The organism is Pseudoalteromonas sp. S1727, from assembly GCF_005886375.1.
GTDB classification, from domain to species: Bacteria; Pseudomonadota; Gammaproteobacteria; order Enterobacterales; family Alteromonadaceae; genus Pseudoalteromonas; species Pseudoalteromonas haloplanktis.
On the sequence record NZ_PNDT01000076.1, the window covers coordinates 1 to 43,925 of the forward strand.

The following is a 43,925-nucleotide window of genomic DNA, read 5'->3' on the forward strand; positions in this document are numbered from 1 at the left end:
GCTTACCGCTTACCGCTTACCGCTTAGCGCTTACCGCTTACCGCTTAGCGCTTAGCGCTTACCGCTTAGCGCTTACCGCTTAGCGCTTAGCTTTGTGGTTGACCATATATTTGCTCTGCGCGGTTAAATAGCACCCACGAAGTTAAAATATATTTATCGTTTGAAACGGGTTTATTTCCACGGTGGGTATGAGTGAAGTAACCTGGAGCGACAACCATAGTGCCTTGCTTTGGAGCAATTTTACGCTGCTGGTAGTAAAACTCGGTTTCTCCACCTTCTTCAACGTCATTTAAATAAAACATAAACAGCAGCACGCGATGTAGTGCATCATTGTGACCTGCTTGCGGGTACACCTCACTATGCCAATACGGATAGCCACCTTTATTTACTTGGTATTTTTGTGCTTGAATATTACCAAGTCTAAAAATTTGTTGCACTAATAAGGGGAGTTGCGGCTTACCTATCTCATCAAAGTTTGCTTGGGTTAAATCTGTTGGAACACCTGTTTTTGGGTGATATACCTTTAAACCAAATGCACCTATCATCATAAAAATATGTTCTTCTAAGTATTTAAAAATATAGCCCGCGGTGGTTTGTTGAATATGTTTTAATTGCTCTGCATACTCAGGGTAAGAGCTTAAGTAGAGGTCGTGACTATCTTTTTTTGCTAGATCGACACCGCCAGAGGTAATGCCTTGTTTTAGATGCGGGCTTTGTTCAAACTCAGTGATAAAATTATCGCAAAATTCTTTGCTTAGGGCGTTATCGTAAACGCGAATAAAGTCCGTCATGAGCTGCCTTTTTGGAATTATTATGTTTATAGAAAAAATTACACCGCGCTTTAGCGAAACCGATGTACTAGGTCATATTAACAATACCGTACTCCCAGTATGGTTTGAAGCTGCACGAGCGCCTATTTTTAGATTTTTTACCCCGGATTTGAATCCTTATGACTGGAAGTTGATCATTGCCAAGGTAGAAGTAAGCTTTTTAGCTGAGTTATTTTATGGTCATGATGTGCAAGTAAAGTCGAGCATTGAGCATATTGGCTCGAGCTCTTTTGTAATACGCCAAGAAGCTTTTCAGCAAGAGCGATGTTGTGCGATAGGCAAAACGGTCATGGTTCGGTATGATTTTTCGGCTAAAAGTGCTACTCCTTTATCAACACAAGAGAAGGAGGCCTTACAAACGCATTTAGATAGTCAAAGCCCAACTTGAAAGAGTTAAAAAGAGTTCATTCCTATTTGAAATGTTTGCGCTGTAAGACTAGGGCTACAGCGCATACATTACGTTAATAGCTATTATTGTGATAAATGCATGTGAATATCACTGCTAATCAAACATTGCTGTGCAATGGGAAATATGTGGGTGGCTTCTCTTGCTGGTTTAACCGCAAGTTTAAAAACGCCTTGCTCATTGCTTATTGGGTTATTTGCAGCTTTACTTGGCATCGTCACACTGGCTAACATCAATAGCGCAAATATAATTAATAAACTAATTGCTTGCTTGTCTGTTTTTTCCATTATTGTTCACCTGCAATGTCAAGTTGAGTAATGCTATAGCCTTCTTCTGCTAATAAGGCGAGTAGGTTGTGTTCACCAGCTAAATGAGCGGCGCCAACTAACACTAATTCTTGTTGATTATTACCAAACATGGCTTTAACTTGAGGTAACCAATTGTGATTGCGCGCTTTTAATAGTTTATCAAAAGTTGCTGGGTCTTCTTTACGCATAGGTAATATTACTAACTCATTCAGGCTTTCAGTATCACCACTGCGCCATGCTTTCATCATCCCATCAAATAGCTCAGCATAATCATCAAGTTGAGTTAAATTAGATTGAATAAATTTGTCTTCGCTATTTTCTCCCATTTCTTTAAAAAGCTGTAACTGAAATTCCAGAGTTTCAAGGTATTGTTGTGTTTTCTGGTCACTGCTTGCTCGGTTGGCAAAATAAGCATCAACACCATCACCAATGAGTTGTTGTTTTTGCAGCTCCATTGACATCAGAATAACACTCACCATAAAGGGCCTAAAGCTGTTTAGCTCGTTTAAGCTAACGCCAAATTGTGCCAATTTTGTTTCTAGTTGTGCTTTAACTTCTGGCGAAAGTTTTTCACTTAAGGTTTCACCATTTTTATAAGAAAGAGTTTGCAGCATCGTCATTTGCGCTTGGCTATCAGCTGGGTCGGGCATTTTAGCTTCTAGAATGACCGTGTCGCTTTGTTTATAGGCAAATTCAAACTCAGCAGGCAGCGGCATTTGATTGCTAGGTAAAATATGCAGGGTGCCGCCAATATACACTTTGTCGTCCCCTTTACTGACTTGCCATACCGAAGTTTGTGCTGCGACAGATAAGCTCAATAATGAGCAGCCGATAAGTAAACTTTTACTGATTAAGTTTTTACTAAAATTGATCATGCCTCATTCCTTTTTTATTATTTTGAATATCAAATTAGTTAAATAATTTTGCTAATTGTGCTGAAACTTGTTCGTTCACCATTTTGATCGATTCGTCTATTTGTGAGGTGATTGCAGCGTCAATCTTATTTAATTGTTTTTCAAATGAAGTGTTAAAGTCTTGACTAAAACTGTAATCGACCGCGGCCACGTCCTGTACTTGCGACACACTAGGAGCGGCTGACACCTTCGTATTATCTACCTCTTCAGCCATGGCATTTGCGCTAAATAAAGTGGCTATCACCGTGCTTACTAATAGAGTTTTTGTTACAGCTTTAGTTAATGGTTTCATGATTTATTCCTTCATATTTAGTCTTGTTTGTCATCCATACTTATGCGGATGTGTAATGTAATATTTACCGTTTTGTTCGCTAGGCTGTAGCGATGAGTCAATATTAGAGGGCAGTAGTAAGAAAGTCGCTTATCTAGGTATGAGCAATTTAATCATAAGGTTTAATTTTTATAATCAATTGAAAATCAAACGCTTAGTTTAAAACCTTATTTCTATTATAAGGTTTTATTTTTAAGGTTTTGCCCTGTCGGAGTATGTTTGAGGGTCGATTTGAGCTGCTGTAAAAAACGTTAGACATTGGCTGCAGCGTTTTCAGTCGACATTTAACTGCAAGTTGTGCGCTATTAAGTTAGAATGCGCCCAGAACTATCTTGCCTTGCAACCTTTAACTATCAATGAGCTACTAACCAGATGTTGTTAATGATCGACAATTACGATTCGTTTACCTATAACTTAGTGCAATACTTTCAGCGCTTAGACCAAGAGGTGTTAGTAAAACGCAATAATGAGATCACGGTTAGTCAAATAGCGCAGTTAAATCCTCAACATATTGTCATATCCCCCGGGCCATGTACGCCCAACGAGGCTGGTATCTCTTTAGATGTTGTAGCGCAACTAAAAGGCAGGTTTCCAATCTTAGGTATTTGCTTAGGTCATCAAACGATTGCACAAGCTTTAGGTGCAAATATTGTTAAAGCTAAGCAAGTGATGCACGGTAAAACCTCGCCAGTTTATCATACGAATCAAGGGGTATTTACAGGTTTACCAAACCCACTAACGGTCTGCCGGTATCACTCATTAGTTGTTGATAAAAATAGTTTGCCTGACGAATTGCAGCTTACTGCATGGACTGAAACAGAAAGTGGTCAGTTGGATGAAATAATGGGCTTAGTTCATAATGGCTTAGCATTAGAAGGGGTACAGTTTCATCCAGAGGCAATTTTAACTGAGCGTGGGCTTGAATTACTTGCTAACTTTTTAACTCGGTTCTAGGCTTAACGTTAATAGCTGTAATAGCTCCTTTAACTTTTACATAAAGATAATAATGAATGACAGATGAAGTACGCCAACAAAGGATTGTAAAAGCATTAGAACAACGAGCCCATGACTTGTTACTTGGGCATAGTTTTGCGCAGCGTCAAATTGGTTATATTCACACCTTAGAAATTGACTACGGCGAAGCAATGGAACAACGTACTTTACTGGAAGTTGAAGTCGCAGCGCAGAAAATACGTCAACAATCGAGTACTGCCCATCATAAATACCGCGCTCAAGCCAGCCAACAACTTCATCAAGTGATTGATACCGCGATGAACAAGCAATTAGCGGATATAGACACTGTATTACATGAAACAATTGGCATTGAAGATAATGTTCCGGCAATTTTGGATATATTGGCGGTAAAGTCTGCATCGGTAGGACGTCTTGAGCCGTTAGTTAAAGATTTAACCTGGTTAGGGCGAGAGTTAGTCACTTTTGTGAACTTGCCCTATTATCGCGCGCAACGTAATAAACATACCTCAGTTAAGGTTGATAACCCATCTTTAGCATTGCGCTATATTGGCTTAGATAACTTGCAGTTTGTGGTACCTACTTTTGCTGTGCGCCATTGGATGCCACACAGCACTGAACCATTTCCATTATTAAAGCGCCGCTTACGTGATAATTCAATGGCCTGTGCAATTGCAGCGCAGGAGTTGGCTAAGAACAGTGGTAATAATGAAGTGCATGCGTTTACTTTAGGGATGTTACTCGATGTGGGTAAAATAGCTTTGACAAGGCTTTATTTACGTACCTTTGAGCGTGTTTGGCAACGAAAAGTAACCCTTGCCCGAGAAGAGCAGCATAAAGATTTACATACGGCATTATTAGAATTAAAACCAGACCCTCTTTTTTTAAGTACCTTGCTTAACCAGCACGCATTGAAAGTCACAGCAAAGGTGATAGATAAAATGGCGTTTCGGTATTTGCCATTTAATGCGGTGCTCTCGCAATTGGTTAATGGTGTAGCAAAAGGGGATTCAGCATTACCGTTAACTACGCTAATACGCAAAGCTCGATGTTATAGCCAAGTGGTCAGTTTAACTGCTCATCAATTAGTAGAAAGTGATGAAAAATCACTCTGGTTTGATTATGTAGGCTTATCAAAACAGGAACAAATGCAGCTCGAAAAAACCAATTTACGGCACTTTCATATCAAAATTGACTAGTTTCATAAATTTTTTGTTAATTTTTTTACGACTATTCATTCATCATTAATACAGGCCCTTAATCATATTTTATTTGTCAAAGCGCTGCTGAGTCGGTAGTGGGACAGCCTTATCAAATAAACAACCCTATAATTTATTATTCAGATAGTTATTCACTATCTCTGAAATAATATCTCAATCCCTTTAATAACAAGGGCTGCATGAAAGTTTTCTAAGAGACAACAACTAAAAACTCTGAAATAATGGCCGTCTGAAAATTGAACCAGAGAGTATTTTTTGGCAATTTAAGCTATGCTGATTTGCACCAAAGGAGATGGTACTACAGGCCATCACCAAGCCAACTTTTCACACTCTCTGTGAGATAACAATTAAGAGGATATAAAATGACAGTCAATCGCGAATTATTTGATCAAGTAATGGTTCCTAACTACGCACCTTCAAGTGTAATTCCTGTTCGTGGTGAAGGGTCTCGTGTATGGGATCAGCAAGATCGAGAATATATCGATTTTGCAGGTGGTATCGCTGTTAACTGTCTAGGTCACTGTCATCCAGCCTTGGTTAAAGCGTTAAAAGAGCAAGGCGAGAAAATCTGGCATGTGTCAAATGTTATGACCAATGAACCTGCACTGCGTTTAGCTAAAAAGCTAGTAGATGCGACATTTGCGGAAAAAGTTTATTTTGCCAACTCGGGCGCAGAAGCAAATGAAGGTGCACTAAAATTAGCGCGCCGTGTTGCACTGGAAAACTTTGGTGAGCAGAAATCGCAAATCATTGCTTTCAACAAAGGTTTCCATGGTCGTACATTCTTTACTGTAACGGTCGGTGGCCAAGCGGCTTATTCTGATGGTTTTGGCCCAAAACCTGGTGATATTGTGCATTGTGATTATAACGATTTGGCTGCTTTTGAAGCACTTATTTCTGATAATACTTGTGCCGTTATGATGGAGCCATTGCAAGGTGAGGGCGGTATTATCTCTGCGACTGACGAATTTGCAAAAGGTGTACGTGAATTATGTACTAAGCATAATGCATTACTTATTTTTGATGAAGTACAAACGGGTGTGGGTCGTACTGGTGAGCTTTACGCATACCAAGGTTTAGGAGTAACTCCTGATATTTTAACCACAGCTAAAGCACTTGGTGGCGGTTTCCCAATTGGTGCGATGATCACAACTACGGAAATTGCTAAGCACCTTAAAGTCGGTACACATGGTTCTACTTATGGCGGTAACCCACTGGCATGTGCTGTTGGTGAAGCAGCATTTGATACCGTAAATACACCAGAAGTATTAGCTGGCGTTAAAGCTAAAGCACAATTATTCAATGAGTTACTGTCTGAGATTAATGATAAGCATCAGGTATTCTCAGAGATTCGTGGTCAAGGTTTATTAATTGGTGCGGTAGTAACTGAGCAATTTAAAGGCCGAGCTAAAGAGTTTTTAGTGGCTGGTATTGCTGAAGGTGTAATGTCTTTAGTCGCAGGTGCAGATGTTGTTCGTTTCACTCCTTCACTTGTAATACCAGAAGCGGATATCCGCGAAGGCATGGCACGCTTTGAGAAAGCTGTAGCCAAGGTTGTGAACGGTTAATCAACACCTCTCATACTAAGGGCAAGCAGCAAGCTTGCCCGACTATTCTTAATTTACCGTTATTTATAAGGGAGCAAGCGGACTCATGATGATCCTTCGCCCAATCCAGCAATGTGATTACCCAGCTTTATTGAAAATTGCCCATGAATCAGGGCATGGTTTTACATCTTTACCGAATAACGAAGCGTTATTGCAAAAGAAAATAGATCATTCAATAAGCTCATTCGCAAAAAGTGCATCTCACCCGGGTGATGAAGGTTACTTGTTTGTTCTTGAAGATAGCGAAACAGGTGAAGTAGTGGGTACCTCAGCCATTGAAGCGGCTGTTGGCCTTGATGACGCGTTTTATCATTACCACCTTAGTAAAGCCATTCATTCATCTCGTACACTGAATGTTTATAAAGCCGTTGATATTCTCACCTTGTGTAATGACTACACCGGTGCCACAGAGCTTTGTACGCTGTTTTTAAAAGATGGTTACCGTAAAAATAATAACGGTAAGCTGCTTTCAAAAGCACGTTTTATGTTTATTAAACAGCATCAAGAACGTTTTGCCGACACCGTTATTGCTGAAATGCGCGGCGTTTCGAACGAGCAAGGCAACAGCCCATTTTGGCAGTGGTTAGAAGAGCACTTCTTCTCGATGGACTTTCCAACCGCTGATTACTTAACAGGTATTGGCCAAAAAGTATTTATTGCTGAACTAATGCCAAAGTACCCAATTTACGTCAACTTACTAAGTAAAGAGGCGCAAGCGGTGATCGGCAAAGTACACGATAATACCCGCCCTGCGATTGAGCTGCTAAAAAGCGAAGGTTTTACGTTTAATGGCTATGTAGACATTTTTGACGCAGGTCCAACGGTTGAAGCAAAAGTCGATAATATTGCCACTATTCGTAATGCGAAAAACTTTACCGTTAAGATCGGTAACAACAGCGGTGAAACCGCGGTGATGCTTGCAAATGAAAAGCTCAATGACTTTAGAGCAACCGTTGCACAACTAAATTTTGTTGAATCAAGCGCAGAGTTAACTCTACCTCAAGCAATGGCTGAAGCACTTCATTTACAAGCTGGCGATATCGTTACAGCAACACGCATTTAATTTAGGAGAAAGTACATGACTCATCCTGCACAATTTATTAATGGTCAATGGGTTCAGGGCCAAGGCGATGCATTTAATTCAGTAAACCCTGCTAATAATCAGATCATTTGGCAAGCAAACTCAGCGACCAGCGAACAAGTTGATACGGCTGTAAGTTCTGCACGTACAGCATTTTATAGCTGGGCAGACAAATCCTTTGCAGAGCGCCTAGCGATAGTAAAAACCTTTGCTGAGACCCTAAAAGAGCACAGCGAAGAGCTCGCTGTAGCGATTGCCCAAGAAACGGGTAAGCCATTATGGGAAACTCGCACTGAAGCCGGTGCCATGGTGGGTAAAATTGCCATTTCAGAAAAGGCTTTTTTAGAGCGCACTGGTGATGTTGAAAACCCAATGCCACAAGGGCGCGCTATGATCCGCCACAAGCCACATGGGGTAGTGGCTGTATTTGGTCCATATAACTTCCCTGGCCACTTACCTAACGGTCATATCGTGCCTGCGCTATTAGCGGGTAATACCGTGGTATTTAAACCATCAGAGCTGACGCCTGCGGTTGCCGAATTAACCCTTAAACTATGGGAAAAAGCGGGTTTACCAGCTGGCGTAATTAACCTAGTGCAAGGTGAAGTGGTAACAGGTAAAGCACTTGCAGCTCATAAAGGTATCGATGGTTTATTCTTTACTGGTTCATCACGCACAGGGCATATTTTACATGAACAGTTTGCCGGTCAACCGGGTAAAATATTAGCACTAGAAATGGGCGGTAATAACCCGTTAATCATTACTGATGTGGCAGATACTAAAGCAGCTATTCACGATATTATTCAATCAGCGTTTATCTCTAGTGGCCAGCGTTGTACGTGTGCACGTAAATTGTTTTTACCAGCAGGTGAGCAGGGCGATGCAATTTTAGCCGGTTTAGTTACTGCCACTAAAGCGATTAAAGTGGGTAACTACGATGATGCAGAGCAACCATTTATGGGGTCGATGATTTCATCAGCAGCCGCCGCGGGCATGGTAAAAGCTCAGCTGCAACTTGTTGAGCTTGGCGCGCAGGTGTTAGTTGAGCTTAAACACACAGAGAATACCGGTTTTGTTACACCGGGCATTATTGAATGCACTGATGTTGCTAACTTCCCAGATGAAGAGCACTTTGGGCCACTATTAAAAGTATTCCGCTTTAGTGATTTTGACAGCGCAATTGATAAAGCCAACGACACCAGCTTTGGTTTATCAGCAGGTTTATTGAGTGATAACGCAGCCGATTACGATCACTTTTTACGTCGTATTCGTGCCGGTATAGTTAACTGGAATCGTCCAATCACAGGAGCATCAAGCGCTGCGCCATTTGGTGGTATTGGTGCCTCGGGTAATCATCGTGCAAGCGCGTACTATGCTGCCGATTACTGTGCATACCCAGTTGCTTCTGTAGAGCTTGATAAAGTAGCCATGCCAGCAACATTAAGCCCAGGTTTAAAAATTGATTAATCGAGTTTTGTTAAATAGTAATAAATAACTAAAAAAGCAGCCTAGGCTGCTTTTTTTGTATTGGTTAAGGGTCAAAGGTAGCAATTAAAAGCGCTTTCTGCTTAAATCATTACAGTCGTGATAATTTTACAGTGGGTGTTTTAATTATGGTTTTAGATAGGCAAGGGTATGATGATCTGATCATGTATCTTACTCAAAATTTAGCATTATTTGAGAAACCCGGCGAAATTAAACCAGGCTCCCCCACTATTATGGAACTGATAGAGGATGACATTGCTGAAAATGTCATGTTGTTATGTCAGCAGCATACAGAACTGACCACCGAACAACGTAGTCAAATTGTGCGTGAGGTGGATGGTATCGTATACGATTTACAAGAAGTGTTAAGTAGTGTTACCAGTAATCAAGTGACCATTGAACAGCACGCCTTTATTGATGAATTTGCCGCCCTGGTAAAAAACCTCTTTGATAGCGCTGTCGCAGAAAGCGCTTGAATACATCGTTTTTAATTTGCAACTGTGTGTGACTTCCTTACAATCAAGTAACTAATTTTTTTGAGAGTCATAAAATGCAAGCGAATGTAAAATGGGTCGAAGGCGATACCTTCCTTGGTCTTTCTAATTCTGGGCACAATGTGGTGTTTGATGCTGGTAGCGATAGCGCCGCACCAAGCCCAATGGAAATGGTGTTAATGTCTGTTGGTTGTTGCTCATCGGTTGATGTAGTAAGCATTTTAAAAAAAGCCAAACAAAATTTTTCTGACGTACAAGTACAACTAAGCGCTGAACGTGCTGAATCTGCTCCTCGAGTGTTTACTAAAATTAATTTACACTTTGTTGTGACAGGTGATAATGTTTCTGAAAAACACCTTGCGCGCGCCGTGCAACTGTCAGCTGAGAAGTATTGTTCAGTAGCATTAATGCTTGATAAAACAGTAGAAATTACTCACACACACGAAGTTATACAAGAACAGGGAAAATAACGCTTTTTCCTGCGGTGAAATTCGTATAAAATCCGCGAACTTTTCATTCTGCTCTGGCAGATTTCACTTGTTTATAGGTTGGTTTATCATGAACAAACCCTTCGATAAAATTAAACTTCATGGCTTTAATAACTTAACCAAAAGTTTAAGCTTTAGTATTTACGATATTTGCTATGCAAAGACAGAGCAACAACGTAAAGAATATATTGAATATATCGACGAACAGTACAGTGCTGATCGACTAACCGATATTTTAGGTGAAGTAGTGGATATTATTGGTGCGAATATTTTAAATGTTTCGCGTCAAGATTATGATCCACAAGGTGCTAGTGTAACAATTCTGATTTCAGAAGAGCCAATTGAACAACAGCAGACCTATGATGTAGATGAAGCGCCAGGCCCATTGCCAGAAACTGTGGTTGCTCACTTAGATAAGAGCCACATTTGTGTGCACACTTACCCTGAAGCGCATCCCGATGATGGTATTTGTACTTTCCGTGCTGATATCGAAGTATCAACCTGTGGTATTATTTCGCCATTAAAAGCATTGAACTTCTTAATCCACAGTTTAGACTCTGATGTAGTGACAATTGACTACCGCGTACGTGGTTTTACCCGTGATGTAGATGGTGTTAAGCATTATATTGATCATGCGATTAACTCAATTCAAAACTACATGACCGAAGATACCAAAGAAGCGTACCAGATGATGGACGTGAATGTGTATCAAGAAAACTTATTCCACACTAAGATGATGCTAAAAGAGACCGATCTAAATACGTATTTATTCGGTGTCACTACCAGCGATTTATCTGAAGAGGAAGAAGAAGAAATTCGCTCTAAGTTAACCCGCGAGATGCAAGAGATCTTCTACGGTCGTAACTTACCAGATACAGAATAAACTAGCAGAATTAGTTGATTCTTAAAACGGCGTGTAATGAAAATTACGCGCCGTTTTTGTATGTGGGTTATTGCGATAGTTAGTGTGAGTAAAGCTTACGAGTAACGCAGTATTAATTTTATTATCGTAGCTTGGGTTGAACATAACGAAGCCTGAAAAACCATTACCTTCAGTGATTGTGGCTATCACAGGTAGGTCGTGATTTATCGCGACAAATAACCTCTTATCGAGTTCGTTTCAACTGTAACAAATCCCATTTATTGCCGTATAAATCTTCAAATACCACCACGGTGCCGTAGGCTTCTTTACGGGGTTGTTCATTGAATCGAATGCCATTTTTTTGCATCACTTTATAATCACGCCAAAAATCATTGGTGTGTAAAAATAAAAACATGCGACCGCCAGTTTGATTGCCTACAGCCTCTAACTGCTGTGGCGCACTTGCTTGTGCGAGTAGTAAGTTGGTGCCATTGGAATTAGGAGGTGCGATTAATACCCAGCGTTTGCCATTACCAAGGTCGGTATCTTCAATTAAATCAAACCCCAGTTTTTGAGTGTAAAAAGCAATGGCGTCATTATAACTTTCAACGACTAACGCGATACTTCCTATGTGTTGTTTTATATTAGACATTGACCTACCTTACGAATTAATAACTGTGTCTAGGTGTTTTACCAGAACAATACAATTCATCAGAGGACAAAAGGCTGTATTAGGTCGTGTACCATAAGAATTATGCAAAAAGCTTGGGTTTTGGTAATTATTTGACTGCTATTCTCACCACTTATATGCTGGTTAAAAGCCCACCTAAAGGATCAATATGTTAGCTAATTTATCTCAACGAGTGTTTTGTGCCGAGCAAGTGCGAACTCACGAGCCCGCCGCCGCAGCGCAATCTGGCGTAGCTATGTATACGCTGATGGAGCGAGCTGGTAAAGCGGTGTTTGATCAGACAATTAAGCATTTTCCGCAAGCTCAAAATTATGTGGTGTTGGTTGGGGTGGGTAATAATGCAGGTGACGGCTATATCGTTGCAAGCCTCGCTAAACAGGCCGCAAAACAAGTAACAGTAATTGCGGCCGTACCAGATAAACCATTAACAGGTGATGCGCTTACAGCGCAAAAAGCATGGTTAGCAGCTGGTGGTGACATAACGGCATTTCATCAGCAAATTATAGATAACGCGGATGTCATTATTGATGGCTTGTTAGGCACAGGAATAAACAGTGATGTACGTGCTCCTTTTGTTGAGCTGATTGAAGCAGCTAATAACAGCGCTGCGCCAATTGTAGCAATTGATTTGCCGTCAGGTATTAACGCAGACACAGGAGCTGTACTGGGAGTGGCAATTGAGGCTGATGTTACAGTCACTTTTGTTGGTATTAAGCAAGGGCTTGTTACGGGCGCGGGGCGTGCCTGCGCAGGTATTGGAGAGTTTGACGATTTATCTATTTCAGATGCATTTACACAATTGGCAACGCCAACTGCAAAGTTGATAAGTTATCAAACATCGCAAGGCTTGGGGAAAAGAAATAACAATAGCCATAAAGGCAGCCATGGTAAATTACTGTGCGTAGGTGGCAATAAAGGTACGGCAGGGGCTATACGCTTAACAAGTGAGGCCGCGCTGCGCAGTGGGGCAGGTATGGTAAAAGTATACACTCATCCTGAGTCAGTCCTTGCTGTGAGTATTGGCCGCCCTGAGCTGATGGTGACGACAATCGATCTTGACGCAGCATTAGACTGGGCAACGTGTATAGCGATTGGCCCAGGGCTCGGCCAAGATACATGGTCTCAATCCACCTTTGGAACGGTTATTGAGCACTGTGTTGCTCACAATAAAGCAATGGTTGTCGACGCCGATGCGTTAAACCTTATTGCTCAGCAATCCGCGCCTATTGTACTGAAAAACACGGTATTCACACCGCACTCAGGCGAAGCTGCACGGCTACTTGGTTGCACCATTAGTGATATAGAGTCAGAGCGTTATCAAAGTGCACGCAAATTGGCTGAAACATACTCAACGACCTGTGTACTCAAAGGGGGGGGCAGCATTATCGCTGATGGCATTAAAACGTGGGTATGCACTGATGGCAACCCCGCGTTAGCCGTAGGCGGCAGCGGTGATGTACTCACTGGGATTATTGCTGGCCTTATCGCACAAGGGTTAACAACTGAGCACGCTGCGTGTTTTGGTGTGACCTTGCATGCAAAAGCTGGAGACGTAGCCGCACAGCGCGACGGCGAACGAGGTTTGCTACCAAGCGACCTGTTTGCGATAGTCAGAGAGTTGGTAAACTAAAGCCGTCAGCCGTCAGCCGTCAGTTTCTGATAGCTGACAGCTAAAAACTGAAAGCTTTACCCAGCTTTCACAGGGTTTTCAATACTGCTAACTGGTATTAGCGGTGTAACTCACCAACTCGCTCTGGTTGATAGGTTACTTCTTTTATTTTTACTGTTATAACCCCGCCGCCAGGCTTGGGCCATTCAATTTCATCACCTTGAGATAGGCCAAGTAAGGCGCTGCCAACAGGGGCTAAAATTGATATCTTATCAGCATTGGCATCTGCATTTTTTGGATACACTAAGGTCTTAGTAAACTCTTCTTGGCTTGATTCAACGATAAAGTTCACAGTTGAATTCATAGTTACCACAGTCGAAGGCATGTCTTTTGGCTCGACAATGGTCGCACGACCAAGTTCAGCTTCAAGCTCTTTTTCACCAGCGAAGCTGCCTGCTGGCAATGATTCCATTAAATCATACAATCTATCTGCATCAAGTGATGAGATGATCAGTTCAGGCCTTTTATTCATTGTAATGTCCTTAATTGTGTCTGATAAATAAAATTACCCCTAAGTTGTGAAGTGCCTTACAGCTTGTAAACACGGCATATCTGGGATTATTTTATTTATTACTTTATCGTTGCCCTTAAAGCTAAAAACCCAGCCTAAGCTGGGTTTTTATTTGAGCTAGATGGTTCGGGGGATGATCACATCATGCCGCCCATGCCACCCATACCGCCCATGCCACCCATATCAGGAGCGCCAGCTTCATCTTTTGGGATTTCAGCTACCATGGCTTCTGTGGTGATCATAAGACCTGCAATCGAGCCCGCAAACTGTAGTGCAGAGCGCGTTACTTTAGTTGGATCTAGGATACCCATTTCAATCATGTCGTTGTATTCGCCAGTTGCTGCGTTGTAACCGTAGTTACCTGTGCCGCCTTTAACTGCGTTAATAACAACAGACGCTTCGTCACCTGCGTTAGTGACGATTTGACGAAGTGGTGCTTCCATCGCACGTAGTGCTACTTTAATACCGTGGCTTTGGTCTTCGTTGTCGCCAGTTAATGCAGCTAGCTTGCTAGCAGCACGTACTAGTGCAACACCACCACCCGGTACTACGCCTTCTTCAACCGCTGCGCGAGTTGCATGTAATGCATCTTCAACGCGGTCTTTTTTCTCTTTCATTTCGATTTCAGTAGCAGCACCTACTTTGATCACTGCAACACCGCCGGCAAGTTTCGCCATGCGCTCTTGTAGTTTCTCTTTATCGTAGTCAGACGTTGCTTCTTCGATTTGTGCTTTGATTTGTGCAACACGACCATTAATGCCGTCTTCTTCGCCAGCACCGTCGATGATCGTTGTATCATCTTTAGTGATCACAACGCGTTTAGCAGTACCTAAGTCTTCTACCGTTGCTTTTTCAAGTTCAAGGCCAATTTCTTCAGAGATAACCGTACCACCAGTTAATACTGCGATATCTTGTAGCATTGCTTTACGACGGTCGCCAAAACCAGGCGCTTTAACTGCTGATACTTTAACGATACCGCGCATGTTGTTAACAACTAGCGTTGCTAGTGCTTCGCCTTCAAGGTCTTCAGCGATGATCAATAGTGGCTTGCTTGCTTTAGCAACGGCTTCTAATGTAGGTAGTAACTCACGAATGTTAGATACTTTTTTGTCTACAAGTAGAATGAATGGGTTGTCTAATTCAACAGCGCCTTTTTCTGCGTTGTTGATGAAATATGGCGATAGGTAACCACGGTCAAACTGCATGCCTTCTACAACATCAAGTTCGTTCTCAAGTGATTGACCTTCTTCAACAGTGATCACACCGCTGTTACGGCCTACTTTTTCCATTGCTTCTGCAATGATGTCGCCAATTTCTTTGTCAGAGTTAGCTGAAATAGTACCTACTTGTGCGATTGCTTTTGCATCAGCACATGGAACAGAAAGTTCTTTAAGTTCAGCAACTGCTGCGATGATTGCTTTATCGATACCGCGCTTAAGGTCCATTGGGTTCATGCCCGCCGCAACCGCTTTTAAGCCTTCGTTAACGATAGATTGTGCTAAAACAGTGGCAGTAGTTGTACCGTCACCCGCTGCATCATTTGCTTTAGATGCAACTTCTTTTACCATTTGCGCGCCCATGTTTTCAAACTTGTCTTCAAGTTCGATTTCTTTTGCTACAGATACACCATCTTTAGTGATCACTGGAGCGCCAAATGATTTGTCTAATACTACGTTACGACCTTTAGGGCCTAACGTTACGCGAACTGCATTTGCTAAGATGTTTACGCCAGCTAGCATTTTAGCGCGTGCGTCACCTGCAAAAAGTACTTCTTTTGCTGCCATGATTGTTTCCTCTAAATTCTTAAATGTTTGTTAAACGAAAAGTAGGTTTAGCCTACAATGCCTAAAATGTTGTCTTCACGCATGATCAGGTACTCTTGACCTTCGATCTTTTCAGCTTTTTCAACATACGAGCCGAATAACACAGTGTCACCGACTTTAACTTCTAATGCTCTCACATCACCGTTATCTAGAGTACGGCCATTACCAACAGCGACAACTTCTCCGCGTGTTGATTTCTCAGCAGCAGAGCCAGTTAATACAATACCGCCAGCAGACTTGGTTTCTTCTTCTAGACGCTTAACGATTACGCGATCATGTAAAGGACGAATGTTCATTTGTTTAGTTCTCCTAACAGTTTCTGAACAGGACAGAAAAAAGTTTTGTGTGTACCAAAGCTATTAAATCGTTTTGTTTAATAGCCTAGGATTAGTTGTACTCAGTAATGGGGGTGTTGCAGAAAAACCCAAGAGAAAAAAAGTAAAATTTTTTAATCTTTTCTCTCATACTCACCGTCAATGGTGGTTGGCTCACTCATTTTACGAGGTTCTGATTCTGAATAACTGTGTTGACTAAAAGAGGATGGCCCGTGTTGCATACCGGCACTCATACGCACAGTTGCTTGGCTGGCAAGGCCGGTAGCTAATTTATTGCGAATGGCTGGAGTTAATAACAAAAAGCCAAATACGTCGGTCATAATACCTGGGGTTAATAATAAAACACCGGCGATGATCACACATAATCCAGTAAATAATTCTTTGGCTGGCATTTGCCCTTGGGCCATTTGGGTTTGCACATTTTGCAGTGCGCCCATGCCTTGCTGTCTTACTAATTTGGCACCTAATATTGCAGTGATAACCACTAAAGCAATAGTGGCAAAGCCGCCGATCACATCGGCCACTTGGATCAATAGAGCGATTTCAACAATCGGCACGAGAATAAATAACAAAAATAAAAATCTAAACATAAGGCTCTCTAAATTGTGCTCACGTAAAGTCGTGATGAAATATTAATATGGGTGACTCGGTCTATTTTCAAGCTTAGTGAGAAAGCCACTCTGGCTAACTACACTTTGCTTTGGCTATCAGCTACTATGGGGTTGGGCAGAGCAATCAACTAAAGGTTCAATATGACGACGCATTTTCGAGTTATTTTTACAACTTGTGCAAATGTAAGTGAAGCACGTTCGATGGCTGAGCAGCTAGTTAAAATGAAACTCGCAGCCTGTGTAAACATTCTTCCTAATATAGAGTCTGTTTATATGTGGCAAGGAGACGTAAGCTATGCAACCGAAAGTAAATTAATAATAAAAACGAAATCTGAAAAAATGAATGAAGTGTTCCAAACTATTAAACAGTTACATAGTTACGACGTTCCGGAAATACAGGTCATTGACGTGGCCACGGGCAATTTAGCCTACTTTAATTGGATGGATGAGGTACTTAATTAATGCGTTGTTTTCTTTTCTTGCTGTGTGCGTTTTTGTTGTTTCCTACACAAGCTGCTAATAAAAACTTATTGAGCGATTTATTGCAGCCCGCTGAGCAAACTTTTTTACCCGTTGACCAAGCGTTTACATTTGATTTTGACCAACAAGGTAGCACCCTCTTTATTGGTTGGGATATTGCTCCAGGTTATTACCTTTACAAAAAGAAGTTAGAGATCATTGGAAAAGGGGCTGATATTACAGTTCCTGAGCTTGGTAAAGGGGTGGTTATTGAAGACGAGTTTTTTGGCAAAACAGAGGTGTTTTTTGACTCCTTAAGTGTAGTCAGTAAACTGAGTAATGTAGCGAGCGGTGGTGTAGTTAAAGTTCGTTATCAAGGTTGTGCGGAGGCAGGCCTTTGCTACCCGCCTGAAATCATCACCATCCCATTAAGTGTGATTGCTGGTGAACTAGCGACATCTGAACAGGCAGCAGACACGGCAACTGCAAGTAATGCATTGGCGGCACTTAATGCAGAGTCGCCAGCTTTAGTAACGAATGACACTGCATTAAATAACGTGCCTGAAAAAGAGTTAAACTTTACCGAAAAACTGGCTTCACAAGGCCTGCTTGCTAATTTAGCTATTTTCTTTTTAGTGGGGATAGGGCTTGCTTTTACGCCGTGCGTATTTCCAATGTTTCCTATTTTGTCTAGCCTAATTGCAGGTCAACAAAACCTCTCGACTAAAAAGGCTTTTGCACTATCGTTTGTATATATCCAAGGGATGGCAGTCACGTATGCCGCATTAGGTTTGGTTGTTGCTTCTTTGGGTGGCCAAGTGCAAGGTTACTTGCAACACCCTTATGTACTGATCAGCTTTAGTTTGTTATTTGTTTTGTTGGCTATGTCGATGTTTGGTTGGTATGAAATAAAACTACCAAGCAGCATGATGAACAAATTAACTCAAGTGAGTAACAATCAAAAAGGCGGCAATTATATTGGTGTATTCTTGATGGGCGTGTTGTCTGGCTTAATCGCGTCACCTTGCACTACTGCGCCGTTATCCGCAGCATTATTATTTGTCGCACAAAGTGGTGATTACCTCGTCGGCGGCTTAACTTTATATGTATTGAGTTTAGGTATGGGCATACCCTTGTTACTACTTGGTACATCTGGCGGTAAATTATTACCAAAAGCAGGTGGTTGGATGGAGCAAGTTAAAACCCTATTCGGTTTTATCATGCTAGTTGTACCACTTATATTACTTGAACGTATTGTTGATTTTGACATCATATTATTGATGGCGGGTTTATTGGCGCTGGCTACTGCGTTGTATTTACATCATTGGCAAAGTAGCCAAAGCCAAGGCAAGCTAAAAACAGCATTGTGGTTTGCCGCTACGTTACTAGTAATTACTGGGGCTAACTTAACGAAAAACTATCTATGGCCAACAACACTAGTTGCTAGTACCGCAAATAGCGAGCAAAAGGAACATGGCTTTAAATTAGTTGCTGACTTAGCTGAGCTGCAACAAGCAATAGAGGATGCAAGCAGTGATGGTCGCCTTGTGATGGTTGATTTGTATGCAGATTGGTGTGTTGCGTGTAAAGAATTCGAAAAATACACCTTTCCTGACACTAAAGTGCAGGGGGAGTTTGCAAATTTTGAACTGCTAAAAATAGATTTGACCGAAAGTGACGACACGACAATTGCAGTAATGGAAGAGTTTACTGTATTCGGTTTACCAAGCATTTTGTTTTTTGATACAAAAGGTGAAGAGCTTGCCGCGCAGCGTGTGACGGGCTTTTTAAACGCGAAGGACTTTGCTGAGCATTTAGTTGATGTAAAAAATAGCGCTAAATAAACATTTTTTACACAGCTGTTTTAAACGCCACTTTACATGAGTGGCGTTTTTGTTTGTGTGGTCACTTCTAGTGATTAGACCAGTATTTTGCTGCTATTTACATCGAACTGACTATAATAGGTGGTTAACGTGAGAAATAGTTGCTATTTTAGTTTTCTCCCCTTACATTTTAAGGGGGTTTCTAATCAAAATGGCTTAACTCATTATTTATAGGATTATCGCGTATTATGGCTGCAAAATTTAAACTTTTAGTTATAAATGGCCCTAACTTAAACATGCTAGGTAAGCGTGAACCAGAAAAATACGGTTCACACACACTTAGTGAGATTATGAGCGAACTAACAGAGCTTGCTGATGGTCTAGATGTGGAATTAACGCATTTTCAAAGTAATAGTGAGCAAGCTTTAATTGAGCGTATACACAGCGCTTGGCAGGCTATTGATTACATTATTATCAACCCAGCGGCATTTACGCATACAAGCGTGGCTTTACGTGATGCATTACTGGCGGTTGATATCCCGTTTTATGAAGTGCATTTAACTAATGTGCACGCACGGGAAGCGTTTCGTCATCATTCATATTTTTCTGATGTGGCGCAGGGCGTGATATGTGGATTAGGTGCAATGGGTTATCGCGCAGCACTTGAAGCGGCGGTAAATCGATTGCAAAACGCAATTTAATTTTAAACTAACAAACTAATAGGCGGGTTGTTCATGGATATTCGCAAGATCAAAAAACTAATTGAACTAGTAGAAGAATCAGGTATTGCTGAATTAGAAATCACTGAAGGTGAAGAATCAGTACGTATTAACCGTAATAACATGAGTGCAGGTCCTGCTTACGCTCCACAATATGCTCCTCAGTATGCACCAGCTCCAGCAGCGGCGCCAGCACCTGCAGCTCCAGTTGCAGCCTCTGAAGCAGCAGCGCCAGCTGCAGGCCCAACGGGTCATCAAGTATTATCACCTATGGTTGGTTCTTTCTATGCAGCTGCTTCTCCAGAAGCACCGGCATATGTTGAAGTAGGCTCACAAGTTAAAGTGGGTGACACGCTGTGTATCATCGAAGCGATGAAAATGATGAACCAAATTGAGTCAGATAAAGCGGGCACAGTAAAAGCTATTTTAGTTGAAAATGGCGAGCCAGTAGAATTTGATCAACCGTTATTCATCATTGAATAATAGCGTAACCTAATAAGGCCAACTCTTATGTTAGATAAAGTAGTCATTGCAAACCGAGGTGAAATTGCACTTCGTATCTTGCGCGCCTGCAAAGAGCTTGGGATCAAAACGGTTGCTGTGCATTCAACGGCGGATCGCGATCTTAAGCATGTATTGCTTGCAGATGAAACAATTTGTATCGGTAAACCTGCTGCAACAGAAAGTTATTTAGATATTCCGCGAATTATCGCGGCTGCTGAAGTAACGGATGCTGTTGCTATTCACCCAGGTTATGGTTTCCTTGCTGAAAACGCTGATTTTGCTGACCAAGTTGAACAAAGTGGTTTCGTGTTTATTGGTCCTCGTGGCGATACCATTCGCTTAATGGGCGACAAAGTATCAGCAATCGAAGCTATGCGTAAAGCGGGTGTTCCATGCGTACCGGGCTCAGACGGCCCTGTATCGGATGATAAAGAGCGCAATATGCAAATCGCTAAGCGCATTGGTTATCCTGTGATCATCAAAGCCGCTGGTGGCGGTGGTGGTCGTGGTATGCGCGTAGTTCGTAGCGAAGCTGAGTTAATTAATTCAATTGCACTTACTCAACAAGAAGCGAAGCAGTTCTTTGGTAATAGCATGGTTTACATGGAGAAATTCCTTGAAAACCCACGCCATATCGAAGTTCAAGTATTAGCTGATGGTCAAGGTAATGCAGTTCACTTAGGCGAGCGTGATTGTTCAATGCAGCGCCGTCATCAAAAAGTGGTTGAAGAAGCGCCGGCACCAGGTATTACTGCCGAAGTACGTAAGTTCATTGGTGAGCGCTGTACGCGAGCATGTATCGAAATTGGTTATCGCGGTGCGGGTACGTTTGAGTTCTTATACGAAAATGGTGAGTTCTATTTCATTGAAATGAACACCCGTATTCAGGTTGAACACCCTGTAACTGAAATGGTCACTGGTGTTGATTTAATCAAAGAGCAGCTAAAAATTGCTGCTGGTCAACCATTGTCATTCACGCAAGATGACGTTGTTATTCGTGGTCATGCCGTTGAATGTCGAATTAATGCTGAAGATCCTGAAACGTTTATCCCGTCACCGGGTAAGATTACCCGTTTTCACCCAGCCGGTGGATTAGGTATTCGTTGGGACAGCCATATTTATGCTGACTACACAGTACCACCACATTACGATTCAATGATTGGTAAATTGATCACTTATGGTGAAAACCGTGATGTCGCGATTGCTCGTGCTCGTAACGCATTGAATGAGCTTGTGATCGATGGTATTAAAACTAATACGCCATTACATAAGCGCATCTTAGCAGATGAAAACTTCCAAAATGGTGGTACTAACATCCACTATCTTGAAAGAAAATTAGGGCTGTAACCCTAATTATGAAAAAAACCGGCAACTTTGCCGGTTTTTTTGTGTCAGATGATCGCCGACTCGCCTTAAAAAAATAATCTGGTATGATTAACAGGTTATCGTTTTTAATACTATCCATGAGGTAAGAATGGCGCACACTGTTGGTTTTCAACTCGCAGATGAAGCTGCAACGGTTAAAATGGGCAATCAACTTGCAGAATTAATGGAGCAAGGTGCAGTTATTTATTTACATGGTGATTTAGGGGCGGGTAAAACTACTTTAACACGTGGTGTGATCCAAGGCTTCGGTCATCAAGGTAAGGTTAAGAGTCCAACTTATACGCTTGTGGAACCTTATGAATTGGCAACGGCCAACGTTTATCATTTTGATTTATATCGCTTAGGCGACCCAGAAGAGCTGGAATACATGGGGATCCGCGATTACTTCTCTCCCACAGCTATTTGTGTGGTGGAGTGGCCGGAGAAAGGCGGTGAGTTTATCCCAACGCCAGATCTAGATATTACGTTGCGTTATGTCGGCGAGGCACGAGAAATTGAAATTAAAAGTATTAGTCCGCGTGGCGATAGTATTGTAGAAAAAATCAGTTCATATTGAATAACAACAAATAATAAAGGGTGTAGTGTTACCTATGTGTCGAGCAGTCATAAAGTGGATGTGCGGGTTTTTGCTGTTAGCAATCAGCACTAGCCTCTATGCACAAAATACTATCAATAGTGTACGGGTTTGGCCATCGCCAGACAGTACTCGTGTAGTGTTCGACTTAACGGATAAGCCAGACTTTAGTTACTTTATGCTGAAAAACCCACTGCGTTTAGTGGTTGACTTAGAAAACACAAATCAAATAAAAGATTTACCAGCGATCCCAAATAAACATCAAATTGTTAGTAAGTTACGTTATTCCAAAGCAAAAAATAGCAAAGCTGTCAGGTTTGTATTTGAGCTTACAGGACCAGTAAAGCCCGTTATATTTGCTTTAGCCCCAACTGGGCCTTATAAAAATCGATTAGTGGTGGACTTATATGACAAAAATCAAGCAGAACCCGCTGTACCTAGTAGCAATGTTGCAGTTAAAAAGCGTGAGCTAAATCAGCAGCGTGATATTGTTATTGCCATTGATGCAGGACATGGTGGCGAAGACCCCGGTTCAATTGGTCCGTCAGGTACTTACGAAAAAGATATTACATTACAAATTGCTAAACGCTTAGAGCGCATGATTGATGCTGAGCGCGGGATGATTTCACGGATGGTGCGTAGTGGCGATTACTTTGTAAAACTCAATACCCGTACCAGCCGAGCAAGGCAGAAAAAAGCTGATTTCTTAGTTTCAATTCATGCTGATGCATTTACGAGCCCACAACCAAATGGCGCTTCTGTTTGGGTGCTATCGCTGCGTCGGGCTAATTCAGAAATAGGTAAATGGATTGAAGATAAAGAAAAACACTCAGAGCTACTAGGCGGTGCTGCTGGGGTTATTAAAGACACCGCCAGTGAAAAGTACCTAGCCCAAGCTCTGTTAGATATGTCGATGGATCATTCAATGAAAACCGGCTTTAGCGTAGCAGAGGGGATGGTGCAAGAGCTTAAAAAAGTGGCTAAATTACATAAAAAAGAGCCGCAAGCCGCCAGCCTCGCAGTGTTAAAATCGCCAGATATTCCGTCAATATTGGTGGAAACGGGGTTTATATCGAATCCACGTGAAGAGCAATTACTAAAAAGTGCTAACCACCAAGAGCGCTTAGCAAAAGCAATATTTACCTCAATCAAAAGCTATTACTTAAAAAATCCACCCGATGACTCACTGTTTGCGTCGTTGAAGTCGCAATACCCGACTAAGCACAAAGTGCGTCCCGGCGAGTCTTTAAGCTTGCTTGCCAGTCGTTATGGCGTATCAGTTAGTAAGCTTAAGCAAGTCAACAAACTACAATCTAATACCTTGTTTATTGGTCAAGAGTTAGATATTCCACAAAGCTAAAATCGTTAGGATCTCTATGAGCATTGAAATATTACCCGCGCGATTAGCTAACCAGATTGCAGCGGGCGAAGTTGTTGAAAGACCCGCATCGGTTGTCAAAGAACTGGTTGAAAATAGCTTAGATGCTGGCGCAACACGGATTCAAATAGATATTGAGCGAGGCGGCCATAAGCTTATTCGTATTCGTGATAATGGTTCGGGTATAAATAAAGACGAGCTAACGCTTGCGCTTTCTCGCCATGCAACCAGCAAATTAAAGTCGCTTGATGACTTAGAGAATATTTGCTCACTGGGTTTTCGTGGTGAAGCACTGGCATCAATTAGCTCGGTATCACGATTAACACTGAGCTCTAAAACCAAAGAGCAAGAGGCCGCGTGGCAAGCGTTTGCTGAGGGGCGTGATATGGCAGTGCAAGTAAAGCCTACAGCGCACCCTGATGGTACGACTATTGAAGTTAAAGACTTATTTTTTAATACTCCAGCCAGACGTAAGTTTTTACGCACTGAAAAAACCGAGTTTACCCATATAGATGAATTAATAAAGCGCATTGCTTTGAGCCGTTTTGATGTATCTATTACGCTTACTCATAACGACAAAGTGGTACGTCAGTATCGGGCTAAAATGGATCCCGCACAGGCGATTACGCGGGTAGCCCAAGTGGCTGGCAAAGCCTTCGCTGAACAAGGCTTGTATATTGAGTCAGGAGAGGCGGGTTTACAATTACATGGTTGGGTGTTGCCCGTAGGCTCTGCAAATACCACACAATATACCTATGTAAATAATCGCATGATGCGCGATAAGTTGATTTTACATGCTATTCGTCAAGCATTTGAGGAAGTTGCAGGGCAAGAAGAACTCCCCGGCTTTGTTATTTATATAGATATAGACCCACGACAAGTTGATGTAAACGTGCACCCTGCAAAGCACGAAGTGCGTTTTCATCAAGGACGTTTAGTGCATGACTTTATCTTACAAGCGATTAAGCAGGTTGTAGTACCATTACAAGAAGAGTTTGTTGATCATCAAAGCTCGCAACACGGGGTGTTAGAAAGCCCTCACCGTAGCGCGCCATCACAGTACGTGAGCCAGGCAGCGAATGAGTTATTGGATTACCCTAAGTCAAACCTGCAATCATTTGAAAATAGCCACAGTGGAGCATCGTCTTCTTCCTCTCGAGGTGGTGGGTATGCAGGAACAAACGGTAGAACAAACCAAGCGAATCATCATGATGTCAGTGCATTTTATCAAGGTGTCAATGAGCAGCATGCTAGTCATTTTGACAAACCAACGAGTACCCCAATCGAGTTGCCGACATCTAATCAGCAGCAAACAGCACAGTCATTAATAATACAAAGTGATGGTGGCTGCGTGTTTAAGCAACAACAACAGTTGTACTGTTCACACTTTAAATATCTATTAGTGGATGATTGGTTAGAGTTGATAGCAGAGCACGGTCACCTAGAAGGCAAAGCGTTGTTGTTACCTGTGCGAGTCAATATCAGTAAAGAAGATAGTGCGCGCTTAACGCAGCAACAATCTTGGTTTACTTTACTGGGCTTTGAGTTATTGATTGAAAAGCAATTTGTGATGGTGAAAAAGCTGCCGCAGAGTTTATATTTGCTTGATGTAAGCCAAGCGATAGATGCCTTAATAAAAGCAACGCAAGCTGAGCTTGAGAGCATTGAGGATTGGTTACACTGGCAACGAGGGAAAATACCGCAACGCTTTTATGCGAGCCAAGCATTTGCAGAGGATGTTGTGCGTTTGCAAAATAATCCACAAACAATTCAGCGCTTAGCTGCAAAAGCGGTTAAAATAGATTTAAATCATTTCTTAGTGCAATTAGATTAAGGTCGTTGAGTTGAGTAATTTACCTGTCATTTTTTTAATGGGCCCAACAGCTGCGGGGAAAACTGCGTTAGCTATTGATTTATGTCAGCATTTAAAAACAGAAATAATCAGCGTCGATTCAGCCTTAGTGTACAAAGATATGGACATAGGGACGGCAAAGCCGGATGCACAAGAGCTTGCACTTGCGCCACATCACCTAATTGACTTAATAGATCCCAGTGAAAGTTACTCTGTTGCTGATTTTCGTCGTGATGCGATTGAAAAGATTGACCAATTTCACCAACAAGGTAAAGTGCCAGTATTAGTTGGTGGTACAATGATGTACTTTAAATCATTAATAGATGGATTATCGCCACTGCCAGAAGCCTGTCCAGTCATTAGGGCTGAACTCGAGCAGCAAGCTAAATTGCATGGTTGGCCAGCACTTTATAAAGAACTGCTTGGTATTGATCCACAAGCGGCAGAAAAAATGAGTGAAAATGACTCTCAGCGTATTAATCGTGCGTTGGAGGTTTACCGCTTAACGGGTAAAACCATGACTGAGCTGCAAAAAAGTAAGCAGCCAAGTTTACCGTATACGTTCCATCAATTTGCTATTGCACCGGATGATCGTGCCGACTTACACGAACGTATAGCACAAAGATTTAAAATAATGCTTGAGCAGGGGTTTGAAAATGAAGTTTCATCCCTATATCAACGTAAGGATTTACACCCAAACTTACCTTCTATTCGTTGCGTGGGTTATAGACAAATGTGGGATTACATTGCTGGCGAAACTGATTACGATGAAATGGTGTTTCGCGGTATTGCAGCAACACGACAGCTTGCTAAACGTCAATTGACGTGGTTAAGAGGTTGGCCCGATGTAACGTGGTTAACAACGGGTGATGAAGAAAACTTGCAACGTGTTGTAAGTTCGCTAAGCTAGTAGTAGTTGAAATTTTTTAGCTTTGTTAAATGAGTTCAGCCACTTAATTATAATAACACCTAGAACGAAGGAAAATAACATGGCAAAAGGCCAATCGTTACAAGACCCATTTTTGAATGCGTTACGTCGTGAGCGTATTCCAGTATCAATCTTTTTGGTTAATGGCATCAAACTACAAGGTAAGATCCAGTCATTTGACCAATTTGTTATTTTACTCGAAAACACCGTGAACCAAATGGTGTATAAACATGCAATTTCGACTGTAGTTCCTGCTCGTGCTGTTAACTTCCAAGGTATTCAAGGAAGCGAAGACGGTGAAGAGCCAGAAGTTGGAAATTTTTAAATTAGGAGCATAATGTTTGTTTGACCGTTATGAAGCCGGCGAACAGGCAGTCTTAGTTCATATCGACTTTCCTAAAGAAGGGGATCGTGAAGATCTTCATGAATTAGAGATGTTGGTATCTTCTGCTGGTGTTAGCAGTTTGGCGGTTGTGCAAGGCAGCCGTCAATCACCACATCCGAAACTATTCGTCGGTACCGGAAAGGCTGAAGAGATCGCTGAGATTGTCAAAATCCACAACGCAGATGTCGTCATTTTTAATCATCAACTCAGACCGTCACAAGAACGCAATTTAGAGCGCGTTTGCCAATGCCGAGTGCTTGATAGAACGACGCTTATTCTTGATATTTTTGCGCAACGCGCACGTACTCATGAGGGTAAGTTGCAGGTTGAACTTGCACAACTGCGTCATATGTCAACTCGCTTGATCCGCGGCTGGACACACCTTGAGCGCCAAAAAGGTGGTATTGGTTTACGTGGCCCAGGTGAAACCCAGCTAGAAACAGATAGACGCTTACTGCGAGTGCGTATTCAAAGCATTCGTGCACGCTTAGAAAAAGTTGCCGTGCAACGTGAGCAGGGTCGTCGTGCTCGCAACCGCAATGAAATCCCAACGGTGTCATTGGTAGGCTATACCAATGCGGGTAAATCGACGTTATTTAACCGTATAACTGACTCTAATGTTTATGCTGCTGATCAGCTATTTGCGACGTTAGATCCAACCTTACGTAAACTTGAAATTGAAGATGTAGGGTCGATTATTTTAGCGGATACTGTAGGCTTTATTCGTCATTTACCCCATGACTTAGTGGCTGCTTTTAAAGCAACACTGACAGAGACTCGTGAAGCAGATTTACAGCTACATGTGGTTGATGTTGCTGATCACCGTCGCAAAGAGAATATAGAACAGGTACAATCGGTTCTTAAAGAAATTGAAGCGGATGAAGTACCACAATTGCTGGTATACAACAAAATTGATGCACTTGAAGATATTCAAGCGCGCATTGATCGGGATGATGAAGGCACCCCGATCAGAGTTTGGTTATCGGCTCACAGTGGTGAAGGATGTGAATTATTATCGCAGGCTATCAGTGAGTTGTTAGCAAAGAAAATGTTTGTACATACGCTTAAATTAGCACCACAATTTGGCCGTTTACGTGCTGCGTTGTTTAATTTAAACGCAGTACATCAAGAAGACTTTGATGAGCAGGGTCAATGGTTGTTAGCTACGCGTATGCCTATGGTAGAATGGAACCGATTGAGAAAAGAGTTTGGTCCTGAAATCGACGCTTTTATTTTGTAATTCGAAAAAACTACCGCACAATGTCATTTTTAGTATGAGAACAGCGGTATTTTTGTTAGATTTAACGTAATTACCTAAATTATTTAGATAACAATGGAGTATAGCTATGGCCTGGAATGAACCGGGTAATAATGGCAATGACAAAGATCCGTGGAACAAAAAAGGCGGACGTGATCAAGGCCCACCTGATTTAGACGAGGTGTTTCGCAAGTTCAGCGGTAAGTTTGGCGGCATATTTGGCGGTAATAAACCCGGCAAAAGTGGCGGTGGACTCGGTGGAGCTGGTCTTTCATTTGTGCTAATTATTGCTGCAATTGTATGGGCATTAAGCGGTATTTATACCGTTAAAGAAGCAGAGCGCGGCATCGTATTACATTTTGGTCAGTTTGACCGTATCGCAGATCCAGGTTTGCGTTGGAAAATGACATTTATTGAAACAGTCGTTCCAGTTGATATTGAAGCAGTTCGTTCATTATCGACATCTGGTTTTATGCTAACCGAAGACGAAAATGTGGTTAGTGTTGAATTTCAGGTGCAGTACCGAGTTATTGACCCTGTATTGTACAAGTTTAGTGTTACTAATGCTGATTCTAGTTTAAAAGAAGCATTAGAAAGTGCACTGCGCTATGTTGTTGGCCATTCTAAAATGGACCAAGTATTAACGAATGGCCGTGAAGTTGTACGTCAAAATACCTGGGACGAACTAAATAAAATTATCGAACCGTATAATTTAGGTTTAATAGTCACGGACGTTAACTTTAAAGATTCACGTCCACCGGCTGAAGTTAAAGATGCGTTTGATGATGCGATTGCAGCACAAGAAGATGAAGAGCGTTTCATTCGTGAAGCGGAAGCTTATGCCCGTGAGATTGAACCGCGTGCTCGTGGTCAAGTAACGCGTATGACGCAAGAAGCTGAAGGTTATGGTGAGCGTGTTATTTTAGAAGCAGAGGGTGAGGTAGCCCGTTTTGAAAAGCTACTACCTGAATATCAAGCTGCTAAAAAGGTAACTCGTGAGCGCTTATACATTGATGCCATGCAAGAAGTGCTCGGTAGCAGCTCGAAAGTGTTAGTCGATGTTAAAGGCGGTAATAACATGATGTATTTACCACTTGATAAAATGATGGAAAAACAAGGTACAGCAACTCGTGTTGCACTACCTAGTTCAAGTGATATCAACGACCTACGCAATAAAGTTAATACATCGCGCAATAGCACTGTGAACTCAAGTTCAGACCGCTTTGGCGCAGATCGCTTTAACGACGGGAGATAAGCGCAATGAAAAACTTTAGTCTAGTTCTATTATTAGCGGCCGTTGTGTTGTCATTTTCGTCAGTGTTTGTAGTACCTGAAGGGCAAAAAGCAATTGTTATGCTCTTTAGTAAAGTACAAAAAGACGACAGTGGTGAAGCAATTGTTTACAACCCTGGCTTACAATTCAAAGTACCTTTCTTTAGCCAAGTACGTCGTATTGATGCGCGTATTCAAACTTTAGATGGCGCACCGGATCGCTTTGTAACCAGTGAGAAAAAAGACTTAATCGTTGACTCGTTCGTGAAGTGGCGGGTAAGTGATTTTAGCGCATTTTATTTACGTGCCCGTGGTGATAAGCAATACGCTGAAGCGCTACTTAAGCAAAAAGTAAACAACGGTCTTCGTACTAATTTTGGTTCACGTACCATCCGTGAGATTGTATCTGGTGAGCGTAGCGAGCTAATGGAAGAAGCGTTAGTCCAAGCCTCTGAAAGTGCTCAAGAGTTAGGTATTGAAGTACTTGATGTACGTGTTAAGCAGATCAATTTACCATCAGAGGTTAGTGATTCTATTTACAAACGTATGCGTGCTGAACGTAAAGCGGTTGCAAATGAACACCGTTCTGAAGGTAATGAAAAAGCAGAAACTATCCGCGCTGAAGTTGACCGTCGGGTAACGGTTATGCTTGCTGATGCAGAGCGTAATGCCCGTGCTGTTCGTGGTGCTGGTGATGCAAAAGCAGCTGCTATTTATGCAGATGCATACAATAAAGACGCTGAATTCTTTAGTTTTGTACGTTCATTAGAGGCTTATAAAAAGACCTTTAAAGATAAGCAAGACGTGATGGTGTTATCACCAGACAGTGACTTCTTTAGATATATGAAAGGTGCTGCTGCGCAGTAATCACTTCTTATATCTAACACAAATCCAAACCCTGTGTATGCAGGGTTTTTCTTTTAGTAAGACAGATTATTGTGAATAACTTAATGTTATTCAACCAGTTAATTTTTATTGTGAGTGATGCACTACGTGCTCGCAGAAAAAATAACCTAAACGGGGTGATCTTTGCCCTCATTATCTGGTAAAATCTCGTCCTAATTTTTTCTAAGTGAATTTACAATGGGTAAAAACGTTGTTGTATTAGGCACCCAATGGGGTGACGAAGGTAAGGGTAAGGTAGTTGACCTCCTTACAGACAAAGCATCTTTAGTAGTTCGTTACCAAGGTGGCCATAACGCAGGTCACACTTTAGTTATCGGCGGTGAAAAGACGGTTTTACACCTTATTCCATCGGGTGTATTACGTGACAATGTTAAATGTGTGATTGGTAATGGTGTTGTTGTATCACCAGAAGCGCTAATGAAAGAGATTGGCATGCTAGAAGAACGTGGCGTACCAGTACGCGAGCGTTTATTAATAAGCGAAGCATGTCCGTTAATCTTGCCTTTCCACATCGCATTAGATGTTGCCCGTGAAAAAGCACGTGGTAACAAAGCGATTGGTACTACAGGTCGTGGTATTGGTCCAGCGTATGAAGATAAAGTCGCTCGTCGTGGTTTACGTATCGGTGATTTATTTAATCCTGAGCTATTCGCAGCGAAGCTTAAAGAAGTATTGGAATATCATAACTTCACTTTAGTTAACTACTACAAAGTAGACGCTGTTGATTTTCAACAAACATTTGATGATGCAATGGCTGTTGCAGATATTCTTAAAGCAATGGTTGTTGATGTTACAGAATTACTTGATCAAACTCGTCTTGCTGGCGACAACATCTTATTTGAAGGTGCACAAGGTACATTACTTGATATCGATCACGGTACTTACCCATACGTAACCTCTTCAAATACCACTGCCGGTGGTGTTGCGACAGGCGCAGGTTTTGGTCCATTAAACCTTGATTACGTTCTGGGTATTATCAAAGCTTACACAACGCGTGTTGGTTCTGGTCCTTTCCCAACAGAGCTTTACGATGGCCTTGAAAAGCAAGACCCAGTAGGTAAGCACTTAGGTACTGTTGGCCATGAATTTGGTGCGACAACAGGTCGTTTGCGTCGTACTGGTTGGTTAGATGCAGTAGCAATGCGCCGTGCAGTGCAAATCAACTCAATTACAGGCTTCTGTTTAACGAAGCTTGACGTATTAGATGGTTTAGAGACGCTTAAAATCTGTACTGGTTATCAGTTAGAAGACGGTACTGTTACTAACGTAACGCCACTTGCTGCTGAAGGTTACGAGAAAGTAACTCCAGTGTATGAAGAAATGCCAGGTTGGTCTGAAAATACAGTAGGTGCTACTTCTGTTGAGCAGTTACCACAAGCTGCACTTGATTACATCAAGCGTATTGAAGAAATCACAGGTGTACCTGTTGATATTATTTCTACAGGTCCTGATCGCGTAGAAACTATGGTACTACGCAGCCCATTTGCGTAATAAGCAATTGCACTAAAAAAGCTGCCTAGAGCAGCTTTTTTTGTGGCTGTTTTTCAGCTTTATTACAAATAAGCCTAGATAAATTTCATTCTGGAACGATCTTTGTATAAACTTTAACAAGATGGTTTTAATTAAAGTGACCTAAATGCGTTTGTTAACTTGTTTATCAATAGTGCCGCTCTCTATGTTGTTGGCAAGCTTCGCTAAAGCGGAGGAACCGCTGACTGCCGTACCTTTATACACAGAAACAGAGCTGTTAGCACTGATCAATAAAAATGCCCATTTAGCGCGGGTAAAGGCAGATGATTGCCAGTTAGTGCAAGATATCGAAGCACGAGCCAATAAAATGGCATTGCCTTCTTATCAATTCCTATATGGCGACATGTTAGCGTATGCGGTGTGTGTTGATCGTAATGTGGAATTGGGTGTGTATTATATGCGTCAGGCAGCTCAGCAAGGCTTAGCGGCTGCATTAGAGCAACTTGGTCGTTACTATGATACTGGCCGTTTAGTGCAAAAAGACAAAGCACTGGCTATAACTTACCTGCGCGAAGCTGCGGCACAAGGTAACTTGAAGGCACAATTACGCTTAGTAAATTTGTTTAATCAAGGCTTTGGTAGTCCACGCGATTATGAAGATGCGTATCGTTGGCTCTTCCATGCCATGGTGGCAGACAAGGCAACTCACCAAAAGATTGAACGATCACTTGCTCAACTGGCGCAAAAAATGCCAGACAGCGTAGTGGCACGCGCACGTTTACCTATGTAGGTGTGAATTGAATAGCTAGCGAGTTAGAAAGGATACAGTTAGCGAGTTGAAAGTAAAAGGGCTAGGTGTAATACCTAGCCCTTTTTGTTTACTCTTTTATTTCTTTAGATTGTTTAGGCTCTTTGTTTTTACCATTGTTGGGGTCTTTTAACACCGACATTTTCGGTGGCTGCATTGCAATAATACGCTCACCTTGTTGTGGCGGTTTCTCCATATTTATCGTAAATGGACGCAGCTTTAACGGTGAATCTTCATCGCTATCTTTATCCCCATTAATAATAAATAATGGGATCGCATCAGGATTCATCTCCTGATATTTCTCCCAACTAAACTCTTCTGAAATGCGTGTGGCACTCACTTTACCGCCTTTTGCTATAAGGCTACTTAAACGAGCATATGAACCACTATCACCAAATAGTATTTGGCGAGATAAAAATGTGGCGCTGTCTTTATTTGCCTTAGCATGTGAGGTTGAAGAACGCAGTGAAAACACGTTTTTCTCATTCAATAAATGTGAAAAATACTGCACACCTAATGCGTTGTGGTGGCGATTAGGCGATAGCGCCATAACACTACGAATAGTGGTTAATGGTAGGTAGCGCTCAGCATGCTCTGACTGCGGGTTGCCATAGTAACAAGCAAGGCCGTCCATACGTGCCATTTTGCAGTTTTCCCAAGCAGGATCAGATAAATGCACTGGAATATTTTGCTCTTTTAAGCCACAAGCAATGGCGCGAGCAACATGGTTAGCACCTATTATTAAGATAGTATTAGGTGAAGGTTGGCGTACACCCAATAATTTAGCGATTGGAATAGCCGTTAAACTTTGCAAAACCACAGTAATAATGATCACAGTAAAAATTAGCGGGACTATTTTTTCTGCGTCGGCGACGCCTGCTTCCATCATACTTAGCGCAAATACCGAGCCTACTGCAGCGGCAACAATCCCCCGAGGCGCTATCCATGACAGCACTAGACGAGACTTTATTGGCAGCTCTGTACCAAATGTTGAAACAGCAATACACAGTGGACGTGCAACAAACAGCACTATTGCTAAAAAGATAAACACATCAGCATCAAGCATCATTAAATCCGAGAGCTCTAAACGTGCTGCAAGCAAGATAAATAAGGTCGAAATTAAGATCATAGACAGATCTTCTTTAAACTCTAAAACAGAATCAATTTCTAAATCATCTTGATTTGCTAGCCAAATACCAAATACTGTAACCGCCAGTAAGCCAGATTCATGGCTTAAATGATTTGAAATTGTAAAGCTGATCAATACCAGCGCTAAGATGCCAAACTTATGTAATTCAAATGGTAGCCATTCACGGCGGATCAATAAAGTTGTTAACCAGCCAGCAACTACACCAATTGACAAGCCCACCCCTAAGGTTTTGAATAAGGCGATAATAGTGTGTAAAAACACTTCACCTTGACCAACAAGCATGACAGCTTCAAATACTAATACCGCAAATAAAGCACCGATTGGGTCGATAACAATGCCTTCCCAGCGCAAAATTCGGTCTATATCTTGAGTCGGCCGCATTGAATTTAATAGCGGGGCTATTACAGTAGGCCCTGTTACAACTAAAACAGCACCAAGTACTGCGGCAACACGCCAGTTTAGTTCTAAAATCCAATATGCACTTAGGCTGATGACGATACAAGTGGCAATCATCCCTATTGAGCAGAGGTTCCTGACTACCTTGCCAATACCTTTGAGTTCACGAAAGTGCAGTGTTAATGAACCTTCAAATAAGATCACTGCAACACTGAGAGAGACCACTGGAAATAGTAAATCACCAAGTAGTGCATCGGGATCTAATAGACCCGTAGCAGGCCCTAGTAGCAGGCCTGTAAGCAACAAAAATAAAATAGCTGGGACACGAAAACCCCATGCTACCCATTGAGCGAGAACCGAGCATAGCGCGATCCCTGCGATATAAATAGCTGACATAGATGATGCATTCCTTATTTATTACTGCAGTGTGGAGTAACATTTTAGAGACTAATGATACAGGGGTATACACGTGTATGTTATTTTTTCCTAATAGAATTTTAGCTGTTTATGAAGTTATTTGTGGAAGAAATGAAAATTAACTGCGTTTAAAATAATCAAAATGAAGTAAAGTTAACATAACCTATTGATAAATATGTATTTTAAAATTTTTTAGGATGAATAATAAGCCAGCCGGACGAAATGTAGCCTTGATCTCTCCCCTAAAATTAGCGTATTATAGTTAGTGTTCAAACAATTAGTTATCTAATTAGTTATTTTTTAGAACTAAGCGAATACATATAGTTATTTTTAAGTCGCGATTTATTTCAATGGCTTAGATTGAGGTTACTATATTTATATGCTTAAAAATTAACTTTTAATTGTTTGGAACACAATTTGTATAATTTTACTCACTTTTAGTAGTTAGTTAATTTGAACAAAAATTACCTTTTGGTGATTTATTTAGTTTGAGTTGAACTGTTACTTGCTCAATATTTGACACCCATCGTGGTGAGCAAATCTCGGTCCTTGAGTCATCACCCTATCTGTTGGTGTACCAGACTCTAGAGGCTCTATGTATGTTGTTAATAAAAAAGCCTCACACAGCTTTTTACAGCGATGCATAAACAACACTTTTTTATTTACTTTATAACTGTTCAGTCTTAATGATTGAGCTAAAGTTATGCTATACCTATTGCTTAGTAAACATACTGAGTGAATGTTTTTGGCTGAGTATTTAAAAGTGCAGAATGAAAGTGAGTGAAATGGAACGTACACATTGTTAACTCGTAATCTAGTGTAGTGCTAGGTGATTGTTTTCATACTTACCCTACTAAAGGGTAAAACACAGTTAAAATGGAAAGTTGAACATTTATGCAAAAGTTAAATTGGCGACGTATCGTATTAAAAGTAGGTAGCGCATTAATTGCACCGGATCAAGATGGCTGCCGCTCGCGTTATTTATTAACCATCGCTCAGTTTATTGTTCGTTGTCGTAGTCAAGGAATTGAAGTGATTTTAGTTTCGTCAGGCTCAGTTGCTGCTGGCGCGCATTTATTTCCTGCTCAGCAAGAGCGTACTGTGGTAATGAAAAAAGCCATGGCAGCGGCAGGCCAAACAGAAATGATGGCAATGTGGGACCGCTTTTTTGACTTCCCATCAGCACAAATTTTATTAACTCATGGTGATTTACGCGACCGTGAGCGCTATCAAAGTATTCGAGAAACCGTGTTTACCTTACTTGAGCATGGTGTGCTGCCTATCATGAATGAAAATGATACGGTGACCACAGATGATTTAAAGGTGGGTGATAACGACAATTTATCGGCGATGGTGGCAGCGGCCGCAGATGCTGATGCATTAATGATTTTTTCAGATGTAGATGGGCTTTATGATAAAAACCCGAACTTACATGATGATGCGGTGTTATTGCCTGAAATTAAATCAATTGATGATTCAATCTATGCTATGGCAGGATGTGCTACCAGCGCGGTTGGTACCGGTGGGATGAAAACTAAAATTGAAGCGGCAGAAAAAGCCACTTCACACGGAATTACTACGTACATTATTAACGGTTTTAAAGAGAAAACATTTACACAACTACTGGAAGGCGAAAACCCAGGAACTATTTTCTTGCCGTATGAAAAACCAATGCAAGAAGCTGTGCACTGGATGACACATACAGCAAATGAGCAAGGTGAAGTTGTTGTTGAAGGTTCATTTGATGAATCTCTAGAGGGTGAAACAGGCTGTATTCGAGGTGATGAAATTGTTGCTGTACATGGTGAGTTTGCGGTTGGTGATACCATTTTAGTTCGCAGCAATGATGGTACTCGATTAGCTAAAGCGACCGCTAATTACAGTAGTTGTTTATTGAATTTTATAGCTGATAACGAACAAAGCGAATTTAGCGACAAAATGCAAGATTCGATCGGTCCCGTTATTTCAGAAAAAGATATCGCATTATTGGAGAAGTCATGAGTTTAATTACGGATATTTCACGTCAAGCAGCAAAAGCGGCACATCAGTTAGCCTTACTCGATACCGAGACCAAAAATCAGGTGCTACTAGAAATGGCTGCGGCACTACGTGCGCAAAAAGCCTTTATCATTAAAGAAAATGAAAGTGATTTAGCTGCTGCGCGCGATAATAATTTAGCAGCATCAATGGTTGACCGTTTGACGCTCAATGATGAACGTATCGAAGCGATGGCGGAAGGCATCGAAGTGATTGTAAGTCTTGATGATCCTGTGGGTCAATTACGTGATATCACAGAGCGTCCAAATGGTATTAAAATTCGTAAGATGCGCGTACCGCTGGGTGTTGTTTGTATGATTTATGAAGCGCGTCCAAATGTAACTGCCGACGCAGGTGCTTTGTGCTTTAAGTCAGGTAATGGTGTAATTTTACGTGGTGGTAAAGAGGCACTTAAAAGCTCGCAAGCAATAGCCAGCGTAATGCACAGCGTACTCGAGCAGCATAATTTGCCTACAGCATTAATTTCAGTTATCCCAGATCCAGATCGCGGTTTATTAATGGAGCTTATGCAGCAGCGCGACAGCATTGATTTAATCATTCCACGCGGTGGTGAAGGCCTTATTAATTTTGTGACAGAGAACAGCACGATCCCTGTGATCCAACACTTTAAAGGTGTGTGCCATTTATACGTCGATAAAGATGCCGATCTTGAAGTGGCTATTAACTTACTACTGAATGGTAAAACCCAGCGCACCGGTGTATGTAATGCATTAGAGGGCTTAGTGGTTCATCAAGATATTGCTGATGAATTTTTAAATCTATGTGCTGTTGTATTACGCCAAGAAGGGGTAAAAATTAATGCAGACAGCCAAGCTGCACAGTATTTTGATAATGCAACCGTACTTACAGCGGAGCAATTTGGTGAAGAATACCTAGATTTAGAAATCGCAATTCGCGTTGTACCAGACTTTGCCGGTGCCATTGACCATATTGCACAATTTGGTTCAAACCATACCGAAGTGATTTGTACTAAAAATCAAGCTGCCGCTGAGTTATTCCAACGTAGTGTTGATGCTTCAGTCGTAATGGTAAATGCGTCGTCACGCTTCTCAGATGGCTCACAGTTAGGTTTAGGTGCAGAGATTGGTATCGCAACGTCAAAATTGCACGCTTACGGCCCAATGGGCTTAGAGTCACTTACCACAGAAAAATACTTAGTGAATGGTGAAGGCCAAGTACGCGAATAAGCCTTAAGTTAATGCGCGGCTTTAGCTAGCTATAACGAGTAAAAATAATACCGGGCAATTAATTAGCTCGGTATTATTTTGCCAATTTTTTAAGCCAATCACTAGCAGGCTCAGGCCTATGTAGATGGTAGCCTTGTAAAATCATATTTGGGTAGGCTTGCAATAATTCAAAGTGCTCATCGCCTTCAACCCCCTCAGCAACCACTTCTAAATCAAATAAATTCCCTAAGCTGACGATCATATCAATGATAAGTTTATCATTTTTATTAGTGGGTGCTTCAAATACAAATGATTTATCAATTTTAAGTTCATGGATCGGCAGTTGTTTTAAATAGGTGAGGCTTGAATAGCCAGTACCAAAATCATCAATCGATAATCTAACACCTAATTTTTTTAATTGATGTACAGCGGCAATTGCTGCTTCCATGTGATTAAGTAATGTACCTTCAATGATCTCTATTGTCAGTGTTTTAGGATTAATTTCACTATTGTTGATCTGCTCTGTTATAAAACTTAGAAAACGGTTTTCGTGAAAGTGCCGGCCGCTAATGTTGATTGATAAACTCAGTTGTGGGTGTTGCTTGTTTACTTTAGCTAATAGGGCTAATGCTTGTTGAGTAACCCAGCAGTCTAAGTCAAAAATAATATCGGATTCTTCAGCAATTGGAATAAACTCAGCGGGGCTAATAAATCCTTTACTAGAATGCTCCCAACGTAATAATATTTCGGCCCCTTTTAATTGCTGTTGGCGATCAAATTGAGATTGTAAGTAAAGGGTGAGCTCATTTTGATTAATAGCTTTACGTAAATCTTGTTCAATTTCAAAGCGCCGTTTTGCTTGCTCGCCAAACGATGTGTCAAATGAGGTGATACGGTTACCGCCTTTTTCTTTGGCTTTATAGCACGCGGCTTCACAGTTTCGAATGGTTTCTATGGCTGATTCACGCACTTCCATATGCGGAAATAAATAGCTACCAATACTGACCGTTAAAGTTATTTGCTCGCTATCAATCTCAAATGGCTGACTGATAACTTGCAATAACTTTTGCGCTTTACTTTCAGCTAGCGATTGTGCACGTATACGGCCGCACCCTTTGTTTGCAGTACTCAAAACGGCAAACTCATCACTACCAAGGCGTGCAATCACATCATTATTATCAATACATTTATCAATTCTACTCGCAAGCTCTTTTAAAACGGTATCTCCAGCAAGTAAACCTAAGCCATCATTTATGGAATGAAAGCTGTCAATATCAATAATATAAATATACGCATAACAGTGCTCGGTATAAGATTGGCGTAGCTGTAAATCGAGCTGTTTTAAAAAATTATTGCGATTGGGAAAGCCTGTTAATTCATCGTGCCAGGTTAAATAATCGATCCGCTCTTGAGTTACCTTTACACTGGAGATATCACTAAATACACCAATAAAATTGACGTTAGTGTCGGCGTCATTTTTCACCATACTTAGGGTTAATAATTCAGGATATAACTCGCCATTTTTACGACGCGTGACAAGTTCGCCACTCCAGTAACCAGCATTACTTGCATGTTGCCAAATATCAGCAAAGCTCATTTCTGGGAGGTTATTTTGTTTAACATCTTTGAGTGGTGTATTTAAGGCTTCACTTTCGCAAAAGCCAGTAATACGGCAAAAAGAAGGGTTGACTGCAATGATGATCCCTTGGCTATTAGTGATTACCACACCATCTGCGGTACTGGTTAACGCTTGATAAAAAAGCTTTTGTTTGGCAGACAGTTTTTTAAGCTCAGTTTCGCGCTTGTTTAATTCACTGGCGAGCTTTTCAATTTCTAATAATTTATCGTGTAGGTCAAAGTTTTTTTCGATCAAGCGATCTAGCATACCTTGTACAGTGATATGAGTACGAACACGGGCACGTACCAGGGCTAATTTATAGGGTTTGTGAATATAATCTACCGCGCCCAGTTCAAAGCCTTGTTCTTCAGAGTCTTCATCAGTGAGTGCCGTGACAAAGATAATTGGAATACCTTTGGTATGTTGGTTACTTTTGAGAATTTTACATACTTCATAACCATCCATATCAGGCATCATAATATCAAGAAGGATCAAATCTGGGCGAGTTGTTTTAACAAACTCAATAGCTTTAGGGCCGCTTATAGAAACGCGCACATCATAATCAGACAACAAACCTTCAACCAATATATGTAAGTTGCTAGGCTCATCATCAACAATTAAAATTAAGGGTTTTTGTTGCTCATTAGTCACCAGTAAACCGGTTATTAATTGTTCTTTAGATAGCACGTTAAATTCTTCTTTTAGTGTGTAACTATATAAAAGTAGTCCACTGTTCCTGTTCTTGTCTAATTTTCTAGCTCTTTAAATATTGTTTAATTAGTGCCTGCGTAACTGGAAAATTAAACTGCTCAAGGGAGTCCTTTATTGCACTCAAATGTGGGTCGTCGCCGGACTTTTTAATGTGATCTGTTAATTGCTGGCGTAGCTTTGCTGAAATAGGCCGCGCTGCTTGAGTGTCTAACAATATCATTTTTAAATAATCAGTTTGGATTATGGTATTTGGGTCTATTTGTGGCGTCACTTCTAATTGTTTGGTTAGTAAATATTGATCGATAGCACATAATGAAAGTGTAAAGCTCTGTTCGAAAGCATTAAAATCGACCCTGGCTTGCTCCTTTATCTCGGTTTTCAAAGTCTGTGTAGCATGGGTTAGTTGTTCAAGCCCTAATGTACCAACTAAACCAGTTAAAGTGTGTAAGGCTCGGCGCAGTTCTAGGTGGTGATGTTGAGCATAAAGCTGTTTAATGGTCGGTATAAAGTCAGTATAGTCATCTTTAAAGCGCTGATACAGTGTATTTAGTAGTTCTTCATTAAAATCTAAGTTCTCTAAAGCTACCGCAGGGTTGAGTAACAGTGGTTGTGGATTATGGCCAAAATCAATGGTTTTATGGGCAGTAACGGTAAAAGGTAAAGTGAATGAAAACGCAGAACCTTGGTTTGCAACGCTGTGAACTAGAATTTCCCCACCGAGTAATTTAACGAGTTTTTGGCTAATGGTTAAGCCTAAGCCGGTACCGTTAAATTGGCGGTTTATATTATTATTCCCTTGATGAAAAGGGTTAAAAATCTCTTGTAATTTATCAGCTTCAATACCGATACCTGTATCCTCAACGGTAAAACGTAAAGTAATGATTTGATGTTGTTGAGCCACCGTTTCGATAAATAGCTTAACTTCACCTTGGTCGGTGAACTTAACGGCGTTATCAATTAATGCATACAGTATTTGACGGAGTCTAGCTGCATCTCCATTAAGAGGTTGTTTTTGATCAGTATGGCAGGTGATTGTTAGCTTTATATTTTTCTTTTTAGTAATACTCGCAAAAGAAGTATTTAAACTTTGTGTAATGTCTATGAGTGTAAAAGGAGTGCTTTCTAGCTTTAAGCGTCGAGCATCAAGTCTGGCAAAGTCGAGAATATTATTGAGAATTCCAAGTAAGTTATTGGCGCTGTATAATGCTCTACTTACATGATTTTGTTCATGTTTACCAATGTCAGACTCTTGAAGTAATTGCAGCATACCTAAAATACTATTCATGGGGGTTCGTAGTTCGTGGCTAATATTGGCAACAAAGTCACTTTTTGCTTTGTTGGCCTTCTCGGCTTGCTCTTTCGCGAGCATCAATGCTGCATTGATATCTTTCAACTGCACATTAAGTTGCTGTGTTTCTATGAGCAACTTATTACTTTGCTGATTTTTTCGATATAGCGCATTAGCAGCTTTTATGGCACTGGTAATTTCGTTTTTTTGGTTGGGCTCGTCCAGCTCAGTGGTGAGCCTGTCATTATTCATATCTTCAAGTAAAAGTGTTAATTTGCTGATTGGAATAATAATTGCCCTAGCGATAAATAAGCTAACAACAATAATTAATACCACAATAATCAGCCCAAAAGCTCTAGACTGCTTAGCTGTTTGCGCTAGGCGGTCGGTTAGCTGTTGTTGGGCCTGGCTTAATGTTGCTTTTTCACTGTTATTAATTTGTTTAGTCAGATAAAGCAGTTCGTTAGCAATACCGGTTAATACAACATTAAAAGAGTAAATATAGCCCCTAGTTAATAATGTGAGTTGATTATAAGCACGGCGGATATTGAGTATGTCGATTGCAAACTCAGCTGCGGGTGCTTGCATGTTTACGAGTGCAATATTAGCCAGTTGTGCTTGCAGGGTTGTAATTTTAGTTGTGATGATTTGTGAGGCATCATAATGAGGGGTACGTAAATAAGTTAATGCCGCGTGTTCGATAGTGGATAAAGTGAGTTTAGCTTCGGCGTAATATGTTTTATCTTTTTGCTCAGCCTGTAGTTTTAAAGCATCGAGTTTATTATTAAGTAATGTAACTGAGAGCTTAAATTGATCATTGAATAACGTTTCACGGTTAGTTTGAATTTTAACGACTTGTTCGAAGGTGTTGTTGTAGTTAATTAAGTGATCCTCAAGGCGGCCCATTATAGATTGATATTGATGTTGCGCTGTTTTACTTGAAAAGGTGATTAGATTTTGTTGTGCTTGGTTATGAAAACGTTTGAAGTTGTTAATGGCGTTTGGTGTCGCATGATCAACATATTCCACAACCTGACCTTGCAGTGAAATAACATTATTCTCAAGGCTTGTTGTGAGCGCTGTTTTCATTAACGCATCATTTTGTAAAAAGAGTAACTTGGTTAATGAGCTTTGTGCTCGCTCAAAAAAATAGCTTTGCAGCAATAATAAGCAAATTAAAATACTGAGGGTAATGGTAATTTTTGATTTGATCGAGTGCAGCATCATTAGCGGCTAATTAACTCATACCACTTTTGCAAGCTGTAATCGTAAGTTGGCATTACTGTATTCCATACTGCTACGTTACTTAAACGCGTTAAATAACTACCGCCACTTCTGCTACTCCCTGCGAGCACGGAAATCTTCCCTTGGGTATTTTGTAAATCTTGGGTTGCTTGCTTTCCCTCGTACCAATATTGCCACTCAGCATCACTTAGCAATGGCTTAGAGCGCTGTGGGTTACTAATATAATAGCCTTGACGCGCTATAAATGCACCTGGCCAACCAGATAGCCACCAATTCATATAATCATACGCTGCATCTTCTGCGTTATTAGCGACTTGAGATGATAAACACATTACTCCATGCCAACCTCTATACCCTTCCTTTGGGGCGGCAAAACGAACGTTGACACCTTGGCTATTTAGGCTTTCGACTGCAGGAGAAAACATACTTTCAATATAGGCACGGTTATTACGCATAAACTCAACTGACTCAGGTACCGAGTTCCAATAACCGCAAAAATGATCTTGTTTTTTATAATCGAGTAAAATAGCAAAAAGTTGGTCCAGTTCATTGCGGCTCATGGCGCCAATATCATGAAATTTTATTAACCCTTTACTTTGAGCTGCTAACGCTAAGTCAAACACGCCAATCGAAGGGGCGTTAACAATCGCCACTTTCCCGCGATTTTCTTCATTTAATAGCCATGACCAACTTTCAGTTTCATAAGCTGTGCCTAGCGGAATATGATCGGTGTTATAACCAAATGAATCTACGTTATGAACATAGGGTAAATAACTAATGAGGTCACTTTCAGTGCTGCTTAAGGTCCCATCATCTTGAATGTTTAACAGTTTATAGGGCGCATCGCCGGCACCTAAAGACGCGTTAGGTGTTAACTTGCCAGTTTTGGTAAGAGCATTGATTTCAGAAAAGTGGCTAATACGTTTTTTATCAATTGCCTGAATACTCCCCGCATTCCACAATACATTAATACTGTTTGACCATTGTTCGTATAAATCAAAAGAGCTTGGATCCATTGAGGCTTTTTGCAAAACAGCAGCACTGCCTGCGGGTTGAAATTTAATATCGATACCTAAATCAGCCATGGCTTGTTGACGAATAGCTTCTTGCAAAGTGACATGAGTACCCAATACACGTAGCGTCACTTTTTTACGAGCAAAGACATAAGGAGCATGAGTAATAATACTTGCTGTGACTCCTAACGTGGCAATTTTCTTTAGTGTTGCTCGCTTAGGAAGATCCATAATTTAATCAATATCAATTGGCTAATATTTAGGTATAGCTAAGTATTAGCAATTGCTCAAGATTTAAGTATTTAATTGGTATAAAAGATTGTTGGAATTAGTATTTGATGAGGATGAAATAAACGTTTAAAAAGATGATAAATAAGAAGAGTAGGAAAGTGGTGGAGCTAAGCAGGATCGAACTGCTGACCTCCTGCGTGCAAGGCAGGCGCTCTCCCAGCTGAGCTATAGCCCCACATTCCTAAAGTTACGAATTTCGTAACCCACTTCAT

General features: G+C 41.2%; 41 protein-coding genes and 1 tRNA gene. 27 read left to right on the top strand and 15 right to left on the bottom strand.

The features are described 5' to 3' along the window. Nucleotides 1-86: 86 nt before the first annotated feature. Nucleotides 87-791 (bottom strand): 2OG-Fe(II) oxygenase, encoded by a 705-nt coding sequence (locus CWB85_RS15840; protein WP_016709100.1) that lies wholly within the window; start codon nucleotides 789-791, stop codon nucleotides 87-89. A 22-nt stretch (nucleotides 792-813) separates the two neighbouring features. Here CWB85_RS15840 and CWB85_RS15845 point away from each other — a divergent pair, with 22 nt between their 5' ends. Further along, nucleotides 814-1,218 carry an acyl-CoA thioesterase gene (locus CWB85_RS15845; protein ID WP_016709101.1) on the top strand — a complete coding sequence of 135 codons (405 nt, stop codon included), beginning with the start codon at nucleotides 814-816 and terminating at the stop codon, nucleotides 1,216-1,218. 83 nt (nucleotides 1,219-1,301) lie between these two features. Here the strand turns inward: CWB85_RS15845 and CWB85_RS15850 are convergent, their stop codons facing one another. From CWB85_RS15850 to CWB85_RS15860, 3 genes are read right to left on the bottom strand one after another with little or no spacing between them, the layout of a single operon-like run. Next, entirely contained in the window at nucleotides 1,302-1,523 is a 222-nt protein-coding gene (locus CWB85_RS15850; RefSeq protein WP_138555414.1) for a hypothetical protein, read from the bottom strand. Then, complete coding sequence (locus CWB85_RS15855) at nucleotides 1,523-2,419, bottom strand: TraB/GumN family protein (RefSeq protein WP_016709103.1); 897 nt, start codon at nucleotides 2,417-2,419, stop codon at nucleotides 1,523-1,525. Before CWB85_RS15855 ends, CWB85_RS15850 begins: the two co-directional genes overlap by 1 nt. A gap of 34 nt (nucleotides 2,420-2,453) precedes the next feature. Continuing rightward, entirely contained in the window at nucleotides 2,454-2,750 is a 297-nt protein-coding gene (locus tag CWB85_RS15860; protein ID WP_016709104.1) for a hypothetical protein, read from the bottom strand. Between the two features lie 411 nt (nucleotides 2,751-3,161). Here CWB85_RS15860 and CWB85_RS15865 point away from each other — a divergent pair, with 411 nt between their 5' ends. From CWB85_RS15865 to speD, 8 genes are all read left to right on the top strand, one after another. Continuing rightward, nucleotides 3,162-3,743 (top strand): anthranilate synthase component II, encoded by a 582-nt coding sequence (locus CWB85_RS15865; RefSeq protein ID WP_138555415.1) that lies wholly within the window; start codon nucleotides 3,162-3,164, stop codon nucleotides 3,741-3,743. A 56-nt stretch (nucleotides 3,744-3,799) separates the two neighbouring features. Then, nucleotides 3,800-4,960: an HDOD domain-containing protein gene (locus CWB85_RS15870; RefSeq protein WP_138555416.1), complete on the top strand. Its 1,161-nt coding sequence runs from the start codon at nucleotides 3,800-3,802 to the stop codon at nucleotides 4,958-4,960. Between the two features lie 383 nt (nucleotides 4,961-5,343). Then, a complete protein-coding gene (locus CWB85_RS15875) occupies nucleotides 5,344-6,549 on the top strand; it encodes an aspartate aminotransferase family protein (RefSeq protein WP_016709107.1) in 1,206 nt (401 codons plus the stop codon). 85 nt (nucleotides 6,550-6,634) lie between these two features. Continuing rightward, nucleotides 6,635-7,651: an arginine N-succinyltransferase gene (astA, locus tag CWB85_RS15880; RefSeq protein ID WP_138555417.1), complete on the top strand. Its 1,017-nt coding sequence runs from the start codon at nucleotides 6,635-6,637 to the stop codon at nucleotides 7,649-7,651. 15 nt (nucleotides 7,652-7,666) lie between these two features. Then, complete coding sequence (gene astD / locus CWB85_RS15885) at nucleotides 7,667-9,136, top strand: succinylglutamate-semialdehyde dehydrogenase (RefSeq protein ID WP_138555418.1); 1,470 nt, start codon at nucleotides 7,667-7,669, stop codon at nucleotides 9,134-9,136. A 146-nt stretch (nucleotides 9,137-9,282) separates the two neighbouring features. Continuing rightward, nucleotides 9,283-9,630, top strand: coding sequence for a DUF3802 family protein (locus CWB85_RS15890; RefSeq protein ID WP_016709110.1), 348 nt, complete (start codon nucleotides 9,283-9,285; stop codon nucleotides 9,628-9,630). Nucleotides 9,631-9,704: 74 nt separating this feature from the next. Further along, nucleotides 9,705-10,118, top strand: coding sequence for an OsmC family protein (locus CWB85_RS15895; RefSeq protein WP_138555419.1), 414 nt, complete (start codon nucleotides 9,705-9,707; stop codon nucleotides 10,116-10,118). Between the two features lie 88 nt (nucleotides 10,119-10,206). Further along, nucleotides 10,207-11,019, top strand: coding sequence for an adenosylmethionine decarboxylase (gene speD, locus CWB85_RS15900; RefSeq protein ID WP_016709112.1), 813 nt, complete (start codon nucleotides 10,207-10,209; stop codon nucleotides 11,017-11,019). A gap of 21 nt (nucleotides 11,020-11,040) precedes the next feature. Here speD and CWB85_RS22500 read toward each other — a convergent pair whose 3' ends face one another. Next, entirely contained in the window at nucleotides 11,041-11,208 is a 168-nt protein-coding gene (locus CWB85_RS22500) for a hypothetical protein (protein WP_016709113.1), read from the bottom strand. 34 nt (nucleotides 11,209-11,242) lie between these two features. Next, entirely contained in the window at nucleotides 11,243-11,650 is a 408-nt protein-coding gene (locus CWB85_RS15905) for a VOC family protein (RefSeq protein WP_138555420.1), read from the bottom strand. Between the two features lie 187 nt (nucleotides 11,651-11,837). Here CWB85_RS15905 and CWB85_RS15910 point away from each other — a divergent pair, with 187 nt between their 5' ends. Then, complete coding sequence (locus tag CWB85_RS15910; protein ID WP_138555421.1) at nucleotides 11,838-13,319, top strand: NAD(P)H-hydrate dehydratase; 1,482 nt, start codon at nucleotides 11,838-11,840, stop codon at nucleotides 13,317-13,319. Nucleotides 13,320-13,416: 97 nt separating this feature from the next. On the opposite strand, the gene rnk is transcribed toward CWB85_RS15910, so the two are convergent. The 4 genes from rnk to CWB85_RS15930 all read right to left on the bottom strand — a co-directional run bounded on the left by rnk (nucleotide 13,417) and on the right by CWB85_RS15930 (nucleotide 16,617). After that, nucleotides 13,417-13,830 carry a nucleoside diphosphate kinase regulator gene (gene rnk, locus CWB85_RS15915; RefSeq protein ID WP_016709116.1) on the bottom strand — a complete coding sequence of 138 codons (414 nt, stop codon included), beginning with the start codon at nucleotides 13,828-13,830 and terminating at the stop codon, nucleotides 13,417-13,419. A 176-nt stretch (nucleotides 13,831-14,006) separates the two neighbouring features. Further along, nucleotides 14,007-15,653: a chaperonin GroEL gene (gene groL / locus CWB85_RS15920; RefSeq protein ID WP_016709117.1), complete on the bottom strand. Its 1,647-nt coding sequence runs from the start codon at nucleotides 15,651-15,653 to the stop codon at nucleotides 14,007-14,009. A gap of 47 nt (nucleotides 15,654-15,700) precedes the next feature. After that, complete coding sequence (locus tag CWB85_RS15925) at nucleotides 15,701-15,988, bottom strand: co-chaperone GroES (RefSeq protein ID WP_016709118.1); 288 nt, start codon at nucleotides 15,986-15,988, stop codon at nucleotides 15,701-15,703. A gap of 152 nt (nucleotides 15,989-16,140) precedes the next feature. Then, nucleotides 16,141-16,617 (bottom strand): FxsA family protein, encoded by a 477-nt coding sequence (locus CWB85_RS15930; RefSeq protein ID WP_138555422.1) that lies wholly within the window; start codon nucleotides 16,615-16,617, stop codon nucleotides 16,141-16,143. A gap of 162 nt (nucleotides 16,618-16,779) precedes the next feature. Between CWB85_RS15930 and cutA the strand changes: the two genes are divergently transcribed. The 15 genes from cutA to CWB85_RS16005 all read left to right on the top strand — a co-directional run bounded on the left by cutA (nucleotide 16,780) and on the right by CWB85_RS16005 (nucleotide 32,342). After that, the gene (gene cutA / locus CWB85_RS15935; RefSeq protein ID WP_138555423.1) at nucleotides 16,780-17,100 is read left to right on the top strand and encodes a divalent-cation tolerance protein CutA; all 321 of its coding nucleotides are present in this window, start codon (nucleotides 16,780-16,782) and stop codon (nucleotides 17,098-17,100) included. Beyond that, on the top strand, nucleotides 17,100-18,941 hold the full coding sequence (locus CWB85_RS15940; protein WP_016709121.1) for a protein-disulfide reductase DsbD: 1,842 nt from the start codon (nucleotides 17,100-17,102) through the stop codon (nucleotides 18,939-18,941). Before cutA ends, CWB85_RS15940 begins: the two co-directional genes overlap by 1 nt. Nucleotides 18,942-19,168: 227 nt before the next feature. Beyond that, nucleotides 19,169-19,621, top strand: a complete 453-nt coding sequence (aroQ, locus tag CWB85_RS15945) for a type II 3-dehydroquinate dehydratase (protein WP_138555424.1) — start codon at nucleotides 19,169-19,171, stop codon at nucleotides 19,619-19,621. 33 nt (nucleotides 19,622-19,654) lie between these two features. Continuing rightward, the gene (gene accB, locus CWB85_RS15950; RefSeq protein ID WP_016709123.1) at nucleotides 19,655-20,122 is read left to right on the top strand and encodes an acetyl-CoA carboxylase biotin carboxyl carrier protein; all 468 of its coding nucleotides are present in this window, start codon (nucleotides 19,655-19,657) and stop codon (nucleotides 20,120-20,122) included. A 27-nt stretch (nucleotides 20,123-20,149) separates the two neighbouring features. Continuing rightward, entirely contained in the window at nucleotides 20,150-21,490 is a 1,341-nt protein-coding gene (gene accC / locus CWB85_RS15955) for an acetyl-CoA carboxylase biotin carboxylase subunit (protein ID WP_016709124.1), read from the top strand. Nucleotides 21,491-21,617: 127 nt separating this feature from the next. Continuing rightward, nucleotides 21,618-22,085 carry a tRNA (adenosine(37)-N6)-threonylcarbamoyltransferase complex ATPase subunit type 1 TsaE gene (tsaE, locus tag CWB85_RS15960; RefSeq protein WP_029216173.1) on the top strand — a complete coding sequence of 156 codons (468 nt, stop codon included), beginning with the start codon at nucleotides 21,618-21,620 and terminating at the stop codon, nucleotides 22,083-22,085. A 34-nt stretch (nucleotides 22,086-22,119) separates the two neighbouring features. Then, the gene (locus CWB85_RS15965) at nucleotides 22,120-23,463 is read left to right on the top strand and encodes an N-acetylmuramoyl-L-alanine amidase (protein WP_029216174.1); all 1,344 of its coding nucleotides are present in this window, start codon (nucleotides 22,120-22,122) and stop codon (nucleotides 23,461-23,463) included. Between the two features lie 16 nt (nucleotides 23,464-23,479). After that, on the top strand, nucleotides 23,480-25,315 hold the full coding sequence (gene mutL, locus CWB85_RS15970) for a DNA mismatch repair endonuclease MutL (protein WP_138555425.1): 1,836 nt from the start codon (nucleotides 23,480-23,482) through the stop codon (nucleotides 25,313-25,315). Between the two features lie 37 nt (nucleotides 25,316-25,352). Beyond that, on the top strand, nucleotides 25,353-26,243 hold the full coding sequence (miaA, locus tag CWB85_RS15975) for a tRNA (adenosine(37)-N6)-dimethylallyltransferase MiaA (protein ID WP_050901589.1): 891 nt from the start codon (nucleotides 25,353-25,355) through the stop codon (nucleotides 26,241-26,243). Between the two features lie 79 nt (nucleotides 26,244-26,322). Then, on the top strand, nucleotides 26,323-26,586 hold the full coding sequence (gene hfq / locus CWB85_RS15980) for an RNA chaperone Hfq (RefSeq protein WP_016709128.1): 264 nt from the start codon (nucleotides 26,323-26,325) through the stop codon (nucleotides 26,584-26,586). 16 nt (nucleotides 26,587-26,602) lie between these two features. Further along, complete coding sequence (gene hflX / locus CWB85_RS15985; protein WP_016709129.1) at nucleotides 26,603-27,886, top strand: ribosome rescue GTPase HflX; 1,284 nt, start codon at nucleotides 26,603-26,605, stop codon at nucleotides 27,884-27,886. A 106-nt stretch (nucleotides 27,887-27,992) separates the two neighbouring features. Beyond that, nucleotides 27,993-29,159: an FtsH protease activity modulator HflK gene (gene hflK, locus CWB85_RS15990; RefSeq protein ID WP_016709130.1), complete on the top strand. Its 1,167-nt coding sequence runs from the start codon at nucleotides 27,993-27,995 to the stop codon at nucleotides 29,157-29,159. A gap of 5 nt (nucleotides 29,160-29,164) precedes the next feature. Next, nucleotides 29,165-30,043 carry a protease modulator HflC gene (gene hflC, locus CWB85_RS15995; RefSeq protein ID WP_016709131.1) on the top strand — a complete coding sequence of 293 codons (879 nt, stop codon included), beginning with the start codon at nucleotides 29,165-29,167 and terminating at the stop codon, nucleotides 30,041-30,043. Between the two features lie 216 nt (nucleotides 30,044-30,259). Beyond that, nucleotides 30,260-31,573, top strand: coding sequence for an adenylosuccinate synthase (locus CWB85_RS16000; RefSeq protein ID WP_016709132.1), 1,314 nt, complete (start codon nucleotides 30,260-30,262; stop codon nucleotides 31,571-31,573). A gap of 145 nt (nucleotides 31,574-31,718) precedes the next feature. Further along, nucleotides 31,719-32,342 (top strand): tetratricopeptide repeat protein, encoded by a 624-nt coding sequence (locus tag CWB85_RS16005; RefSeq protein WP_016709133.1) that lies wholly within the window; start codon nucleotides 31,719-31,721, stop codon nucleotides 32,340-32,342. 88 nt (nucleotides 32,343-32,430) lie between these two features. Here CWB85_RS16005 and CWB85_RS16010 read toward each other — a convergent pair whose 3' ends face one another. After that, nucleotides 32,431-34,302: a cation:proton antiporter gene (locus CWB85_RS16010; protein ID WP_138555426.1), complete on the bottom strand. Its 1,872-nt coding sequence runs from the start codon at nucleotides 34,300-34,302 to the stop codon at nucleotides 32,431-32,433. 915 nt (nucleotides 34,303-35,217) lie between these two features. On the opposite strand from CWB85_RS16010, the gene proB reads away from it, so the two are divergent. Then, nucleotides 35,218-36,324, top strand: a complete 1,107-nt coding sequence (proB, locus tag CWB85_RS16015; protein ID WP_016709135.1) for a glutamate 5-kinase — start codon at nucleotides 35,218-35,220, stop codon at nucleotides 36,322-36,324. Continuing rightward, entirely contained in the window at nucleotides 36,321-37,568 is a 1,248-nt protein-coding gene (locus CWB85_RS16020; protein WP_016709136.1) for a glutamate-5-semialdehyde dehydrogenase, read from the top strand. The genes proB and CWB85_RS16020 overlap by 4 nt, the downstream gene beginning before the upstream one ends. Nucleotides 37,569-37,641: 73 nt before the next feature. Here the strand turns inward: CWB85_RS16020 and CWB85_RS16025 are convergent, their stop codons facing one another. The 4 genes from CWB85_RS16025 to CWB85_RS16040 all read right to left on the bottom strand — a co-directional run bounded on the left by CWB85_RS16025 (nucleotide 37,642) and on the right by CWB85_RS16040 (nucleotide 43,888). Next, nucleotides 37,642-39,852, bottom strand: a complete 2,211-nt coding sequence (locus tag CWB85_RS16025; protein WP_249314892.1) for a two-component system response regulator — start codon at nucleotides 39,850-39,852, stop codon at nucleotides 37,642-37,644. 67 nt (nucleotides 39,853-39,919) lie between these two features. Beyond that, nucleotides 39,920-42,391 carry a hybrid sensor histidine kinase/response regulator gene (locus CWB85_RS16030; RefSeq protein ID WP_138555427.1) on the bottom strand — a complete coding sequence of 824 codons (2,472 nt, stop codon included), beginning with the start codon at nucleotides 42,389-42,391 and terminating at the stop codon, nucleotides 39,920-39,922. Continuing rightward, the gene (locus tag CWB85_RS16035) at nucleotides 42,391-43,653 is read right to left on the bottom strand and encodes an ABC transporter substrate-binding protein (protein ID WP_016709139.1); all 1,263 of its coding nucleotides are present in this window, start codon (nucleotides 43,651-43,653) and stop codon (nucleotides 42,391-42,393) included. The genes CWB85_RS16030 and CWB85_RS16035 overlap by 1 nt, the downstream gene beginning before the upstream one ends. 159 nt (nucleotides 43,654-43,812) lie before the next feature. Next, a tRNA-Ala gene (locus tag CWB85_RS16040) sits at nucleotides 43,813-43,888 on the bottom strand. Nucleotides 43,889-43,925 lie beyond the last annotated feature (37 nt).

What these genes read in the sequence shown, in the direction of transcription:
- CWB85_RS15840 (WP_016709100.1), bottom strand. Translation starts at nt 791, where the DNA reads ATGACGGACTTTATTCGCGTTTACGATAACGCCCTAAGCAAAGAATTT.
- CWB85_RS15845 (WP_016709101.1), top strand. Translation starts at nt 814, where the DNA reads ATGTTTATAGAAAAAATTACACCGCGCTTTAGCGAAACCGATGTACTA.
- CWB85_RS15850 (WP_138555414.1), bottom strand. Translation starts at nt 1,523, where the DNA reads ATGGAAAAAACAGACAAGCAAGCAATTAGTTTATTAATTATATTTGCG.
- CWB85_RS15855 (WP_016709103.1), bottom strand. Translation starts at nt 2,419, where the DNA reads ATGATCAATTTTAGTAAAAACTTAATCAGTAAAAGTTTACTTATCGGC.
- CWB85_RS15860 (WP_016709104.1), bottom strand. Translation starts at nt 2,750, where the DNA reads ATGAAACCATTAACTAAAGCTGTAACAAAAACTCTATTAGTAAGCACG.
- CWB85_RS15865 (WP_138555415.1), top strand. Translation starts at nt 3,162, where the DNA reads ATGTTGTTAATGATCGACAATTACGATTCGTTTACCTATAACTTAGTG.
- CWB85_RS15870 (WP_138555416.1), top strand. Translation starts at nt 3,800, where the DNA reads ATGACAGATGAAGTACGCCAACAAAGGATTGTAAAAGCATTAGAACAA.
- CWB85_RS15875 (WP_016709107.1), top strand. Translation starts at nt 5,344, where the DNA reads ATGACAGTCAATCGCGAATTATTTGATCAAGTAATGGTTCCTAACTAC.
- astA (WP_138555417.1), top strand. Translation starts at nt 6,635, where the DNA reads ATGATGATCCTTCGCCCAATCCAGCAATGTGATTACCCAGCTTTATTG.
- astD (WP_138555418.1), top strand. Translation starts at nt 7,667, where the DNA reads ATGACTCATCCTGCACAATTTATTAATGGTCAATGGGTTCAGGGCCAA.
- CWB85_RS15890 (WP_016709110.1), top strand. Translation starts at nt 9,283, where the DNA reads ATGGTTTTAGATAGGCAAGGGTATGATGATCTGATCATGTATCTTACT.
- CWB85_RS15895 (WP_138555419.1), top strand. Translation starts at nt 9,705, where the DNA reads ATGCAAGCGAATGTAAAATGGGTCGAAGGCGATACCTTCCTTGGTCTT.
- speD (WP_016709112.1), top strand. Translation starts at nt 10,207, where the DNA reads ATGAACAAACCCTTCGATAAAATTAAACTTCATGGCTTTAATAACTTA.
- CWB85_RS15905 (WP_138555420.1), bottom strand. Translation starts at nt 11,650, where the DNA reads ATGTCTAATATAAAACAACACATAGGAAGTATCGCGTTAGTCGTTGAA.
- CWB85_RS15910 (WP_138555421.1), top strand. Translation starts at nt 11,838, where the DNA reads ATGTTAGCTAATTTATCTCAACGAGTGTTTTGTGCCGAGCAAGTGCGA.
- rnk (WP_016709116.1), bottom strand. Translation starts at nt 13,830, where the DNA reads ATGAATAAAAGGCCTGAACTGATCATCTCATCACTTGATGCAGATAGA.
- groL (WP_016709117.1), bottom strand. Translation starts at nt 15,653, where the DNA reads ATGGCAGCAAAAGAAGTACTTTTTGCAGGTGACGCACGCGCTAAAATG.
- CWB85_RS15925 (WP_016709118.1), bottom strand. Translation starts at nt 15,988, where the DNA reads ATGAACATTCGTCCTTTACATGATCGCGTAATCGTTAAGCGTCTAGAA.
- CWB85_RS15930 (WP_138555422.1), bottom strand. Translation starts at nt 16,617, where the DNA reads ATGTTTAGATTTTTATTTTTGTTATTTATTCTCGTGCCGATTGTTGAA.
- cutA (WP_138555423.1), top strand. Translation starts at nt 16,780, where the DNA reads ATGACGACGCATTTTCGAGTTATTTTTACAACTTGTGCAAATGTAAGT.
- CWB85_RS15940 (WP_016709121.1), top strand. Translation starts at nt 17,100, where the DNA reads ATGCGTTGTTTTCTTTTCTTGCTGTGTGCGTTTTTGTTGTTTCCTACA.
- aroQ (WP_138555424.1), top strand. Translation starts at nt 19,169, where the DNA reads ATGGCTGCAAAATTTAAACTTTTAGTTATAAATGGCCCTAACTTAAAC.
- accB (WP_016709123.1), top strand. Translation starts at nt 19,655, where the DNA reads ATGGATATTCGCAAGATCAAAAAACTAATTGAACTAGTAGAAGAATCA.
- accC (WP_016709124.1), top strand. Translation starts at nt 20,150, where the DNA reads ATGTTAGATAAAGTAGTCATTGCAAACCGAGGTGAAATTGCACTTCGT.
- tsaE (WP_029216173.1), top strand. Translation starts at nt 21,618, where the DNA reads ATGGCGCACACTGTTGGTTTTCAACTCGCAGATGAAGCTGCAACGGTT.
- CWB85_RS15965 (WP_029216174.1), top strand. Translation starts at nt 22,120, where the DNA reads ATGTGTCGAGCAGTCATAAAGTGGATGTGCGGGTTTTTGCTGTTAGCA.
- mutL (WP_138555425.1), top strand. Translation starts at nt 23,480, where the DNA reads ATGAGCATTGAAATATTACCCGCGCGATTAGCTAACCAGATTGCAGCG.
- miaA (WP_050901589.1), top strand. Translation starts at nt 25,353, where the DNA reads ATGGGCCCAACAGCTGCGGGGAAAACTGCGTTAGCTATTGATTTATGT.
- hfq (WP_016709128.1), top strand. Translation starts at nt 26,323, where the DNA reads ATGGCAAAAGGCCAATCGTTACAAGACCCATTTTTGAATGCGTTACGT.
- hflK (WP_016709130.1), top strand. Translation starts at nt 27,993, where the DNA reads ATGGCCTGGAATGAACCGGGTAATAATGGCAATGACAAAGATCCGTGG.
- hflC (WP_016709131.1), top strand. Translation starts at nt 29,165, where the DNA reads ATGAAAAACTTTAGTCTAGTTCTATTATTAGCGGCCGTTGTGTTGTCA.
- CWB85_RS16000 (WP_016709132.1), top strand. Translation starts at nt 30,260, where the DNA reads ATGGGTAAAAACGTTGTTGTATTAGGCACCCAATGGGGTGACGAAGGT.
- CWB85_RS16005 (WP_016709133.1), top strand. Translation starts at nt 31,719, where the DNA reads ATGCGTTTGTTAACTTGTTTATCAATAGTGCCGCTCTCTATGTTGTTG.
- CWB85_RS16010 (WP_138555426.1), bottom strand. Translation starts at nt 34,302, where the DNA reads ATGTCAGCTATTTATATCGCAGGGATCGCGCTATGCTCGGTTCTCGCT.
- proB (WP_016709135.1), top strand. Translation starts at nt 35,218, where the DNA reads ATGCAAAAGTTAAATTGGCGACGTATCGTATTAAAAGTAGGTAGCGCA.
- CWB85_RS16020 (WP_016709136.1), top strand. Translation starts at nt 36,321, where the DNA reads ATGAGTTTAATTACGGATATTTCACGTCAAGCAGCAAAAGCGGCACAT.
- CWB85_RS16030 (WP_138555427.1), bottom strand. Translation starts at nt 42,391, where the DNA reads ATGATGCTGCACTCGATCAAATCAAAAATTACCATTACCCTCAGTATT.
- CWB85_RS16035 (WP_016709139.1), bottom strand. Translation starts at nt 43,653, where the DNA reads ATGGATCTTCCTAAGCGAGCAACACTAAAGAAAATTGCCACGTTAGGA.